Source organism: Mesorhizobium sp. CNPSo 4684, from assembly GCF_057784315.1.
Genome location: NZ_JBWLUX010000030.1, coordinates 1 through 55,144, shown reverse-complemented (window position 1 = coordinate 55,144; position 55,144 = coordinate 1). Strand labels below are relative to the sequence as shown.

General features: G+C 64.1%; 56 protein-coding genes and 2 pseudogenes. 27 read left to right on the top strand and 31 right to left on the bottom strand.

The annotated features are described in order from the left end of the window. Positions 1 to 154 precede the first annotated feature (154 nt). From AC04SG_RS24855 to AC04SG_RS24845, 3 genes are read left to right on the top strand one after another with little or no spacing between them, the layout of a single operon-like run. Positions 155 to 1,255, top strand: coding sequence for a peptidase C39 family protein (locus AC04SG_RS24855; protein WP_112560738.1), 1,101 nt, complete (start codon positions 155 to 157; stop codon positions 1,253 to 1,255). A gap of 2 nt (positions 1,256 to 1,257) precedes the next feature. Next, complete coding sequence (locus AC04SG_RS24850) at positions 1,258 to 2,721, top strand: RimK family ATP-grasp domain-containing protein (RefSeq protein WP_488553190.1); 1,464 nt, start codon at positions 1,258 to 1,260, stop codon at positions 2,719 to 2,721. A 19-nt stretch (positions 2,722 to 2,740) separates the two neighbouring features. Beyond that, positions 2,741 to 3,013, top strand: coding sequence for a DUF3303 domain-containing protein (locus AC04SG_RS24845; RefSeq protein WP_112560740.1), 273 nt, complete (start codon positions 2,741 to 2,743; stop codon positions 3,011 to 3,013). Positions 3,014 to 3,055: 42 nt separating this feature from the next. Here AC04SG_RS24845 and AC04SG_RS24840 read toward each other — a convergent pair whose 3' ends face one another. Further along, positions 3,056 to 3,955, bottom strand: a complete 900-nt coding sequence (locus tag AC04SG_RS24840; RefSeq protein ID WP_488553189.1) for a LysR substrate-binding domain-containing protein — start codon at positions 3,953 to 3,955, stop codon at positions 3,056 to 3,058. A gap of 87 nt (positions 3,956 to 4,042) precedes the next feature. On the opposite strand from AC04SG_RS24840, the gene AC04SG_RS24835 reads away from it, so the two are divergent. Next, positions 4,043 to 4,960 carry a fatty acid desaturase family protein gene (locus tag AC04SG_RS24835; RefSeq protein WP_488553188.1) on the top strand — a complete coding sequence of 306 codons (918 nt, stop codon included), beginning with the start codon at positions 4,043 to 4,045 and terminating at the stop codon, positions 4,958 to 4,960. Positions 4,961 to 4,970: 10 nt separating this feature from the next. Here the strand turns inward: AC04SG_RS24835 and AC04SG_RS24830 are convergent, their stop codons facing one another. Beyond that, on the bottom strand, positions 4,971 to 6,152 hold the full coding sequence (locus AC04SG_RS24830; protein ID WP_488553187.1) for an amidohydrolase: 1,182 nt from the start codon (positions 6,150 to 6,152) through the stop codon (positions 4,971 to 4,973). Between the two features lie 91 nt (positions 6,153 to 6,243). Between AC04SG_RS24830 and AC04SG_RS24825 the strand changes: the two genes are divergently transcribed. Then, entirely contained in the window at positions 6,244 to 7,092 is an 849-nt protein-coding gene (locus tag AC04SG_RS24825) for an AraC family transcriptional regulator (RefSeq protein ID WP_488553186.1), read from the top strand. Here AC04SG_RS24825 and AC04SG_RS24820 read toward each other — a convergent pair. The 3 genes from AC04SG_RS24820 to ygfZ form a co-directional block, all read right to left on the bottom strand. Beyond that, on the bottom strand, positions 7,061 to 9,199 hold the full coding sequence (locus AC04SG_RS24820) for a putative bifunctional diguanylate cyclase/phosphodiesterase (RefSeq protein WP_488553185.1): 2,139 nt from the start codon (positions 9,197 to 9,199) through the stop codon (positions 7,061 to 7,063). The genes AC04SG_RS24825 and AC04SG_RS24820 overlap by 32 nt on opposite strands. Positions 9,200 to 9,275: 76 nt before the next feature. Beyond that, positions 9,276 to 9,905, bottom strand: a complete 630-nt coding sequence (locus AC04SG_RS24815; RefSeq protein WP_488553184.1) for an HD domain-containing protein — start codon at positions 9,903 to 9,905, stop codon at positions 9,276 to 9,278. After that, positions 9,905 to 10,765, bottom strand: a complete 861-nt coding sequence (gene ygfZ / locus AC04SG_RS24810) for a CAF17-like 4Fe-4S cluster assembly/insertion protein YgfZ (RefSeq protein WP_488553183.1) — start codon at positions 10,763 to 10,765, stop codon at positions 9,905 to 9,907. The genes AC04SG_RS24815 and ygfZ overlap by 1 nt, the downstream gene beginning before the upstream one ends. Positions 10,766 to 10,847: 82 nt before the next feature. On the opposite strand from ygfZ, the gene AC04SG_RS24805 reads away from it, so the two are divergent. Further along, positions 10,848 to 12,179 (top strand): dihydroorotase, encoded by a 1,332-nt coding sequence (locus AC04SG_RS24805; protein ID WP_488553182.1) that lies wholly within the window; start codon positions 10,848 to 10,850, stop codon positions 12,177 to 12,179. Between the two features lie 15 nt (positions 12,180 to 12,194). Here AC04SG_RS24805 and AC04SG_RS24800 read toward each other — a convergent pair whose 3' ends face one another. The 4 genes from AC04SG_RS24800 to AC04SG_RS24785 all read right to left on the bottom strand — a co-directional run bounded on the left by AC04SG_RS24800 (position 12,195) and on the right by AC04SG_RS24785 (position 14,563). After that, positions 12,195 to 12,998 (bottom strand): hypothetical protein, encoded by an 804-nt coding sequence (locus AC04SG_RS24800; protein WP_488553181.1) that lies wholly within the window; start codon positions 12,996 to 12,998, stop codon positions 12,195 to 12,197. A gap of 126 nt (positions 12,999 to 13,124) precedes the next feature. Further along, a complete protein-coding gene (locus AC04SG_RS24795; RefSeq protein ID WP_008874920.1) occupies positions 13,125 to 13,382 on the bottom strand; it encodes a hypothetical protein in 258 nt (85 codons plus the stop codon). 331 nt (positions 13,383 to 13,713) lie between these two features. Next, positions 13,714 to 14,088 (bottom strand): TIGR02301 family protein, encoded by a 375-nt coding sequence (locus AC04SG_RS24790; protein WP_203278074.1) that lies wholly within the window; start codon positions 14,086 to 14,088, stop codon positions 13,714 to 13,716. 49 nt (positions 14,089 to 14,137) lie between these two features. Continuing rightward, positions 14,138 to 14,563, bottom strand: a complete 426-nt coding sequence (locus AC04SG_RS24785; RefSeq protein WP_488553180.1) for an NUDIX hydrolase — start codon at positions 14,561 to 14,563, stop codon at positions 14,138 to 14,140. Between the two features lie 123 nt (positions 14,564 to 14,686). Here AC04SG_RS24785 and AC04SG_RS24780 point away from each other — a divergent pair, with 123 nt between their 5' ends. After that, complete coding sequence (locus AC04SG_RS24780; protein WP_488553179.1) at positions 14,687 to 15,451, top strand: SOS response-associated peptidase; 765 nt, start codon at positions 14,687 to 14,689, stop codon at positions 15,449 to 15,451. A 134-nt stretch (positions 15,452 to 15,585) separates the two neighbouring features. On the opposite strand, the gene AC04SG_RS24775 is transcribed toward AC04SG_RS24780, so the two are convergent. Beyond that, on the bottom strand, positions 15,586 to 15,741 hold the full coding sequence (locus tag AC04SG_RS24775) for a hypothetical protein (RefSeq protein ID WP_112560752.1): 156 nt from the start codon (positions 15,739 to 15,741) through the stop codon (positions 15,586 to 15,588). Positions 15,742 to 16,186: 445 nt separating this feature from the next. Between AC04SG_RS24775 and cysS the strand changes: the two genes are divergently transcribed. From cysS to AC04SG_RS24730, 9 genes are all read left to right on the top strand, one after another. Continuing rightward, positions 16,187 to 17,620: a cysteine--tRNA ligase gene (gene cysS / locus AC04SG_RS24770; RefSeq protein ID WP_488553178.1), complete on the top strand. Its 1,434-nt coding sequence runs from the start codon at positions 16,187 to 16,189 to the stop codon at positions 17,618 to 17,620. Between the two features lie 281 nt (positions 17,621 to 17,901). Next, positions 17,902 to 18,312: an endonuclease domain-containing protein gene (locus tag AC04SG_RS24765; RefSeq protein WP_488553177.1), complete on the top strand. Its 411-nt coding sequence runs from the start codon at positions 17,902 to 17,904 to the stop codon at positions 18,310 to 18,312. Then, positions 18,309 to 18,695: a VOC family protein gene (locus AC04SG_RS24760; RefSeq protein ID WP_192256744.1), complete on the top strand. Its 387-nt coding sequence runs from the start codon at positions 18,309 to 18,311 to the stop codon at positions 18,693 to 18,695. Before AC04SG_RS24765 ends, AC04SG_RS24760 begins: the two co-directional genes overlap by 4 nt. A 22-nt stretch (positions 18,696 to 18,717) precedes the next feature. Beyond that, positions 18,718 to 19,215, top strand: coding sequence for a GFA family protein (locus tag AC04SG_RS24755; protein ID WP_192256746.1), 498 nt, complete (start codon positions 18,718 to 18,720; stop codon positions 19,213 to 19,215). Then, positions 19,212 to 19,688, top strand: coding sequence for a GFA family protein (locus tag AC04SG_RS24750; RefSeq protein ID WP_192256748.1), 477 nt, complete (start codon positions 19,212 to 19,214; stop codon positions 19,686 to 19,688). Before AC04SG_RS24755 ends, AC04SG_RS24750 begins: the two co-directional genes overlap by 4 nt. Next, positions 19,685 to 20,653 carry a prolyl aminopeptidase gene (gene pip / locus AC04SG_RS24745; protein ID WP_488553176.1) on the top strand — a complete coding sequence of 323 codons (969 nt, stop codon included), beginning with the start codon at positions 19,685 to 19,687 and terminating at the stop codon, positions 20,651 to 20,653. The genes AC04SG_RS24750 and pip overlap by 4 nt, the downstream gene beginning before the upstream one ends. 46 nt (positions 20,654 to 20,699) lie before the next feature. Then, positions 20,700 to 22,316 carry a citramalate synthase gene (cimA, locus tag AC04SG_RS24740; RefSeq protein WP_488553175.1) on the top strand — a complete coding sequence of 539 codons (1,617 nt, stop codon included), beginning with the start codon at positions 20,700 to 20,702 and terminating at the stop codon, positions 22,314 to 22,316. A 119-nt stretch (positions 22,317 to 22,435) separates the two neighbouring features. Next, on the top strand, positions 22,436 to 23,365 hold the full coding sequence (rarD, locus tag AC04SG_RS24735; protein WP_488553174.1) for an EamA family transporter RarD: 930 nt from the start codon (positions 22,436 to 22,438) through the stop codon (positions 23,363 to 23,365). 10 nt (positions 23,366 to 23,375) lie between these two features. Then, complete coding sequence (locus AC04SG_RS24730; RefSeq protein ID WP_488553173.1) at positions 23,376 to 24,062, top strand: glutathione S-transferase family protein; 687 nt, start codon at positions 23,376 to 23,378, stop codon at positions 24,060 to 24,062. A gap of 14 nt (positions 24,063 to 24,076) precedes the next feature. Here AC04SG_RS24730 and AC04SG_RS24725 read toward each other — a convergent pair whose 3' ends face one another. Together AC04SG_RS24725 and AC04SG_RS24720 are read right to left on the bottom strand one after the other, a co-directional pair. Continuing rightward, on the bottom strand, positions 24,077 to 25,075 hold the full coding sequence (locus AC04SG_RS24725) for a transporter (protein WP_488553172.1): 999 nt from the start codon (positions 25,073 to 25,075) through the stop codon (positions 24,077 to 24,079). Positions 25,076 to 25,275: 200 nt separating this feature from the next. Further along, on the bottom strand, positions 25,276 to 25,566 hold the full coding sequence (locus AC04SG_RS24720) for a muconolactone Delta-isomerase family protein (RefSeq protein ID WP_488553171.1): 291 nt from the start codon (positions 25,564 to 25,566) through the stop codon (positions 25,276 to 25,278). Positions 25,567 to 25,679: 113 nt separating this feature from the next. On the opposite strand from AC04SG_RS24720, the gene AC04SG_RS24715 reads away from it, so the two are divergent. Further along, entirely contained in the window at positions 25,680 to 26,570 is an 891-nt protein-coding gene (locus AC04SG_RS24715; protein WP_488553170.1) for a LysR family transcriptional regulator, read from the top strand. A gap of 73 nt (positions 26,571 to 26,643) precedes the next feature. On the opposite strand, the gene AC04SG_RS24710 is transcribed toward AC04SG_RS24715, so the two are convergent. Beyond that, positions 26,644 to 27,255 carry an LOG family protein gene (locus AC04SG_RS24710; RefSeq protein ID WP_203278080.1) on the bottom strand — a complete coding sequence of 204 codons (612 nt, stop codon included), beginning with the start codon at positions 27,253 to 27,255 and terminating at the stop codon, positions 26,644 to 26,646. A 123-nt stretch (positions 27,256 to 27,378) separates the two neighbouring features. Here AC04SG_RS24710 and AC04SG_RS24705 point away from each other — a divergent pair, with 123 nt between their 5' ends. The 4 genes from AC04SG_RS24705 to AC04SG_RS24690 all read left to right on the top strand — a co-directional run bounded on the left by AC04SG_RS24705 (position 27,379) and on the right by AC04SG_RS24690 (position 31,815). Then, a complete protein-coding gene (locus tag AC04SG_RS24705) occupies positions 27,379 to 28,806 on the top strand; it encodes a LysM peptidoglycan-binding domain-containing protein (RefSeq protein ID WP_488553169.1) in 1,428 nt (475 codons plus the stop codon). A 133-nt stretch (positions 28,807 to 28,939) separates the two neighbouring features. Further along, the gene (locus tag AC04SG_RS24700; protein ID WP_488553168.1) at positions 28,940 to 29,275 is read left to right on the top strand and encodes an ArsR/SmtB family transcription factor; all 336 of its coding nucleotides are present in this window, start codon (positions 28,940 to 28,942) and stop codon (positions 29,273 to 29,275) included. A gap of 24 nt (positions 29,276 to 29,299) precedes the next feature. After that, complete coding sequence (locus AC04SG_RS24695; RefSeq protein ID WP_488553167.1) at positions 29,300 to 31,180, top strand: ABCB family ABC transporter ATP-binding protein/permease; 1,881 nt, start codon at positions 29,300 to 29,302, stop codon at positions 31,178 to 31,180. A 287-nt stretch (positions 31,181 to 31,467) separates the two neighbouring features. After that, entirely contained in the window at positions 31,468 to 31,815 is a 348-nt protein-coding gene (locus tag AC04SG_RS24690; protein WP_203278084.1) for an antibiotic biosynthesis monooxygenase family protein, read from the top strand. Here the strand turns inward: AC04SG_RS24690 and AC04SG_RS24685 are convergent. Beyond that, on the bottom strand, positions 31,794 to 32,672 hold the full coding sequence (locus AC04SG_RS24685; RefSeq protein ID WP_488553166.1) for an SMP-30/gluconolactonase/LRE family protein: 879 nt from the start codon (positions 32,670 to 32,672) through the stop codon (positions 31,794 to 31,796). The genes AC04SG_RS24690 and AC04SG_RS24685 overlap by 22 nt on opposite strands. Positions 32,673 to 32,902: 230 nt before the next feature. Here AC04SG_RS24685 and AC04SG_RS24680 point away from each other — a divergent pair, with 230 nt between their 5' ends. The 3 genes from AC04SG_RS24680 to AC04SG_RS24670 all read left to right on the top strand — a co-directional run bounded on the left by AC04SG_RS24680 (position 32,903) and on the right by AC04SG_RS24670 (position 34,850). Then, positions 32,903 to 33,601 (top strand): phosphatidylserine decarboxylase, encoded by a 699-nt coding sequence (locus tag AC04SG_RS24680; RefSeq protein ID WP_488553165.1) that lies wholly within the window; start codon positions 32,903 to 32,905, stop codon positions 33,599 to 33,601. A gap of 2 nt (positions 33,602 to 33,603) precedes the next feature. Continuing rightward, positions 33,604 to 34,419: a CDP-alcohol phosphatidyltransferase family protein gene (locus AC04SG_RS24675; RefSeq protein ID WP_192256777.1), complete on the top strand. Its 816-nt coding sequence runs from the start codon at positions 33,604 to 33,606 to the stop codon at positions 34,417 to 34,419. 167 nt (positions 34,420 to 34,586) lie between these two features. Beyond that, on the top strand, positions 34,587 to 34,850 hold the full coding sequence (locus AC04SG_RS24670; protein ID WP_112560775.1) for a hypothetical protein: 264 nt from the start codon (positions 34,587 to 34,589) through the stop codon (positions 34,848 to 34,850). Positions 34,851 to 34,861: 11 nt separating this feature from the next. On the opposite strand, the gene AC04SG_RS24665 is transcribed toward AC04SG_RS24670, so the two are convergent. Both AC04SG_RS24665 and AC04SG_RS24660 read right to left on the bottom strand, forming a co-directional pair. After that, positions 34,862 to 37,084 (bottom strand): AMP-binding protein, encoded by a 2,223-nt coding sequence (locus tag AC04SG_RS24665; RefSeq protein ID WP_488553164.1) that lies wholly within the window; start codon positions 37,082 to 37,084, stop codon positions 34,862 to 34,864. A gap of 168 nt (positions 37,085 to 37,252) precedes the next feature. Then, a complete protein-coding gene (locus AC04SG_RS24660; RefSeq protein ID WP_488553163.1) occupies positions 37,253 to 37,660 on the bottom strand; it encodes a tautomerase family protein in 408 nt (135 codons plus the stop codon). Positions 37,661 to 37,772: 112 nt separating this feature from the next. Here AC04SG_RS24660 and AC04SG_RS24655 point away from each other — a divergent pair, with 112 nt between their 5' ends. Then, entirely contained in the window at positions 37,773 to 38,636 is an 864-nt protein-coding gene (locus tag AC04SG_RS24655) for a LysR substrate-binding domain-containing protein (protein ID WP_488553162.1), read from the top strand. A gap of 151 nt (positions 38,637 to 38,787) precedes the next feature. Here the strand turns inward: AC04SG_RS24655 and AC04SG_RS24650 are convergent, their stop codons facing one another. Beyond that, positions 38,788 to 39,708: a DMT family transporter gene (locus AC04SG_RS24650; RefSeq protein WP_488553161.1), complete on the bottom strand. Its 921-nt coding sequence runs from the start codon at positions 39,706 to 39,708 to the stop codon at positions 38,788 to 38,790. Positions 39,709 to 40,056: 348 nt separating this feature from the next. Between AC04SG_RS24650 and AC04SG_RS24645 the strand changes: the two genes are divergently transcribed. Beyond that, positions 40,057 to 40,488 (top strand): nuclear transport factor 2 family protein, encoded by a 432-nt coding sequence (locus tag AC04SG_RS24645; RefSeq protein ID WP_488553160.1) that lies wholly within the window; start codon positions 40,057 to 40,059, stop codon positions 40,486 to 40,488. 10 nt (positions 40,489 to 40,498) lie between these two features. Here AC04SG_RS24645 and AC04SG_RS24640 read toward each other — a convergent pair whose 3' ends face one another. Beyond that, positions 40,499 to 42,004 (bottom strand): S10 family peptidase, encoded by a 1,506-nt coding sequence (locus AC04SG_RS24640; protein ID WP_488553159.1) that lies wholly within the window; start codon positions 42,002 to 42,004, stop codon positions 40,499 to 40,501. 136 nt (positions 42,005 to 42,140) lie between these two features. Between AC04SG_RS24640 and AC04SG_RS24635 the strand changes: the two genes are divergently transcribed. Beyond that, positions 42,141 to 42,647, top strand: a complete 507-nt coding sequence (locus tag AC04SG_RS24635; protein ID WP_488553158.1) for an OsmC family protein — start codon at positions 42,141 to 42,143, stop codon at positions 42,645 to 42,647. A gap of 155 nt (positions 42,648 to 42,802) precedes the next feature. Here AC04SG_RS24635 and AC04SG_RS24630 read toward each other — a convergent pair whose 3' ends face one another. From AC04SG_RS24630 to rpsF, 13 genes and pseudogenes are all read right to left on the bottom strand, one after another. Continuing rightward, positions 42,803 to 43,024 (bottom strand): hypothetical protein, encoded by a 222-nt coding sequence (locus tag AC04SG_RS24630; protein ID WP_023689120.1) that lies wholly within the window; start codon positions 43,022 to 43,024, stop codon positions 42,803 to 42,805. A gap of 137 nt (positions 43,025 to 43,161) precedes the next feature. Beyond that, complete coding sequence (locus AC04SG_RS24625; RefSeq protein ID WP_488553157.1) at positions 43,162 to 43,791, bottom strand: hypothetical protein; 630 nt, start codon at positions 43,789 to 43,791, stop codon at positions 43,162 to 43,164. 77 nt (positions 43,792 to 43,868) lie between these two features. Further along, positions 43,869 to 44,624, bottom strand: coding sequence for an SDR family NAD(P)-dependent oxidoreductase (locus tag AC04SG_RS24620; protein ID WP_488553156.1), 756 nt, complete (start codon positions 44,622 to 44,624; stop codon positions 43,869 to 43,871). Between the two features lie 30 nt (positions 44,625 to 44,654). Then, positions 44,655 to 46,136 carry an amidophosphoribosyltransferase gene (purF, locus tag AC04SG_RS24615; RefSeq protein WP_112397309.1) on the bottom strand — a complete coding sequence of 494 codons (1,482 nt, stop codon included), beginning with the start codon at positions 46,134 to 46,136 and terminating at the stop codon, positions 44,655 to 44,657. 90 nt (positions 46,137 to 46,226) lie between these two features. Then, complete coding sequence (locus AC04SG_RS24610; RefSeq protein ID WP_488553155.1) at positions 46,227 to 46,898, bottom strand: CvpA family protein; 672 nt, start codon at positions 46,896 to 46,898, stop codon at positions 46,227 to 46,229. Between the two features lie 48 nt (positions 46,899 to 46,946). After that, positions 46,947 to 48,365 carry a DNA repair protein RadA gene (radA, locus tag AC04SG_RS24605; protein WP_488553154.1) on the bottom strand — a complete coding sequence of 473 codons (1,419 nt, stop codon included), beginning with the start codon at positions 48,363 to 48,365 and terminating at the stop codon, positions 46,947 to 46,949. 226 nt (positions 48,366 to 48,591) lie between these two features. After that, positions 48,592 to 50,082, bottom strand: coding sequence for a replicative DNA helicase (locus AC04SG_RS24600; protein ID WP_112560787.1), 1,491 nt, complete (start codon positions 50,080 to 50,082; stop codon positions 48,592 to 48,594). Positions 50,083 to 50,301: 219 nt separating this feature from the next. Next, on the bottom strand, positions 50,302 to 51,279 hold the full coding sequence (locus AC04SG_RS24595) for a small ribosomal subunit Rsm22 family protein (protein ID WP_488553214.1): 978 nt from the start codon (positions 51,277 to 51,279) through the stop codon (positions 50,302 to 50,304). Between the two features lie 69 nt (positions 51,280 to 51,348). Continuing rightward, positions 51,349 to 51,606: pseudogene (locus AC04SG_RS24590) on the bottom strand (YnfA family protein); the annotation flags it as partial. A gap of 72 nt (positions 51,607 to 51,678) precedes the next feature. Next, a pseudogene (locus AC04SG_RS24585) lies at positions 51,679 to 52,945 on the bottom strand (class I SAM-dependent methyltransferase). Positions 52,946 to 53,122: 177 nt separating this feature from the next. Then, the gene (gene rplI, locus AC04SG_RS24580) at positions 53,123 to 53,707 is read right to left on the bottom strand and encodes a 50S ribosomal protein L9 (RefSeq protein WP_112560791.1); all 585 of its coding nucleotides are present in this window, start codon (positions 53,705 to 53,707) and stop codon (positions 53,123 to 53,125) included. Between the two features lie 268 nt (positions 53,708 to 53,975). Further along, entirely contained in the window at positions 53,976 to 54,224 is a 249-nt protein-coding gene (rpsR, locus tag AC04SG_RS24575; RefSeq protein ID WP_006203718.1) for a 30S ribosomal protein S18, read from the bottom strand. Next, positions 54,224 to 54,724: a 30S ribosomal protein S6 gene (rpsF, locus tag AC04SG_RS24570; RefSeq protein ID WP_112560792.1), complete on the bottom strand. Its 501-nt coding sequence runs from the start codon at positions 54,722 to 54,724 to the stop codon at positions 54,224 to 54,226. Before rpsF ends, rpsR begins: the two co-directional genes overlap by 1 nt. Positions 54,725 to 55,144 lie beyond the last annotated feature (420 nt).

Genomic DNA, 55,144 nt, shown 5'->3' with positions numbered 1-55,144 from the left:
CGCTCCCATCGCCCCCCGCTTACGGCGGAACCTGTCACAATTCGGCCCTATTCAAGGTGCGATAGCGCTTGGATGATATCGGCGTTTCGGCTGATGTTTGCGACGTGTTCGACCGGGGCTTTCCACCCACTCAATCGAGGTTTTCTGAACCCGCATGCCTGCCGAAATTCGCAAGGCCCGCGCGTCCGACGTCGATGACCTCGCCGCCATCGAGAAGGCGGTTTTTTCCAGTGACCGCATTTCCCGGCGCTCCTTCCGCCTGTTGATCGAACGCGAGACCGCAGAGATGCTGGTCGCCGAAAGCGATGGCCGCGTCGCCGGCTACGCCGTGGTGCTGTTTCGCAAGGGCAGCGGCGTCGCCCGGCTCTACTCGCTTGCCACCAGTCCGTTTTTCAGCGGCCTCGGCTTCGGCCGCATGCTGCTTGCAGCGGCCGAAGAGGCCGCCTTCGAGCACGACCGCATGATGCTGCGCCTCGAAGTGCGCGAGGACAATCTTCGCGCCATCCGCATCTATGAGCAGAGCGGCTACCGCAAGATTGGTCGCGAACCCCACTACTACGAGGATGGCGAGACGGCGCTGCGCTATGAGAAGACCTTGCGCGGCGACATTCCGGTCGCCACCAAAGTGCCATTCTACCAGCAGACCTGCGAATTCACCTGCGGCCCATGCTGCCTGATGATGGCGATGGCCAATTTCGATTCCGGCTTCGTGCCCGATCCGGTCATGGAAATCCGCCTGTGGCGTGAGGCGACGACGGTGTTCATGATGTCAGGCCCCGGCGGCTGCGAGCCGTTCGGCCTTGCGGTGGCAGGCCACGAAAACGGGCTGGCGGCGGAAATCTTCGTGTCCTTCTATGGCGCGCTGTTCCTGCAGTCGGTGCGCAGCGAGGACAAGCGCCGGGTGATGGAACTCGCCCAGGTCGACTTTCGCCGCCGCGCGGAACAATACGGCATCCCGGTGAATTACCGTCCATTCGCCATCGACGACATCCGTGGCGCTTTGGCCGAAGGCAAACTGGTGCTGGTGCTGATCAGCGGTTTCCTGATGTTCGGCAAGAAGGTGCCGCATTGGGTGCTGGCCATCGGCGATGACGGCGACCATATCCTCATCCACGATCCCTGGGTCGAGGACGAAAGACAGGAGACCATCCTCGATGCCGCCAACATTCCCGTGCCGCACGGCATCTTCATGAACATGGCGCAATTCGGCCGCGACGGACTGCGTGCCGCCATCACTCTTGGGAAACGCAGATAACAATGACCTGGGTCATCCTCACCGGCCGGCAGAACGATCTCGACCAGGCCGCGACGCCGCACAAGATCATCACCAACCGTGATTATCTTGCGCATCCGGCGCTGTTTCGCGGCCAGCAGCCGAAGGTCATCAACCTGTCGAACAATTACGCCTACCAGAGCCGCGGCTACTATGCCTCGCTGCTCGCCGGTTCGCGCGGCCACAAGGTCATCCCGACGGTCGAGACGATGATCGACCTGTCGGAGCGCAAGCTCTACGAGCACGCGCTGCCGGAACTGGAGCTGGCGCTCAACAAATGCCGCAAGGATCTCGGCGGCGTCTTTCCGCAAAAAGTCTGCATCTTCTTCGGCATCGGCCCGTCGAAGATCTGGGATCGCTTCGCCAAGCTTTTGTTCGACTGGTTCCGCGCCCCGGCGCTTGAGGTCCACATCAAGGACAGCGCCGAATGGGCTTCGATCCGCAAGATCGGCTTCCTGCCGCTGGCCAGGATGACCGAGGAGGAAGAAGCCTTATTCGTGCAGGCGCTCGAGACCTACACCAACCGCGAGTGGCGTGACACCAAGGGCCGCACTCCGGCGCGCTACACCTTCGCCACGCTGGTCGATCCGCATGAGGAGCTGCCGCCGTCGGAGATTTCCTCGCTGCGCTACTGGGCCAAGATCGCCGAAAAGATGGGCGTCGAAATCGAACCGATCACCAGGAAGGATCTGGCCAAGCTCGCCAATTACGACGCGCTGTTCATCCGCGAGACCACCTCGATCTCCAACCATACTTACCGCTTCGCGCGCCGCGCCCAGCAGGAAGGCATGCCGGTGATCGACGATCCGCTGTCGATGATCCGCTGCACCAACAAGGTCTATCTCAACGAGCTGATGGCCTACAACAAGGTGCCGGTGCCGCCGACAGTGATGATTGCCGGCACCACGGACCTCGAACTGGCGGCGCAGACGCTGGGCTTTCCGCTGGTGCTGAAGATCCCGGACTCATCGTTCTCGCGCGGCGTCAAGAAATGCGGCAACTTCGAGGAACTGAAGACACTCGCCACCGAGTGGCTGGAGGATTCCGATCTTCTGATCGCGCAGAAATTCATTCCGACCGAATATGACTGGCGTGTCGGCGTGCTCGGCGGCCAGCCTCTGTTTGCCGTGCACTATCTGATGGCCAAAAAGCACTGGCAGATCGTCAACCACAAGGCCAGCGGCAAGCCCGACCAGGGCGGTATCAAGACCTTCACGCTGAAGGAGACGCCGCCGCATGTTGTCGAGACGGCGGTGAGGGCGGCGCGCTGCATCGGCGACGGGCTTTACGGCGTCGACCTCAAGGAAACCAAGGATGGCGTCTTCGTCATCGAGGTCAACGACAACCCCAATCTCGACCATGGCTGGGAGGATTCCGGCGAAAAGGACGAGGTCTGGGTGCGGCTGACGCAATGGTTCCTGGAACGGCTCGACCGTCCCGGGCGGTAATTCAAGGCGAGGGGGACGTATGCAGTTCATCGTCATTGAGGATTTCACCGGCTGCGATCGCAAGGAGATCTATCGTCGCTTCGGCGAGCGCGGCCGCCTGAAGCCGGATGAGCTTGTCGTGCACCACTCGTGGATCGCGGCGGATATGAGCCGCTGCTTCCTTCTGGTCGAGGCCGATGACGTCACGCTGCTGCAGCGCTGGGTCATCGAATGGGCTGACCTTGTGGAGTTCGAGATCATTCCTGTGGCGACGAACAAGGACATGGTCGCCGCATTGGCCAGCCACCTCTGAGTGGGGCGGCATTCGCCGCCCGTGTCTGAGCGGCGCACGCCATCATCGGAGCGCCGGCGAACCCACCGACCGCCGGCATTCCCCGATCAGCCAATTGCGAAACGCCGCAACCACGTCGCGCCTTGCGCTGCGCTCGGGGATCGTCAGGCAATAGGGTTGGCGCAGCGCGATCGATAGGTCATTCGCCCGGACCAGCCGGCCATCTTCCAGCGCCTTAGCGCAATAGATGCCTTGCGCCAACGTCACGCCCAACCCTGAAATGGCCAGGCCGAGCGCTGCCCGCGACGAGTTCGCCGACAGGCCGCGCTGGACTGCCCGGCCGGGCTCGATGCCCGCCGCCTCAAACCAGTTGCGCCACGACGGAAACGACGCTCCGGTCGGTCCCCAATCTGTGTGGATCAGCGGCAGGCCGGCCAGGTTTTCCGATCTGGCGGCAAGTCCAGGCGCGCAGACGGGATAGACGGCGTCCCTGACAACATCCTCGGTCGGGTGTTCGCGATAATGCGGTCCAAAGGACAGTCTGAGGTCGATCAGTTCACGGTCGAATGGCACCGGGTCGTCATCACCGCGCAGCGAGATGTCGACGGCGCCATGGCTGGCGACGAAGCCGGCGAGACGTTCCGAAAGCCAGCCCATCGCCATGGACGGCGGCACCGATACGACAAGCCGCGGGCGGAAGGCATCGCTGCCGCGCGCGATGCTGCCGATCTCCTGGAAGGCCAAGGTCAGCCTCGGCAGCATCTCGACGCCGGCTTCGGTCAGCACCACGCGACGGTTGACGCGATGGAACAGCTTGCGGCCCATCTGCTCCTCGACGGTGCGGATAAGCTGGCTGACGGCCGCCGCCGAGATCGACAGCTCTTCTGCCGCCGCGGCAAAGCTCCCCGAGCGTGCAGCCGCCTCGAAGGCTTGCAGTCCTTTCAGGGATGGAAGCGCGGCCATTTGGTGATCCAATAGATAAGCTTAGCTTATCTATTTTGCAGAAATCCTCGTTTTTAGAAAGGTTTCTTGTTGGAGTAGCGTGGTTCCATGACCTTATCAGCCAAGACCGAACTCAGAGACCATCGCCATGTCATCGCGTCGCTGACCAATGAGCAGCGCAGCCGCCTGACCGGCAAATCGGACGGGCCGGGCCTGGTCCAGCTCGCATTTCATCTCGGCGGGATCATCGTTCTGGGCGCGCTGATCGCGGCCCAAGTGCCGTACTGGCCGGCGCTGATGCTGCCGCAAGGCATTCTCATTATCTTCCTGTTCACGCTGCTGCATGAGACGGTGCACAGGACGGCCTTCGAGACACAGTGGCTCAACGATGCCGTGGCTAGGGTCTGCAGCCTGGCGATCGCGCTGCCGGCCGACTGGTTCCGCTACTTCCATTTCGCTCATCATCGCTTCACCCAGGATCCCGACAACGATCCCGAACTTGCCTTTCCGAAACCGGAGACGGTGCGGCAATACATCGTCCACGTCTCGGGCCTGCCGGTGTGGTGGGGGAATCTGCAGACGCTCTACACCAACGCGAGCGGCGGTTGCCGCGACAGCTACGTACCGCCAAAGGGTCTGCCCAAGGTGCGTTCTGAGGCCCGCGCCATGATCGCTTTCTATGTCGTAGTCGCCGCACTGGCGCTCTGGTTCAACGCGACGGTGCTGCTCTATGTCTGGATCGTGCCGGCGCTGCTCGGACAGCCATTCCTCAGGCTCTATCTGCTGGCCGAACATGGCCGCTGCCCGCTCGTCGCCAACATGCTGGAAAACACCCGCACCACGCTGACCAACTGGCTGGTGCGCAAGGTTGCCTGGAACATGCCCTACCACGCCGAGCATCACGCTTATCCCGGCGTGCCGTTCCATCAGCTGCCGGCGTTCCACCAACTGATAGAGCGGCATCTTAAAGTGGTCGAGCCCGGCTATGTCAGCTTCCACGAAAAATACATCGAGACGCTGCGCTGAATAGCGGCATTCAATCTGGTGTATTGGTGGCCGCCGTCTGCTCGACGAGGGTGACGAAATAACTCAGCACGGTCGGAATGATTGCGTCGTTGAAGACATAGCGATCGCCATGCAGTCCTTCGCCCGGTCCGACTGAGCCGGCGCCGACCCACGCATAGCAGCCGCCGGCTTCGCGGATCATGTAGGCGAAATCCTCGCAACCGAGGCTCGGGTCGAATGCGGTCTCCACCCGCTCGCGGCCGACGACAGCGGCGGCGGCCTGGACGGCTTGGGCCGTCGCGGCTGATGTATTGACCAGCGGTGGGTAACCCTTTTTGTAGACGAGCTTGGCGGTCAGGCTGTTCGCCGCAGCGATACCCTCCGCGATCTCCCCGACCAGTCTTTCGCAATGGTCCGACAGAGCGGGCTCGAAGAAACGGCAGGTCCCCTGCAGCCAGACCTTGCCCGGCACGATGTTGCCGACATTGCCGCCATGGATCTGCGTGATCGAGACGACCAGCGCCGTCTGCGGATCGACCGAGCGGCTGACGATGCGCTGCACGGCCTGAACGAAAGCGCTGGCCGCGAGGACCGGGTCGTCGCCAAGCTGCGGCATGGCGGCATGCGAGCCAGTCCCCTCGAAACTCAGCTCGAAAGTGTCGACGGCTGCCATCATCGCACCGGCTCGGGCCGCGATCGTGTCGAGCGGCAGTCCCGGCCAGTTATGGACGGCGTAGACGGCTTCCACCGGGAAGCGCTCGAAAAGCCCGTCCTCGATCATGCGCATGCTGCCGCCTTCATTTTCCTCCGCCGGCTGGAAGATGAAATAGACGGTTCCGTCGAAGGCCCTGCTATCGGCGAGCAGCCTGGCGGCGCCGAGCAGCATCGCGGTGTGGCCGTCATGGCCGCAAGCATGCATTACGCCGTCCCTTTTCGAAGCATATGGCAATCCGGTCTTCTCCAGGACAGGCAAGGCATCGAGCTCGGCCCTGAGCCCGATGGCGCGTGTCCCCGGCCGTCCCCTGAGGACGCCGACCACGCCGGTGCCGCCCATGCCTTCATGGATTTCGTCGAACCCGAAGGCGCGCAGCTTGTCGGCAACAAAGCGCGCTGTCTCATACTCGCTGAAACCAAGCTCAGGATTGGCGTGGATGTGATGCCGCCATTCCACCACCTGCGGGGTGAGGGCGGCGACGAGGTCGTTGTGCAGCATTGCGCTCTCCTTGCCGGCCGTCGTAAATTCGGCCTTGTCGATGCCAGCACCTAAAGGGTTTGCGCCGGCAGCGTCTTGAACAGGATTGACCGTGTCGGGAATTCAGGAGCCGCAGGAGACAACGCAGTTCTGGCGTCATCCGCGCTTTCGCGATCTTGGCATGCTGAGGGCGCGTTTCACCCGGCATCGCTACCAGTTGCACACGCACCCGACCTATGTCGTCGCGCTGATCACGCATGGCTGCGAGCGTGTCCGCATCGGCAACGAGACCGTCGTCGCGCCGGTGGGCACGGTCCTCCTCGTCAATCCGGAGGTGTGGCACGACGGCGAGGCAGGTGCCGAGCAGGGCTGGGCCTACCGCACCTTCTATCCCTCGGTTTCCCTCATGGGCGCGATCGCTGCAGAACTCGGGCAGGATCGCGCGCCACTGTTTTCGCAATCGATCGTCGATGATGCCGATCTCGTCCAGGCGGTGGCCGCTGCACACCAGGCCTCGACATCAGGCGATGCCACAAGTGCCGAGACATCCATGCTGATCGCCTTGCGCAAGCTCGTCCTGCGCCATGGCGATTGGGGCGGCCGGAGGCGCGAGGCAGTCGAAAGCTTCGGATCGAAAAGCCGGCTCCGGGTCTATGAACAGGTCATCGAGGATCATCTGAACTCGGACCTCGATTTGCGGCGGCTCGCCGAAGCTGCAGGCGTGACGCGCTTTCAGGTCATCCGGGATTTCAGGAAGGTGCTGGGTCTCACGCCCGCTGCCTTCATCCGTGACCGCCGGTTGCGCCGCGCCGATCTCCTGATCCGCCAAGGCTCAAACCTCGCCGACGCCGCCTTTGCGGCCGGCTTCTCCGACCAGAGCCATCTCTCGCGCACCTTCCGCGCGGCGCATGGAATGACACCGGGGATGTTCAGGCGGGCCGGGACGCTGCCTTCGACTTGAGCAGTCGTGCCATGTCAGCCGCCTTTGACGGCACGCCGATCAGAAAGCCCTGCGCCTCGACACAGCCAGCCTTGCGCAATATGTCGAGCTGCGCTTCGGTCTCGACGCCTTCGGCGGTGACGGTGATGCCGAGCTCGGCACCAAGCCCGATGATCGAGCGCACGATCGCCGCCGTGTCCCGGTTGTCGATATCATGGATGAACGATCGATCGATCTTGATCTTGTCGACGGGAAAGCGCCTGAGATAGCCGAGCGACGAATAGCCGGTGCCGAAATCGTCGAGCGCGATGCCGATGCCGAGTTCGCGGAGCTGTCTAAGCGTCTTCAGCACCGTCTCGCTTTCATCCATCAACACGGTTTCGGTGATCTCCAGCTCAAGCCGCCTGGCTGGCACGCCGGAAACGGCCAGCGCCGAAATCACGCTGCGGGCAAAGTCGGCGCTTCTGATCTGCACGGCCGAGACGTTGACGGCAATGCGCATTCCGGGCGGCCAGCCGGCGGCCACGCTGCAGGCCTGTTTCAGCGCCCATTCGCCCAGCGGAACGATCAGTCCGCTGTCTTCGGCGGCCGCGATGAAATCGTCGGGCGCCACCAGACCGCGTGTTGGCGAATTCCAGCGCATCAAGGCTTCGGCGCCGACGATTTCGCCCGACGCGATGTTGGTGATCGGCTGGAAGTCCAGGACGAATTCCTGCCGCTTCAGTGCCGTCTCGAGATCGGTTTCGAGCGTCAGGCGCGCCCGCGCGAGGGCGTCCATGCCGGGTTCGAAAAAGCGGTAGACGTTGCGGCCTTCACTCTTGCCGCTGTAGAGCGCCATGTCGGCGTTCTTCAACAGCGTGTCGGCGTCCTTGCCATCATTGGGATAGAGAGCGATGCCGAGGCTGATGCCGACATGCATGTCGCGGCCTTTATAGCGAAACGGCTGGCTGATGACAGCGACGATGCGCTTTGCCAGCTTTTCCGCATCGGCGGTACCTTTGGGATTGAACTGCAGGATGGCGAACTCGTCGCCGCCGAGGCGGGCGACCACATCGGTCTCGCTGCGCAGGCTGTGCCGCAACCGGTCGGCCACGCACTTCAGCAGCCAGTCGCCGGCCGGGTGCCCCCAGGTGTCGTTGATGGCCTTGAAGCGATCGAGGTCGAGCGAGAAGATCGCCAACGGAGTAGCAGCGGTTTCGCCAAGCGCCTGGTCGAGCCGTTCGCGGAACATCGAGCGGTTAGGCAGGTCGGTCAGCGTGTCGTAATGGGCAAGGTGGCTCATGCGCTCTTCGGCGCGCCGGCGCTCGGTAATGTCTTCGAACGTCGCCACCCAGCCACCGCCGGCAAGCGGCCGGCGCGCAATCAGCAATGTTCGGCCATCGGCAAGGATGCGATTTGTCGAGCGCGTTTCGCCGGCTTGCAGGCTGGCCCTGGTCTTGGAGATCTCGCCGTCGATGTCGATCGACGGATAGATGCGCAGGCGCACCATCTGCTCGAGCAGGGCGCGTTGGCTCATGCCGAGCGGGAAGTCTCTGGGCTTGACGTTGTAGAGGTCGAAGAAGCGCTGATTGCGCACGATCAGCGTGCCGTCGGCATCATACATCAGCAGGCCTTGCGACATGTTGGCGAGCGCCGCATCGAAGCGGCGGTGTTGCTCCTTCAATTCCTGCTCGGCCCGCCTTTGCTCCGTGATGTCCTCATAGATCGACACCCAGCCACCCGAGGCCAGCGGCCGGTGCGTGATGGCGATGATACGGCCGTCCGAAAGGATTTCCTCGTAGGTCGAGGCTTGCGCCCGCTCGATATAGGGCTTGCGGATGGCGTAGAGGTCCTGGGCGCTCTGCGAGGCGACGCCGATGTCGACGCTGTGTTGGAGAATATCCAGGAACGCGATGCCGGGCCGCACGATCTTCGCATCGAGGGAGAAGATGCTGAGATAATTGCCGTTGCAGATGATCATCCGCTCGTCGGCATCGAACATGCACAGGCCATGCGACATGTTCTCGACGGCCGCCGAAAAGCGCTCGTTCTGCTCGCGCAATTCGTCAGCGATCTGCCGTGGCGCGGCGACGCCTCCGGCTCCCCGTCTGCGGACGGGCGAACCACCCTTGACGTGCGCAACGGACATGAGGCGTGCCTGCTGACCGTGATCGAAACCCGGTACTGTGGTTACCGCTGGTTAATTTAGCGTATGTTCACTCGGCCTAATGCACGGCAACCGCTGCCTGGCGCTGCTTTTCAAGCGTCGCATAACGCTTGAGGAACGCCGCCTGCGCCGAGGTCACCGAGCGCGGCGTGAAATCGAAGCGGTCGGCATTGAAGCCGCGCGGCCGGCCGAAGAACTCGGTTGCCTCCGCAGTCGAAAAGCCGGCGAGCAGCGTCGCCTCATAGTAGGCAGCGATCTGGTCGGCGCGCTTGATCTCTTTGCGCAGGCCGGCGCCGAGTTCCGCCGGCAGCGAAAAGCGCTGATGGATGGCGCGCTGCAGGCGCAGCTCGCAGTCCTTGTAGGAGCCGCCCATCACCGATTTGAACGGCGAGATCATGTCGCCGATGACATATTCCGGCGCGTCGTGCAGCAGCGCCGCCAGCCGCGCATTGGCCGAGGCGTCCGGCTGCAATTCGCCAAAAAGCGCCTCGACCAGCAGCGAATGCTGGGCAACCGAAAAGGCGTGATCGCCGCGTGTCTGACCATTCCAGCGGGCGACACGGGCAAGCCCGTGGGCGATGTCGGAGATTTCGATGTCGAGCGGCGAGGGATCGAGCAGGTCTAGCCGCCGTCCCGACAGCATGCGCTGCCAGGCGCGCGGCGGCGCCCCGACACGGTCGGCGGCCATCAGGCGTCCTCCGCGCCGACCGCTTCCCTGGGAAAGCTGAACTTTGCCCAGGCCGGAATGGCGAGCGAAACAGCGACGTCACCCGCCAGGATCGGTTGGCCGGCATCAAGCGCCGCCTTGACCCGGTCGATGCGGGCAATGGCTAGACCGATCGAGCCTTCGCTCGAGCCGAGCGTGCCGACCGGCCGCCCCGCCACCGTCAGCTCCGTGCCCGGCGCGGGCAAAGCATGGTCGGCCGAAACGATCAGCACGCGCCGTCTGGCGGTGCCGCGATGCTGCATGCGCGAGACCACTTCCTGGCCGACATAGCAGCCCTTCTTAAAGCCGACCCCGCCGGTCTCGTCGAGCAGCACGTCATGCGGGAAGGTGTCGCCGAGCTGATAGTCCGGCCCGCTTTCGGCAATGCCGTGGGCGATGCGCAGGGTTTGCCACGCAGCCTGATCGCCGCCTTCGGAGGCGCCTCCATAGGAGCGGCTGACGGCTACGTCACGGAAGCGGGTATCGGCAAGTGCCGTTGAATCAGAATGTGAAGCGGTTGAATCATCGCCCCATGCAACCGTCACAAGCAATTGATCCTGCTTGGCAATCTCGGCCTTGGCGCGCAGCTTGTAAAGCATAAGCCGGCGCAGGAAATCGTCTGCGACGTCGGCCCGGCATTCCAGCTGGAAGCCGCTTTCGCCGGCGCGCGCGATCAGAAAATCGAACAGGATCTTGCCCTGCGGCGAAAGCAGTGCGCCGGGCTTTGCCTCGCCGGCGGCCAGCGTATCGAGGTCGGTGGTGAGGATGTTCTGCAAAAAATGCTCGGCATCCGAGCCTGACACGGAAATGAGGGCGCGGTTGTCGAGAAGGGCAAAGGGCATGGGCGGCAAAGAACCTGATCTTGCAAAACAGACGGTCATTACGTAAGCCCCTGATACTCCCCCCGCAAGAGACCGAACGCCCATGGCCAGCACCTACGACCTCATCCTGACAGGCGGCACGGTGGTCAACCATGACGGCGAGGGCGCGCGCGATGTCGGCATCAAGGACGGTCGCATCGCGGCCATCGGCGATCTGGGCCAAGCCTCGGCCAACGAGAGCGTCGACTGCCGCGGCCTGCACATCCTGCCGGGCGTCGTCGACAGTCAGGTGCATTTCCGCGAGCCGGGGCTGGAGCATAAGGAAGATCTGGAGACGGGCTCGCGCGCGGCGGTGCTGGGCGGCGTCACTGCCGTGTTCGAGATGCCCAACACCAACCCGCTGACCACCAGCGAGGCGGCGCTTGCCGACAAGGTGCGGCGCGGCACCGGCCGCATGCATTGCGACTTCGCCTTCTGGGTCGGCGGCACGCGCGAGAACGCCGGAGACGTCGGCGAACTCGAGCGGCTCCCCGGTGCGGCCGGCATCAAGGTGTTCATGGGTTCCTCCACCGGCGACCTGCTGGTCGAGGATGACGAGGGTGTCGCATCGATCCTGAGAAACACCCGCCGCCGCGCCGCCTTCCACTCCGAGGACGAGTTCCGGCTGCGCGAGCGCCTTGGCCTGCGTGTCGAAGACGACCCGTCATCGCACCCGGTCTGGCGCGACGAGATCGCCGCCTTGCGCTGTACCGAGCGGCTGGTGCGCATTGCGCGAAACACCCGCGCCCGCATCCATGTCCTGCACATCTCGACCGCGGAAGAAATCCTGTTCCTCGAACAGCACAAGGATGTTGCCACCTGCGAGGCGACGCCGCATCATTTGACGCTCGCGGCCGACGACTATGTGCGGTTGGGCACGTTGATCCAGATGAACCCGCCGGTGCGGGCGGCACGCCATCGCGACGGCGTCTGGCACGGCATTGCGCAAGGCATCGTCGACGTTCTGGGCTCCGACCACGCCCCGCACACGCTGGCCGAGAAGGCAAAGCCCTATCCGGCCTCGCCGTCGGGGATGACCGGGGTGCAGACGCTGGTGCCGATCATGCTCGACCACGTCAATTCAGGCCGGCTGACCCTGCAGCGCTTCGTCGACCTGTCCAGCCACGGCCCGCAGCGCATCTTCGGCATGGCCCGGAAAGGCCGCATCGCCGCCGGCTACGACGCCGATTTCACCATCGTCGACATGAAGCGCCGCGAGACCATCACCAATGCGCAGGCCGGCTCCAAAGCCGGCTGGACGCCCTATGACGGCAAGCAAGTCACCGGCTGGCCGGTTGGCACCGTCGTGCGCGGCCGCCGTGTAATGTGGGATGGCGAGATCGTCACGCCCGGGCAGGGCAAGGCTGTGGAGTTTTCCGAGGCGCTGCCGAAATAGCCTGACAGCAAAAACTCAATCTCCGGCGACGAAGAATGTCCACTGCCCGGCGGGCGTGATGCCGACGCGATAGAAGATGTAGGCGCCGAACTGTTTCATGTCGTCATAGTCGCTGGCGGTGACGATCTTGAACAGTTCGACCCGCTGTTTGGCGTCAAGCTTGTCCAGCGGCAGGGCGAAGAAATACGGCCAGACATAGAGCTCTTGCGGCGTGCCGACGTCGACATGGACATAGCCGGCATTGAGCACCTCTTCCATGATGGCGAGGATTTCCTGGCCTTCCTTGTCGCCTGAAAGCCCCTTCAGGAAGGCGATCGGGTCGCCCTCGATCTCGCCCAGCGACAATTGGGTCATGGTCTCGCCCGTGCCGATCAGGGGCCGCAGCTTCTCGATGTCGCCGCTGACGCAGGCTTCGACCATCAGGTCGTGCATGCGCCTGACCGGCTCCGGCAATTTGGAAAGGTCGTAGACGACTTCAGGCACCGGCGCGTCGGGATCGGCACGAGGGTTGGCCACGCCGCCATCGTCGGTCGGCCCTTCCGGCTCGCTTTGTTCGGGCTCTGCGGGTGATTTCGGCTGGCTGGCCGCTGGCGGCGTCGTGCCGGGCAGATCGGGCATCGGCACGGAATTTTCGGATGGCGCCGTCTCACCATTGGCTGGCGGCTCAGCGGGCGCCGGAAGCTCCTCGCGCTTGATCTCGCTCAGCGCGTAGGCAGGGCTGCTTGTCAGGACAAGTGCCGGCGGAACCGCGGCGCAGGAAGCGGCAAGCCAGATGCTGAGGACCAGTCCGCGAGGCTGGCCTGACATCGAAAAATTCACCGCTTGCCTCTCCTTGGGCCTAGGCTCCTTCAGGTGCCAGGCATGATGCCCAAACGGCACGCCGTCGTCAAAGAACCGATCAAGGCGCCGGAGCACCGGTTTGCGCCCAGAGGGACGCGCGCCGCTCTAGTGCCGCAGCCGCTCCGGCTCGAAAGCGCCGGCGATCACCTTTTCACGCATGCGGTCGAGCAGGGCAAGAGCTGAAGTCTCGCCATTGGCGCGCAGCATCTCGCCGAACGCCGTTTCAAGTGCTGCCTCGGCAATGATTTCCGGCTCGATACCGGCCGACAGCCCTTCCGCCCAGGCCTCGCTATGGCTTTCCACCGCGGTCAGGCGCTTTTCTTCCCTGACCAGCGCGTCGATGTCGTTGACGCCATGTTCCATTGCGATGTCCACCCTTTTCAAGCGGCGATCCAACGTGTCGGATCCGGCTTGGGCTGTCCCTATCTCCACGCAGGCTAAGTAAGCATTTGTAAATACGACATTTTTTTGATCGTCTTTGACAAACTTCATCGCCAGCGTTCGGTCCGATTCAAACTTAGCCGATTAGACCGGTGAGCGGGATGAAAACCTTCAGTTTGAGTTAATTCCACATCCGCGCGCTAACGTTTCGTTAATACTGTTGCGAAAGTGCAACACCAACATTGCATCAACGTGCCGTGGATACAAGGCGGGGTGCTCGAAAAGGCGTCGGCTGTGACGCGGTCTGGCGCCGTCAGTTGCCGTAGCGCGAAGCGATGTCGCGGGTCAGTGTCTCGCCTTCCTTCATGTAGCGGCTGATGGCCGCGGTCGCCGATGGCGTGCACTGCGTGTAGGTGCCGCCGAAGGAACGGTAGCCGCGGTTGAAGCTGGCGATGAAGCGGGCGCGCCGCTCGGGATCGGGATTTTCCGAATCGATCAGCTTTTCCATCTCGGTGCGCCACTGGTCGCCCTTTTCGCCGCACAGATTGCGCAGGAAATGCAGCGACCCCAGCACCTCGGCCAGTCGCATCAGACCGGGCTCGAATGGCGACTCGGCGGCCGGCGCCGGCTGCACGGCAGCCATGCTGGCGGCGAGGCATGCGGCGAGGAAGAGCGCGGCGCGGGTCATAAGTCTTTCTGGCCAAACAATTTGTCGCCTGCAAGGCGATTCTATGTGTTCAGATACCGGGACGGCTTGAGCCCAGAAGCTCCTCAGCGACCTCAAACACATCGCCTGCGAGCGGCATGTCGGTCATTTCGTTCAGCGTATAGAAGGCGGCGGTCTCGGCGTCGTCGCTGGCTGTCGCCTCGCCCCCGGCATAGACAGCGCCGAACACCGTCAGGAGATAGTCGACCGGGTGTTTCTCGCCGCTGCCGTCGATGTGGATGTTGCGAAGCGGACGATAGTCTTTCGCCCGCAACCCGGTCTCCTCCAGCAATTCGCGCGCCGCGGCTTGCTCAAGAGCTTCGCCGGGCTCGACCTTGCCGCCGGGAAAGGCATAGACCCCTTGCGACGGCGGCCGCGCCCGCTTGACCAGCAGCACCGTCGTGCCGCGCACGACGGCGACGGAGACGGCGGGAAGTGTCTTGCGCTGCTCGTTCATCGATCTCGATTCGCCTATATGAGGTCAGGCCCTTGTGGACGGCTGGCGGCATTGAGCTTTAGCGGTTGCGCAACGCCGGTTCCATCGCCACCTTCGCATGACACCATTCAGAGACCTTAGCCTATGTGCGGACGCTTTGCCCTGACGGCCACGCCGGACCAGACCGCTGCCGTGCTCGGCCTGGCGGAGCTGGAGGAGTTTCCAGCCCGCTACAACATCGCGCCGACGCAGCCGGTGCTGATGGCGCTCTCCGGACCGCCGCGGATGCCGGGCTCGAATTTTCCGGATCGCCAGGCGATGCTGGTGCGCTGGGGGCTGATCCCGGCCTGGGTCAAGGACACCAGGGAATTTCCGCTGCTGTTCAATGCGCGCTCGGAAGGAGCGGCGGAGAAGGCCTCGTTCAAAGCCGCCATGCGCCATCGTCGCGCATTGGTTCCGGCCTCCGGCTTTTATGAGTGGCAGCAATCGAGCAACGGCAAGAAGGGCCAGCCCTACTGGATACGGCCGAGGAATGGCGGGCTCGTCGCCTTTGCCGGACTGATCGAAACCTATGCCGAGCCGGGTGGTTCGGAGATGGATACCGGCGCCATTCTCACCGTCAACGCCAATGCCGACATCGCCCATATCCATGACCGCATGCCGGTGGTCATCGCGCCGGAGGATTTTGCCCGCTGGCTGGACTGCCGCGCGCTCGAGCCGCGCGACGTGGCCGACCTGCTCAGACCTGCACAGCCCGATTTCTTCGAGGCTGTGCCGGTCTCCGACCTCGTCAACAAGGTCGCCAACACCGGGCCCGAGATACAGGATAGGGGCATCGTCGGGCCGGAGCCCGAGAAGGTCAGGCGCCAGAAGCCCGGCGCGGACGACAGTCAAATGACATTGTTTTAGAGCACGACCCCAAGAAACCAGTCTTCGGGAAGAACCTGCTCAATCGGGAAGAGCTGTTATTTTCAGGCGCGCTCAGGCGCCTCAGCCTTCCGTGCCGGCGTACGCCTTGGCGGCGGCCGGTGCCCGAGCTTTGATCAGGCAGCGCGGGGCGAAGTGATTTTCGGTGCCGGCTTCTTCTTCTTGGCAGTGTGGAGAAGGGCGGCGACGATAGCGGCCGGGCCGATCGCGCGGTAGTGGTTGGCGAGCGCCGGTTGCTTGGCGCGGCTCGATTCCTGCTTGGTTCGTGACATCGATCTCTTCCCTGGTAACATTTCCGTGTCTGCGTTTGCCGGCCGAATCTGACCGAATCGTGACCCATGGTGAACTAGCCGGCGAATGTTTCATGACTGTGCCGACATGTTTAATAAAATGTTTCAGTGCCTCATGACCTGTGATCCAGCGGCGCTTTTGCCGGAAGTTGCGACTTGACGGCAACACCGGCCAAGGCGATAAAGCCGCCCATGAAAACGTTTTTCGCCATTTGTGGCATTTGCATTATTGGCTAGCCTCGCGCTGGTCCGGACGTTTTCGCCTCATCTTTCCCCAGAGTGGACAAACGCCCCGGCCAGCAGGCTGGAGCCCGATTTGTGCCTCGGCGCAAGGACGGCTCTGCCCAGAGCATGATCCCGAAAAGTGGGTACCGGTTTTCGGATAAGATCATGCTCAACCAAAGAGTAACGGACCGGAAGGGCACGCATGTCTGACGCATCGAAGGGTCTTAGCCTCTACAACACGCTAACGCGGACGAAGGACGCGTTCGTCCCGATCGACGCTGGGAATGTGCGCATGTATGTCTGCGGCCCGACCGTCTACGACTTTGCCCATATCGGCAATGCGCGGCCGGCGATCGTCTTCGACGTGCTGTTCCGTTTGCTGCGTCATGTCTACGGCGAGGCGCACGTTACGTATGTGCGCAACATCACAGATGTCGACGACAAGATTAACGCCCGCGCGCTGCGCGATTTCGGCGACGAGATCGCGTCGGGAAAACTGACGCTCAACGAGGCGATCCGCCGCGTCACGGAAAAGACGGCCGACCAGTATCACAAGGATGTCGCGGCCCTCGGCTGCTTGCCGCCGACGGTCGAGCCGCGCGCCACCGAGTTCGTCGCGCGCCGCGCCGACGGCAAGGCCGACATGATCACCCTCATCGAGCGCCTGATCGAGCGCGGCCATGCCTATGTCGCCGCCGGGGAGGTATTGTTCGACACCGCCTCGATGCCGGATTACGGCGAACTGTCGAAGCGCAATCTCGACGAGCAGCAGGCCGGTGCCCGCATCGCCGTCGATGCGCACAAGAAGAACCCCGGCGATTTCGTTTTGTGGAAATTGTCGTCGCCGGAAGAGCCCGGCTGGGACAGCCCGTGGGGCAGGGGCCGTCCGGGCTGGCACATCGAGTGCTCGGCCATGTCGGCCGCTTATCTCGGCGACGTCTTCGACATCCATGGTGGCGGCCTCGACCTGATCTTCCCCCACCATGAGAACGAGATTGCCCAGTCGCGCTGCGCGCATGGCACCGACGTCATGGCCAATGTCTGGATGCACAATGGCTTCCTGCAGGTCGAGGGCCAGAAGATGTCGAAGAGCCTCGGCAATTTCTACGCCATCGCCGAACTGCTGGAGACCGACACATTCGGCGGCCGCAAATGGCCGGGCGAGGTGCTGCGGCTGGCGATGCTGATGACGCATTATCGCGAGCCGATCGATTTTTCGGTCCGCAAGCTGGAGGAGGCCGAGAACACGCTGCGCAAATGGAAACGCGCAGCCGATCTCGCACCGGCCGCCGGGCAAGTGCCGGCGGAAGTCGTGGCAGCGCTGTCGGACGACCTCGCCACCTACGCCGCCTTCCAGCAATTGACGCAGCTTGCCGGCGAGGCCGCGGACGGCAACGAAGCTGCCGCTTCGCTGAAGGCGTCGCTGCTGTTCCTCGGCTTCGATGTCGGTGCGGCCAAGGTCGATGAGGCCGCGGTCGCCAAAGCCATCGCCAAGCGCCTGGAACTGATCGCCGCGAAAAACTGGGCCGAAGCCGACCGCGTGCGTGATGAGCTGCTGGCGCAAGGCGTGCAGCTGAAGGACGGCAAGGATCCGGTCACTGGAGAGCGCGTGACGACGTGGGAGGTGAAGCGGTGAGGGTGACGCGAGACACCGTTGCGAGGTTGGCGAAGGCGCCGATGACAGCTGATCTCCCCCCTTGCGGGGGAGATGTCCGGCAGGACAGAGGGGGGTGTGAAGGAACACCAACGTTTCTACTTGCTCGTTCTGGTTCCAGCTACTTCCCGAGAATGCAGCGATCGCCACTTGAGATGCTGGCGGGGACAGCACCCCCCTCTGTCCTGCCGGACATCTCCCCCGCAAGGGGGGAGATCAGCCTTCGCCTCCGTTTTCGCCAATCGTCAGCGTCGGAGCACTTGATGGGCCACGACCTCGTTCCATCCCGCCAGCGCAAGAATGCCAAGTCCATGCGTCGCGTCATGACCGATGCCGAGCTGAAGCTTTGGAACGAATTGCGCGCTCATCGGCTGATGGGGATGAGCTTTCGCCGGCAGGTACCGATTGGACGTTACATCGTGGACTTCGCTTGTTCGGCCCACCATCTCATAGTCGAGGTTGATGGCAGCCAGCACGCCGACACCGAACACGCAGAACGCGACCAGGCACGCAGCGTCTATTTGAAAGCCAGTGGCTGGACCATCCTGCGCTTCCGGAACGACGATGTCATCCGCGATATCGAAAATGTCTGCCAGCATATCGTCATCGAGGCCGGCTTGGCTGGCGCTGATATGACGGCACACGAACCAGCAGCAAGGGAGGCAGTTTCATGATCGATCATCTCGGCATCAACGTCGCCGATTTCGACGCTTCGAAGGCCTTTTACGATCAGGCGATGGCGCCGCTAGGCGCCTCGCTGATCTACATGGTGCCGCTGGAATATACCGGCGGCGCCAAGGTCGGTGGCTATGGCCGCGACCGGCCGGTGTTCTGGTTGCAGGCCAGCAACGATGAGCCGAGGACCCATCAGCACGTCGCCTTCACCGCGCGCAGCCGCGCTGAGGTCGATGCGTTCCATGCCGCCGCCCTTGCCGCCGGCGGCAAGGACAATGGCGGGCCGGGCCTGCGGCCGCATTATCACCCGCACTATTACGGCGCCTTCGTCTTCGATCCCGACGGCAACAATGTCGAGGCCGTCTGCCATGCCCCGGAATGAATATGAAACGGAGCGAGACACGATGAGCCTCGACAATCGGCCGATCTACACCGGCGGCTGCCAATGCGGCGCGGTGCGCTTCCGCGTCGAGGGCGCGCTGGGCGATGCCTCGATCTGCCATTGCCGCATGTGCCAGAAAGCGTTTGGCGCCTTCTACGCGCCGCTGGTTTCGGTGCGTGGTGCCAAGCTCGACTGGACGCGTGGCGAGCCGAAATATTTCGCCTCGTCCAGTCACGTCGACCGCGGCTTCTGCGCCAATTGCGGCACGCCGCTGACCTTTACCGCGCCTGATGGCGTCGGCCTCGCCATTGGGGCGTTCGACAATCCGGCCGAAATCGTGCCGCTGATCCAGTGGGGCACAGAGGCAAAGCTGCCCTATGTCGACACCATCCCGCAACTGCCCGGCGAGGACACGATGGCCGACATATCATCGGCGCCTTATCTCGCCGAACTCGTCTCCTACCAGCATCCCGACCACGACACCGAACAATGGCCGCCAGAGGAAAGACAAAGACCATGACCGATGAAATTCGAACCGGCGGCTGCCAGTGCGGCGCCGTGCGCTTCCGCATCAAGGGCAAGCTCGGGCGCCCGTCCATCTGCCATTGCCGCATGTGCCAGAAACAGTTCGGCAATTTCTTCGGCGCGCTGGTGACGGTGCCGAAGGACGGCGTCGAATGGACCCATGAGGAGCCGAGCTACTTCCAGTCGTCGGTCAATATCGATCGCGGCTTCTGCGCCCGCTGCGGCACGCCGCTGACCTATCGCCAGCCGGGCGCGCTGGAGATCGCCATCGGTGCTTTCGACGACCGCTCGGATCTCGCGCCGCAGATCCAGGTCAACTACGCGGCTCGCCTGCCTTGGGTGGAGAAGATCTTCGAGGCGCCGATCCTCGATGATCCCGACTTCTATCGACGGCAGGAGCAGATCATCTCCTTCCAGCATCCCGACCACGAGACGGCCAACTGGCCGCAGCAGGGCTTGAAACTATGACGATCCACGGCAGTTCCTTGCGTAGGCTCTATCCCGAGATCGAGCCGTTCGAGTCCGGCATGCTCGATGTCGGCGACGGCCACACCATCTATTGGGAGCGCTCCGGCACCAAGGGCGCTAAGCCAGCGGTATTCCTGCATGGCGGTCCCGGCGGCGGCATCTCGCCAAAACATCGGCGGCTGTTTGACCCGAAGCTTTACGATGTCATCCTGTTCGACCAGCGCGGCTGCGGGAAATCGACGCCCAACGCTTCGCTGGAGGCCAACACCACCTGGCATCTCGTCGCCGACATCGAACGCCTGCGCGAAATGTGCGGCTTCGAAACATGGCTGGTGTTCGGCGGCTCCTGGGGCTCGACGTTGGCGCTCGCCTATGCCGAGACGCACCCAGATCGCGTCAGCGAGCTTGTCGTGCGCGGCATCTACACGCTCACCCGCGCCGAACTCGAATGGTATTATCAGTTCGGCGTCTCGGAAATGTTTCCCGAGAAGTGGGAGCGTTTTCAGGCGCCGATCCCTGAAGCCGAGCGCGGCGACATGATGGCCGCCTACCGCAAGCGGCTGGTTGGCTCCGACCGCAAGGCGCAGCTCGAAGCCGCCCTTGCGTGGAGCCTGTGGGAAGGCGAGACGATCACGCTGCTGCCGGAACCGGAAACCAGCGACAAGTTCGGCGAAGACGAATTCGCCATCGCCTTTGCCCGCATCGAGAACCACTATTTCGTTCACGCCGGCTGGCTCGAGGAGGGACAGCTGCTGCGCGACGCGCACAGACTGAAGGACATCCCTGGCACCATCGTCCATGGTCGCTACGACATGCCGTGTCCGGCGCGCTACGCTTGGGCGCTGCACAAGGCCTGGCCGAAGGCGGATTTCCATCTCATCGAAGGTGCCGGCCATGCCTATTCGGAACCGGGAATCCTCGATCAGCTGATCAGGGCAACGGACAAGTTCGCAGGAAAGAAATGACATCGGCCTTCGGGCCAGAGGAGGGTGCGTACGCACCCACGCAGCCATGACAAAGCAACGCCTCTATCTCTTTGACACCACATTGCGCGACGGCCAGCAGACGCCGGGCATCGACTTTTCCGTCGAGGACAAGATCGCGATTGCGAAGCTGCTCGACGAGTTCGGTATGGACTATGTCGAAGGCGGCTATCCCGGCGCCAATCCGACCGACACCGCGTTCTTCCAGCAGAAGCGCACGGCGAAGGCAAAATTCGTCGCCTTCGGCATGACCAAGCGGGCAGGGGTGTCTACGTCCAACGATCCTGGCCTGGCGGCGCTGCTGCAGTCGAAATCCGACGCCATCTGTTTCGTGGCCAAGAGCTGGGACTATCATGTCCGCGTCGCGCTTGGCTGCACCAATGAGGAGAACCTCGATTCCATCAAGGCTTCGGTCGAAGCGGCAACCACTGCCGGCAAGGAGGCGATGGTCGATTGCGAGCATTTCTTCGACGGCTTCAAGGCCAATCCGGATTATGCGCTGGCTTGCGCCAAAACCGCCTACGACGCCGGCGCGCGCTGGGTGGTGCTTTGCGACACCAATGGCGGCACGCAGCCTTCGGAAGTGCGCGAAATCGTCGGCAAGGTGATCGCCGGCGGCATCCCGGGCGATCGTCTTGGCATCCACGCGCATGACGACACCGGCCAGGCGGTGGCGAATTCCCTTGCCGCCGTCGAGGTCGGCGTGCGCCAGATCCAGGGCACTTTGAACGGTATCGGCGAGCGCTGCGGCAACGCCAATCTCGTCTCCATCATCCCGACGCTTTCGTTGAAGCCTGCGTTCGCCGACCGTTTCGAAACCGGCATTTCGGCCGAGGCGCTGACCGGCATTTCGCGGCTTTCCCGCGCCTTCGACGAATTGCTCAACCGCGCGCCTGAGGCGCAGGCGCCCTATGTCGGCGCCTCGGCCTTCGCCACCAAGGCCGGCATCCATGCCTCGGCGCTCGCCAAGGAGCCGGCGACCTATGAGCATGTCGAGCCGCAAGCCGTCGGCAACCGCCGCCGCGTCATGGTCTCCGACCAGGGCGGCAAGGCTAATTTCCTCGCGGAACTGAAGCGGCGCGGCATCGACGTGCCGAAGGACGATCACCGGCTCGACGCTTTGATATCTGTGGTCAAGGAACGCGAGGCCGAAGGTTATGCCTATGAAGGCGCCGATGCCTCCTTCGAGCTCTTGGCGCGCAAAATGCTGCACGGCCTGCCGGAGTTCTTCAACGTCACCTCGTTCCGATGCATGGTCGAGCGCCGCTTCGATGCCAATGGCCAGCTGAAGACGGTCTCCGAGGCGATCGTCAAGGTGATGGTCGATGGCGAGGAAAAGATGTCGGTGGCCGAAGGCCATGGCCCGGTCAACGCGCTCGACATCGCGCTGCGCAAGGACCTCGGCAAGTTCCAGGGCGAGATCGCCGACATGGAACTGGCCGACTTCAAGGTGCGTATCCTCAATGGCGGCACCGAAGCCATCACCCGTGTCCTGATCGAATCGCATGACGGCACCGGCGCCCGCTGGTGGACGGTCGGGGTGTCCGAAAACATCATCGACGCGTCCTTCCAGGCGCTGATGGATTCGATCGTCTACAAGCTGATGAAGAACCGCGAGATGGCAGGGCTGGTGGCGGCGGAGTAAATCTTGGGTCCTCGCCCCGGGGGGAGGTGGCCCGGCCCTTGAACCATCAGCGGAAGTCCATTGATCCATCACAACTTTGCGATGGTCTTGGATGGCCGCCTAGGCCATAGCCTTGGCCCATGGCCAATGAAACAACCCAGACCGACGCAGACTCCAAGGCCCGCAGCGGCTTCCTGCTGGCGCTTGGCGCCTATCTGCTGTGGGGGCTGCTGCCCTTTTACATGAAGGCGGTCGCGCATCTGCCGCTGATCGAGGTGATCGCCCATCGCATCGTCTGGTCGGTTCCAATTGCCGCCGCGGTGTTGGTCTGGGCCGGCCGCACTGCCGATTTCAAGGCGGCGATCCGCTCACCGCGCAGCCTCGGCATGGCGGCGCTGACGGCGACGCTGATTTCAGTCAATTGGGCCATTTATGTCTGGGCGATCTCGGTTGACCGCACGGTCGAGACCGCGCTCGGCTACTACATCAACCCGCTGGTCGTCATCGTTGTCGGTGCGCTGGTGCTGGGCGAGAAGCTCGACCGGCTGCAGATCGCGGCGGTGGCGCTGGCGGCGATCGCCGTTGCCGTGCTGACCGTCGATGCCGGTAAATTGCCCTGGGTGTCGCTGGCGCTGGCGTTTTCCTTCGCCGCGTACGGTTTTTTCCGCAAGACGCTGCCGATCGGCCCGAGCCAGGGCTTTCTGCTCGAAGTGCTTTTGCTGTCGGTGCCGGCGCTTGCCTACATCGTCTTCCTGATTGCCAACGGCGAGGATCATTTCATCTCCAGTACCGCCACGGACACGGCGCTGCTGATCGGCTGCGGCCCGGTCACCGCGGTGCCGCTGCTTTTGTTCGGCTTCGGCGCCAAGCTTCTGCGTCTCTCCACCATCGGCATCATGCAATATATCGCGCCGACCTTGGTGTTCCTGATCGCCGTGCTGATTTTCGACGAGCCGTTCGGCGCCACGCAGGCGATTGCCTTCGCGCTGATCTGGGCAGCGTTGGCGATGTATTCCTGGTCGATGTTCCGTGGCCGTGAAATTCGCTCGGCGGTGTTGGCTCCGAAGTAGGAAGACTTGCATGTACGTGCTGCACATTGCCAACAAGAACTATTCGTCATGGTCGCTGCGGCCATGGGTGCTGATGCGCACCCTCGACATCTCGTTCGAGGAGCGGCTGACGCCGTTCCCGACAGGGTCGAGCTTCGACCTCTACCGGGCTTTCTCGCCCAGTGGCCGTGTGCCTTGCCTGGTCGATGACGGCTGGGCGGTGTGGGATTCGCTTGCCATCGCCGAATATCTCGCCGAGCGCCACCACGGCGTGTGGCCGGCCGAGGCCAGGGCACGGTCCTGGGCCCGTTCGGCCGCCGCCGAAATGCATTCGGGCTTCACCGCCTTGCGTAGCGAGTGCCCGATGAGTTGCGGCGTGCGGGTAAAACCGTTGCCGATGTCGGCAGCGCTGAAGCATGATCTGTTCCGGTTGGGCGATCTCTGGAACGATGGCCTCGCCCGGTTCGGCGGGCCGTTTCTGGCCGGTGGCCATTTCACCGCCGTCGACGCCTTCTTTGCCCCGGTGGCGTTTCGCGTGCAGTCCTATGGGCTCACTTTCGAGGGCGCGGCGGCCGCCTATCCCGCGCAATTGCTCGGTCTGCAGGCGATGCAGGAATGGTATTCGGCGGGCCTCGCAGAGACCTGGCGTGAGCCGGATCATGAAGCGGAAGTCGCTGCCGCCGGCACCGTCACCGAGGATCTTCGAGCGACGGTGTGACCCTCTGATGGGCGCTACATGCGCCCGAGCCGCCTGACGAACAGATAGGTCGCCGCCGCGATCACGATCGAAACCGCTGACACCACCCAGAATCCCATCGGCGTGTTGACCAGCGGCAGGCCGCCGACATTCATGCCGAACAGGCCCGAAATGATCGTCATCGGCAACAGCACCGCCGTCATCACCGACAGCACATAGAGCAGCTGGTTGGACTGCATCGTCAGCTTGGCCATCAATTCGTCCTGCAGCAGCCTGGTGCGCGCCTGCAGCTGCTCGCCATCGTGGTAGAGCCTGTGCGCCCGGTGCGAGAGCCTTGTCGCCATGTCGTTGATCGGGTCAGGCAGCTCGTTGCGATGCGAATGGTCGAGATGGCGGAACAGGTTTGTGAGTGTCGCCATCTGCCGATGGATGACCACCAGCTGACGGCGCGCCTCGACCAGTGACTGCCGCTCGCTGTGCCAGGCGTCGCGCACGATGCGGTCCTCGATGCCGTCCAGCGTATCGCCAAGGCCGTGAAGCTCGGCCGCCATGCCGTCGAGCGACTGGCCCATCACCGCCTCGATCAGGTCGGCAGGGGCGCGGAATTTGCGCGATCCGCTCTCCACCGCCTTGCGGATGAGATCGACCGATTCCAGTGGCTGCTTGCGCGCGCCGATCAGCATTTTTTCGTTGAGGGCAAAGCGGAAATGGCCGAGCCCGCGCGCCTCCGCGGAATAGTCGTGGCGCAGATCCGGCAGGTCGCCATAGAGCCAGTCATCCTCGAGATCGATATGGCAGCCCTGGCTGGCGCCGAGGAAAGCTTCGCGCACCGGCGCCGGCAAAGCCTGCTCGGCGGCGATCTCGCGACGGGCGCGCAGATCGGACAGCTGGTAGCTGCGCCATGTCCATTGCGCCTCGGCCGCGTCCTTGGTGCGCAGGCCCTCGGCGGTGAAATGATAGATGAAGAACAGCCCGTGCTCGTCGGGCAGGTAAGGCGACAGAGGGGTGCCTTCCGCGTTGAGAGCGATGTTCACGGCTCGCCTCGCCAAGAAATTTCGACCAAGTACAGATTTCGACCACGCCGTGCGCGGATGCCGGCACGTCATTCGTAGCATGGGCTAACCGGGTTCTGTGTGACAGTTTCTTGACAGGGCGATCACAGTCCGTCGATCAGCGACGCTGCAGAAATTGGCCGGCGGCAGGGATCGCCGCCGGCGGCGTATTCGCGGCGTGCTCAGCGCTTGGGCCCAAACCCGGGATAGGGCGCGAGCGGCACCACTGCGGCAATGTCCATCATGCCGGCCTTGACCAGCGGCAGAGTGGCGAGATGGCCGCGCACGTCGGCATCGCTGCCGGCTTCGAACATCATGCCGCTGCCCGGAATATCGCCGCGGTTCCAGACCTGGCGCACGGCGCCGTCGGCATAGAGCGTGCGGCGCTGTTCGGCCTCGCTGGGCAGCAGCGGCGCGAAATCGGCGTCGCTGAACTGTTCGGTGTTGCGGGTGAGAAGGGCAAAGAACTGCATTTTCTGTCTCCTGTGGTTGCGATGCCCAAACTATCGCCGCCGCTGGTCAGACTGTCCAAGACTGATTAGGCTAAAGTTGAGACCCTATAGGACTACAAGAGGTGGAGGAAAAAATGTTCGACCTGCGCCAGCTCCGCTATTTCGTAACTGTCGCCGAAGCCGGCACTGTCGGCCGCGCGGCTGAACTCCTGCACATCTCGCAATCGCCGCTGAGCCGCCAGATCATGCAGCTCGAAGCGCAGCTTGGCGTCACCCTGTTCGAGCGGGCAAAGCAGCGCGTCCACCTCAATGCCGAAGGCAAGGCCTTCCTTGTCGAGGCGCAGGCGCTGCTTGCCAATGCACGGCGTCTGGAGGAGTTCGGCCGCAATCTTGGCAGCGGTGCGGTCGGGCGGCTCGCCATCGGTTATGTCGAGGGCGCGGTGCATGCTGGCCTCGTCAGCCGGATGTTGCGGCAGTTTCGCCGCGACCGGCCGGATTTTCACCTGCAGCTGAAGAACCAGCGCTCCGCGGTGCAACTCGGGGGGTTGCGCCAGCGTTCGCTTGACCTCGGCTTGGTCTATGGCCCGCCGTCCGCCGACGATCCCGATCTTGCCGGCATGCTGGTTCGGCGCGAACCGCTGGTGCTGGCAATGCCGGAGAATGATCCGCTCACCGATGTCGCCGACATCCGGCCCGGCCATCTCGACGGCCGCGTCTGGATCACCGTGGTGCGCCAGCCCGACGACACCAACCGCGCCCAGTTCCTGGCGGCCTGCGCCAAGGCCGGCTTCCTGCCCGACATTGCCTATGAGACGGCCGATCCGCTGACGTCGCTCGGCCTGGTCAGCGCCGGACTCGGCCTGGCGACGGTACAGGCAAGCCTCCGGAGTGCAGCACCGTCAGGGATCGCGTTTCGTGACCTGCCCTGGTTCGAGCGCACCGTCTCGATCCATCTCGCCTGGCGGCGCCAGGACAAGCGAGCGGTGATTGCGGAGTTGAGGGAGGCAGTAGGCAGTAGGCAGTAGGCAATAGGCAGTAGGGGTGGCGCTCGCGGCACCTGACACAACGCCTACTGCCCAATCCCTACTGCCCAACCCCTCACATCTTATCAATCACCGACTGCACGCCTTCCGTCGGCGCATCGACCGACGAGCCCGCCACCATGATGGCGGCGACGATGGCTTCGGGGTCTTCGATCACCAACGGTTTGACCCGCTGCGCGGTGTGAATGAAGCCTTCGCTCGACATATGGTCGAGCAGCGCCAGCATCGGATTCCAGAATCCTTTGACGTTGGCGAAGACGATCGGCTTGCGGTGATGGCCGAGCTGGCCCCAGGTCATGACTTCGACGATCTCCTCGACCGTGCCGATGCCGCCCGGCAGCGCCACAAAGGCGTCGGATTTTTCGAACATCTTGTGCTTGCGCTCGTGCATGTTGTCGGTGATCAGCAACTCGTCGAGCCGGTCAAGCGCGGTTTCGGTCGCCTCCTTGTTGATGAGGAAGCGCGGAATGATGCCCGTTACCTTGCCGCCGGCCTTGAGCGCGCCGTCGGCAACGGCGCCCATAATGCCTTTGGTGCCGCCGCCGTAGACCAGTCGCAGGCCGGATTTGGCGAGGGAGCGGCCAAGCAGGTGTCCGGCCTTGGCGTAGATATCATCGCGGCCCGGAGACGAGCCGCAGTAGACGCAGACGGATCGAATCGTGTTCATGCGTGATTGGTGATTGGGTCTGAATGCGGGGTCAAGCCCCAGAGGCTGACAAGCCCGGGCTTTTTCTTGTCGGTTCCGGCAAAACACGCTAGACCGGCGTTAGGTGGCTAAGGGGCAGGGAATATGGCTGTTAATCCATTGAAGGCGTTTCTGTTCGCGGCGGGTGGGACCGTCGCGGTCGTCGGAACGGCCTATGTATCGGGTGCACTCGACCCGTATCTCAATCCCACGCCGCCGGCGGAGATTGCGTCGCTGACGCCGCCGGCCGACTCCGGGACCGAGGGAAGGCTGCCGCCGGCGCCTGCCGCCCCAACCGATGCCAAGGCTACGCCGGCACCGGCGCCTGCCGACGCAATAGCTCCCGCGACAGCCCCGGCAGCGGCCGGCTCGGTTGTGCCGAGCTTCGATGTCGTACGCGTCGAAGGCAACGGCTCGATCGTCGTTGCCGGCAATGCCGCGCCCAATTCAAAGGTCGAAATCCTCAACGGCTCGACGGTGCTCGGGTCGACCGTCGCCGGTCCGGACGGCGCCTTCGTCATCGTCCTCGACGATCCGCTCAAGCCCGGCGACTATACGATCGCGCTGCGTTCGACGACTGGCGATGTCGTAACGCCTTCGATGCAGACTGCCGTCGTTTCGGTTCCCAAGGATGCCGCCGGTCAGGTGCTGGCGATGGTCGAGGAACCGGGCAAGCCGGCCGAGCTGCTGACTGTTCCCGCGCCTGAGACCAAGCCTGCGGCACCGGCTGCCGGCGATCAGGCCGCTGCTCCTGCTGCTGAGGCACCTGCCGCCCCGGCCGGAACTGCGCCGGCCGCTCCGGCTCCGGCGACACCGCCGGCTGCGGCGGTGGCCGAACCCAAGATCGTCGTCGAGGCGATCGAGATCGACGGCAACAAGATCTTTGTTGCCGGTCTGGCTGACGCCGGCCGCAAGGTGCGCGCCTACGCCAACGACATCCTGCTCGGCGACGCGCTGACCTCGCCGGACGGCCATTTCCTGGTCGAAGCGACGCGCGACATCCCGGTTGGCAGCTACACCATCCATGTCGACGGTCTCGATGCTGACGGCGTGAAGGTGGTGGCCCGCGCCGCCGTGCCGTTCGAGCGCGAACCGGGCGACGCGGTTGCCGCCGTGGCGCCTGCAGAGACCAAGCCAGCCGAGCCGGCTGAACCGAAGCCGGCCGCACCGGCTGCTGCCGAGGCGCCGGCCGAGCCCGCAGGGGCTCCTGCCGCTCCGGCGACCGAGGCTCCGGCTGTCGTAGCGGCAGCAACGCCCGACGTGCCGGAGAAGGTGGCGCCGAAACTCGAACATGCCGACGGCGCCGTCATCATACGCCGCAACGACACGCTGTGGCGGATTTCGCGGCGGGTCTATGGTCATGGCGTGCGCTACTCGACCATCTATCTCGCCAACCAGGACCAGATCAGCGATCCCGACCGCATCTGGCCAGGGCAGGTGTTCAAGGTCCCGGAAAAGTCGAAGGAAGGCGAAGCCGCCGACCTCAAGTCGATGGGCGAGCAAGCGACGACGGCGCCGGTGAAGGCGAAGTAGAGGCCGCGATCCTTCGCGCCCCCCTCTGGCCTGCCGGCCATCTCCCCCACACGGGGGGAGATTAGCAGTTCCGCCCTTCTGCCCATCGGGTTAGCTTGCCCCGCGCCCGTTCATCGTCTATCGCCGATGAACGATGGCCGACTCTTTCACCGAACCAGACTTGGCAAACCGCGCACCGCCCGAAAGCCGCGCGGTTGCCGCTCGCTTTGCAGCACTCTCACACCCGGCGCGCATCGAGATCCTGAAACATCTGTCGGCCAGCAATTCCTGCTGCTGCCGCGAGGTGGTCGATCATCTCGACCTCGCGCAATCCACCGTTTCCCAGCATCTGAAGATCCTGGTCGAGGCCGGCCTGGTCCGCTTCCAGCCCGACCGCCAGCGCTCGCGCTATGAGGTCGACCGCGCAGCGCTCGCAGACGTTTCCGCATCTTTGACCGCGCTCGTCAATTCCTGCTGCTCCGGCCGCTGAACTCCCACCCAAAAGGCAAGACAAGTGGCAGAAAAAACCGTTTCCGATAGCTCGACCTTCAGCACCTTGCGCAATCTGTGGCCGTATATGTGGCCGGCCGACCGCGCCGATCTCAGGGCACGCGTCACCTGGGCGACGCTGCTTCTGGTCGTTGCCAAGCTGACACTGGTTGCGGGTCCGTACTTCTTCAAATGGGCGACCGATGCGCTGGCCGGCGACGCCAAGTCCCCGCCGCCGCTACCGTCCTTCCTGCTGGCGCCGGTCATGCTGGTCGTCGCCTACAATGTCGTGCGGCTGGTGCAGCTCGGCTTCAACCAGCTGCGCGACGCGCTGTTTGCCCGTGTCGGCCAGTATGCGGTGCGCCAGCTCGCTTTCCGCACCTTCGTTCACATGCACCAGCTGTCGCTGCGCTTTCACCTCGAGCGCCGCACCGGCGGCCTGTCGCGCATCATCGAGCGCGGCACCAAGGGCATCGAGACGATCGTGCGCTTCATCATGCTCAACACGGCGCCGACCATTCTCGAATTCGCGCTGACCACAGGCATCTTCGCCTACACCTATGGCTGGAAATATGTGGCTGTGGTGGCGCTCACCGTCTGGCTCTATGTCTGGTTCACGGTTCGCGCCAGCGACTGGCGCATCTCGATCCGCCGCGACATGAACGACAGCGACACCGACGCCAACACCAAGGCGATCGACTCGCTGCTCAACTACGAGACCGTCAAATACTTCAACAATGAGGGTATGGAGGCCGAGCGCTTCGACCGTTCGATGGCGCGCTATGAGATGGCCGCGACCCGGATCTGGACCTCGCTCGGCTGGCTGAATTTCGGCCAGGGCATCATCTTCGGCCTCGGCACCGTGATCGTCATGTGCATGTCGGCGCTGGAGGTGCAGGCCGGCACGCAGAGCGTCGGCGATTTCGTCTTCATAAACGCCATGCTGGTGCAGCTGTCGGTGCCGCTCAATTTCATCGGTTTCATCTACCGCGAAATCCGCCAGGGCCTGACCGACATCGAGCAGATGTTCGACCTGCTCGACGTGCCGCAGGAGATCACCGACAAGCCCGGTGCCAAGCCGCTTGCCGTCTCGGCCGGCAAGGTCGAATTCCGCGATGTGCACTTTGCCTATGATCCGAACCGCAAGATCCTGAAGGGCATCTCCTTCGAGGTTCCGGCCGGCAAGACGGTGGCCATTGTCGGCCCGTCGGGCGCCGGCAAGTCGACGATCTCGCGGCTGCTGTTCCGCTTCTATGACGTCCAGGGCGGCCAGGTGCTGATCGATGGCCAGGATGTCCGTGATGTGACGCAGCAGAGCCTGCGCGGCGCGATCGGCATGGTGCCGCAGGACACCGTGCTGTTCAACGACACCATCGCCTACAACATCCGCTACGGCCGCGTCGGCGCCAGCGAGGTGGACGTCGAGAAGGCCGCGGAACTCGCCCAGATCGGCCCGTTCATCTCACGGCTGCCGGAAGGCTACCGCTCGATGGTCGGCGAGCGCGGGCTAAAACTGTCGGGCGGCGAAAAGCAGCGCGTGGCGATCGCCCGCACCATTTTGAAGGCGCCGCCGATCCTGATGCTCGACGAGGCGACCTCGGCGCTGGACAGCCACACCGAACAGGAGATCCAGGCGGCGCTCGACCTGGTCAGCAAGGGCCGCACCACCATCGTCATTGCGCACAGGCTGTCGACGGTGATCACCGCCGACGAGATCATCGTGCTCAAGGACGGCGAGATCGCCGAACGCGGCACCCATGCCGAGCTGATGCGCCAACACGGCCTCTACGCCTCGATGTGGGACCGCCAGCGCGAAGCGACAGAAGCTGAGGAGAGGCTGCGTATTGCGCGCGAGAGCGATGAGCTTGGGGTGATTGTGCGCAGACGGACTTCGGAGGTGAGTTAAGCGGTGGAGCGCCAATCTCCCCCCTTGAGGGGGAGATGTCGCCGAAGGCGACAGAGGGGGTCGTTGCGCGTGGAGCGCTAACCTTCATCGCTCGCAAGAAGGTCGCGTCCAGCCGAACCGACCCCCTCTGGCCTGCCGGCCATCTCCCCCTCAAGGGGGGAGATTTGCAGCGTCGCTGCCGCGCCACCCTTCACCAAAAATTCCCTCTTGACCTCAACCTAAGTTGAGATCGCAAACCCGTTCCTGAGCCACCGAACCCAAGTCGTTCAAGAACGGAGACAATTGAAATGGATCAACTCAATCAACAGCTTGGCAGTGAAGCCGTGTTCAGGGTCGACAAATTCGTCGTTCCTGCCGAGGCACGCGAAGAGATCCTCAGCAAAGTCAGGGCAACGCATGAATTGCTGCGTCTGCAGCAAGGCTTCGTGCGGGATTTCGTGCTCGAGCAATTCTCGGGGCCGGGCGAATTCAACCTCGTCACCATCGTCGAGTGGCAAAACCAGGCGGCCGTCGACAATGTCGTGCCGATCGTCAAGGCGGCACAGGAGCGGGCAGGCTTCGACCGGCAGGCGACGCTGACCCGGCTCGGTGTTCGTGCCGATATCGCAAACTATCAGCGGATTCCGGGACTATAAGACGGCCAGCCCGCGCCAGGTGCAGGCGCTTCGGCGCTCAGCACCTGGCCGGAGCGCGCATCGCTGACCATGTGTTCGAAGCCGCGCCATTCGGCGGCGGCGATGAACAGCGTCGTGCCATCGGATCCGCCCAGCATGCAGGCAAAGCAGCCGCGATCGACCGCCACGGTCTGCAGGACCTCACCACCCTCGCGCACCCGCACGCAGCGCTTGTTGGGAACATCCGCATACCAGGCAGCACCGTCGGCATCGAGGCAGATGCCGTCGGGAAAGCCATCGAGATCGGCCCAGACGCGGCGGTTGGCAAGGCTGCCGTCCGCAGCGATGTCGAAAGCGGTCAGCCGGTTGGCATGCGATTCCGCGATGATCAGTGTCTTGTTGTCGGGCGTCACGGCCATGCCGTTGGCGAAGGCGATGTTGTCCGCCACCTGGCGGATTGTGCCGTCGGGCGTGATCAGTACGATGGTGCCCGGCCCGAAATGCTCTCCCGGTGCCGGCGCCGGCCCGCCGCCATTGACATAGATGTTGGCGCGCCCGTCGACGACGATCTCGTTCCAAGGGCTGTTCGACAGCGATCGAAGATCGGCATGGGTGACCAATTCTCCATCCAACTCCTGCCGCAGCAGCAATCCTTCGCGCCCCGAGATGACCAGCAGCCGTCCGTCCGGCAGCCAATCGATGGAATAGGGCAGGGTGGCCGATATTTTGAGCATGGTCTCGATGTTGCCATCGGTATCGACGGCGAAGATCTCGCCGGTGCCCCAGTTGCAGAGCCACAGCCGTCCGTCATGCCAGCGCGGCGACTCGCCGAAAGCGAGGCCTTCAGCAACAAGCCGCATTTGAGTGGGGTTTTGCATTTGGGAAACTCCTTGTTGTGAGCGTCTTCATGGCAAGGACGAAGATCGCTCACCAAGGACGGGCGAGGGGGCGGTTCGCCGACAGCAGGTTTACCGATCTTTCGCTCGGAAAGAACGTTCCGGCCGTGCCCGATGCAGCCTTTCCAATGTTGCGTTGCGACAGCGGAGCCTTTCCGGTATTGAGGCCGGACCTGAAACAGGGACCGCCCCCATCCTATGAGCCCCATCCGATGAGCCTCGTCGACTCGGTCAAGAATGCCTTCGTTCCGATCCATCGCGAGGGCTATCCGTTCATCGCCGCCTTCGGCGCGGGCACGCTGTTCCTCGGTTATTTCTCCTCTGTGCTGTTCTGGATCGGCCTGATCCTGACCGCCTGGTGCGTCTATTTCTTCCGCGATCCCGAGCGCGTCACGCCGGTCGACGACCGGCTGGTGGTCAGCCCTGCCGACGGTATCATCTCGGCGGTCGGGCCGGCGGTGCCGCCGCGCGAGCTCGGCCTCGGCAATACCGAAATGACCCGCATCTCGGTGTTCATGAACGTCTTTTCCTGCCATGTGAACCGCGCCCCGGTGCGTGGTCGCATCACGAAAATCGAGCACCGGCCGGGCAAATTCCTCAACGCCGAACTCGACAAGGCAAGTTCGGAAAATGAGCGCAACGGCCTGGTCATCGACAGCCCCAATGGCACCGTCGCCGCCGTGCAGATTGCTGGCCTCGTGGCGCGGCGCATCGTCTGCTGGGCCGAGACCGGCGGCTCGATCGCCATTGGCGAACGTTTTGGCCTGATCCGCTTCGGCTCGCGCGTCGACGTCTTCCTGCCTTCCATCGCCGTGCCGCGTGTCGCCGTCGGTCAGACCGCGGTCGGCGGCGAAACGGTGCTCGCCGAGTTCGGCGGCATCGCCGCAACCCCGCTCGTCAGGATCTCGTAAGCGTGGGCGCGCCGTTCAAAAAGTTCGAGGCACATGGCAGCGGCGGCCCGCGCATCCGCGAAATCCCGATGCGCATGGTGCTGCCCAATCTGGTCACCGTGCTTGCCATCTGCGCCGGTCTGTCCGGGATCCGCTTCGGCTTCGAAGGCCGTTTCGAGCCGGCGGTGGTGATGGTGCTGCTCGCCGCCTTCCTCGACGGCATAGACGGGCGCCTGGCGCGCATGCTGAAGGCGACGTCCAAATTCGGCGCGCAGATGGATTCGCTCGCCGACATCGTCAATTTCGGCGTCGCGCCCGCTTTGGTGCTCTATGCTTTCCTGCTTGACCGCGCAGGATCGCCGGGCTGGATCGCGGTACTGCTGTTCGCCATCGCCTGCGGCTTACGGCTCGCGCGCTTCAACGTGCTCGACGAGGACAATGATCGCCCGATCTGGCAGAGCGAATATTTCGTCGGCGTGCCGGCGCCGGCGGGCGCCGTGCTGGTCATGCTGCCGCTCTATCTGTCGTTCCTGCGCGTTGGCGTTGAGCCCAGCCGCCCGGCCGCCTTCGTCGCCACCGGCTTCACCATCCTGGTCGCCTTCCTGCTGGTCAGCCGGCTGCCGGTCTATTCCGGCAAGAGCCTGAAAGTGCCGGGCGACAAGGTGCTGCCGATCATCCTCGCGGTCGTGCTCTACGTGCTGCTGTTGATGACCTATCCCTGGTACACGCTGACCGCCTCGGTCGCCGGCTATCTCATCTTCCTGCCGTTTTCCGTGCGGGCGTACTCGAAACGTGCCAAGCGCGAAGGCGAGAAGGTTCCACCTTCGGATATTGGCTGACAGGCCCCTGTCGGAACCTGCCGGGCATCTTGACCGTTGTGTCTCAATAGACGACCGGGAGAAGCCGTCGCGCTATAGCGGTAGGCATGAGCGGCGAGGTGCGGCGTCGCCGAAACGCTAATCCCGCAAGCGACTTGCGTCAGGCAGGCCCTGGAGAGCGAGGAGAAATGGCTGTCATCCTCATCGGCGCGTTGCTCACTGTCGCTGGCGTTGTGTACATGGCGGGCGCGGTCATCGGGCGCGGGCGGCTCAGCGATCCGAAGTCCTCTCCCGCGACGCCGGATCGCCCAGCGCCAAATCTCGCAACGACAGGCCCGACCCTTGAGCCGCGGCGGCGCGGGCTCGGTTTCTTCGGCCTGTCGCAGAACTGGCCGGGCCTGCTGATGATGGGGGTCGGTCTTATCATGCTGTTGTCGGCGGCGGTCTTTTAGACGAGGGCCTCTCAGGCCGCAGCACTCAGCCCCAGCCGTTCGATAGCCAATTTGCGGGTCGAGACATAGTCGGTCTTGCCCGAGCCCAGCACCGGGATCTCCTCGACCTTGACGATGTCGTTGGGCACCATCAGCTCGGCAGCACCGGCCTGCTTGCCGAACTTGCGCAATTCGTCAGGATCGGCGTCGTCCGCGGTGGTGACCAGCACGATGCGCTCGCCGCGCCTTTTGTCCGGCACCGCCACCGCCGCATGTCGCTCTTCCGGCCACAGCGACTGCACCAGCATCTCGACCGCGCCGAGCGACACCATCTCGCCGGCGATCTTGGCGAAGCGTTTGGCCCGGCCGCGAATGGTGATGAAGCCCTCGCGGTCGACCGAGACGATGTCGCCGGTGTCATGCCACCCGTCCAGCGGCTGCAATTCGCCGGGGCGGTCCGCCGTCATGTAGCCCATCATCAAATTCGGCCCGTCGAGCCACAGCCTGCCGGCGTCTTCGATGCCCTCGACCGGTTCCAGCTTCATGCGCATCGCCGGCAGCGGCCGCCCGACTGTGCCGTCGCGGCCATGGATGGCGGTGTTGACGGCAACCACGGGAGCTGCCTCCGTCAGCCCGAACCCCTCGATGATCGAGGCATCGAAGCGCTCGCGGTAGACGCGGCGCGTCTCTGGCTTCACCGCTTCGGCGCCGGCAACGACGAAGCGCAGGCTGGAGAAATCGCCGTCCTTGGCGGTGCGGGCGTAATTGGCGAGGAACGTGTCGGTGCCGAACATGACGGTCGGCTTCACCTTGCGCGCGATCTCCGGGATGATCTTGTAGTGCAGCGGCGAGGGGTAGAGGAACAGCTTTACCCCGGTCACCAAAGGCAGGATGGTGCCGCCGGTCAACCCGAAAGAGTGAAACACCGGCAGAACGTTGAGCAGTATGTCGGACGGCGAGATGGTGATGCGCGCCTCGGCCTGCATGGCATTGGCGTGGAGATTGCGGTGCGACAGCACCACGGCCTTGGGCGTGCCTTCCGAGCCTGAGGTGAACAGGATCACCGCCGGCTTGGCGGCGTCCTGCCGTTGCAGCGGGAACCGCCACAGCACTGCGGCGGTGAGCTTTTCCAGGGCGGTGATGCTTGCGCGCACATCCTCCAGCCACAGCATTTTGGCGCCGCCGGCCTCGACCGCGGCAATGATGTCGGCAAGCCCGGCCTTCTCGACGAACGCGCGCGATGAGATGACGGTGCGGATGACCGCCGTGCGCACCGCGGCGGTGACGCTCGCCGGCCCGGCGGTGTAGTTGATCACCGCCGCTACCCGGCCGGCCGAAAGCAGGCCGACAAAGGACAGCACCACGCCATTGGCGTTGGGCAGCAACACCCCGACCGCTTCGCCGGGTGCTGTCACCGCCTCGAAACGGCGGCCGAGCACGCGCGCGCCGATGAACATTTTTCGGTAGCTGAGCGAGCCGCTGATCACATCCTCGATGATCGGATGCGAGGCACCGGTGCGGTCCGCTGCATCGCGCATGGCCAGGAACAGACCGCGATCGAGGTTGCTGCCGAAAAGCCTGGCCTCGGCGATGCGGTCAAACAGCGCATTGGTGTTGGAAGCCTGGCCGGGATTGCGCGCCACCAGTTCGGCAATCGTCATCGGCTCCAGCACGCTGATCGACAGTTGTGGGAACCAGCGGCGGGGCGCCCGGTCTTTTGGCGTCAGGGACACCGGCAGGTCGCGCGCGCCGGCGACGAAGATCGGCACGATGGTGGCGTCGGCCTGCATGGCAATGCGGGTAACGGCACGGAAGAGGCGAAATGACTTCACATCGGGCTCGACGTCGTCGGGCAGATAGACGGCAAGCCGGCCTTTGCCCTTCAGCACCCTGACCAGCCGGCGGCTGACGAACAGATGCTCGGCGTTGAAGGCAATGGTGCGGCCAAGCTCGCGCCATGGCTCGAGCCAGAGCGAGCGCGCCGAGGCCCCGTCCAAGATGTGCAGCGTGTCGTCAGGCAGCAGCGACAGCATCAGTGCCGGCTCGAAGCGCGACTGGTGCGAGACCACATAGATCACCGGCGTCGGCGCGTTGCGGGCAATGCGGATGCGCCGGTCCTCGATCTGGTAGGCAAGCTTGAACGGCACGTAGAGCAGCGCCTGGGTGAAGCGCAGGTCGAGGCGAAAGGTCTCGATCGCGGCAATCAGCAGCCAGGCCAGCACGAGGCCTGCAAGCAGCGCCAGTGTCAGGATCATGCCGCGTCTCTCCCAACGTTCCGGTATCGCGGCTCTTCGTCCGCTTCACAGCAGAGGGTAACGCAATGGGGGGCAAGGTCAATGTCGAGCCTTTTTCCTTCTCCCCGTTCACGGGGAGAAGGTGCCCGAAGGGCGGATGAGGGGCGGGCGCTGCGCTCGTTGGCTTCCTCAAGCCGCCTTCAACCGCCCGCTGATGAACCGGAACTCCTGGCTCTTGCCGCCATAACCGTAGGCAGCCGCTGGCACCTCGTGCACGAAAGCATAGCTCTCCTCATGCACGCCACCCAGCAACTGGCCAAAAGCGTCAAAGACCGCCTTCAGATAGGCCTCCAGCTCCAGCTTGGTGTTGGTGCCGTCAACCACCTTGATGTCGAGCCAGAAGGTGTTGGCGCCGTGCTCGGCCAGCGACTTGCCGCCGGCGAACCAGTGCTGCGGGTCGACATAGCTGACGGCGACGGCGGTGATCGTCGGATCCTTGCGCAGATGGGTTGCGGTCAGGCCGGTGATTTCCTTGGCAATAGCGGCGGACAGCTTGGCGTCGGGCTTGCCGGTGACGCTGATGTTGATGATCGGCATTTTTCTCTCCTTTGGTTGAGCGGCGTCTGTTTGCCGTTGGAGAGACCATGCCATCATCCTAGAATCAAAAAAATCGAATTGTTTCGAACGAAAGGTTCTGTATTATCGAAGTATGCAAGCGCTCGACCCTGATCTGCTCAAAACCTTCCTTGCCTTTGTCGATGGCGGCTCGTTAGCACATGCGGCATCGAGCGTGGGCCGCTCGCCCTCTGCGGTGACCGCCCAGATGCAGCGGCTGGAGGAGATCGTCGGCGAGCCGCTGCTGGTGGCGCAGGGCCGCGGCCGCGGGCTCACGTCGGCCGGCGAGGATCTGGTCGGCCATGCCCGTCGCATCCTTGCCGTGCACAGCGAGGCCTGGCTGGCACTGAAAGGCGCGCGCGCCGCCGGCCGCGTCGCCATCGGCACCACGCAGGATTTCGCCGACAGCGGCTTGCCAGAGCTCCTAAGGGCCTTTGCGACCAGCCATCCGCGCGTCAGGATCGAACTGCGCGTCGGCCGCTCGGCCGAGCTTGGCGAGGCGCTGCGGGCCGGGCAGCTCGACCTGGCCATCATCATGCGCAAAACCCCGGCCAATGACGAAGTCGGGCTGTTCAGTGAGCCGATGCTGTGGCTGTGCTCGCAAAAGGGGCTTGCCGTGCGGGAAGAGGAATTGCCGCTGGCGCTGCTCGACCCCTATTGCGGCTTTCGCGAAGCGGCTCTCGCAGCCCTCGATGCAGCCGGCCGCCGCTACCGCATCGCCGCCGGCAGCGCCAGCCTTGCCGGCCTGCGCACCGCGGTCAACGCCGGCATCGCGCTGACCTTGCGCACGGCGCGATTTGCCCATTCCGGCATCGTCGAAGCACCGCGCGAGCTCGGCCTGCCGCCGGTGCCCATTGCGCAATTCGCCATAAGGCTCGGCCAGGGTGCCGAACGGCCGGCGCGCGACCTTGCCGCCTTGCTCAGCGACAATCTCGCTTTGCCCGGCCTTACCGGCTGATTTCCCCTTGCCGGCTGATATCCAAAGAAAAAGCCGACCTTTACGATCGGCTTTAAGTAGGACGGGTCGAGGGGTTTGGGGGGACTTGGGGGGTGACCCGTCGCACCAATAATGCCTGAGCCGGATGATGGTTCCATGACTCCGAAAATAATTATGGGGTTGCCCTATTTCTCGCCACCAGCCAATCACGACCGGCATGGCCAAAAACCGCGCACAGCACGACGGCGCCGCCGGCCAGGCTGGCGGTCGGCGGAATTTCGCCTAGGAACAGGAAGGCGAACAGGATCGCGAAAGGCACTTCGGCGGCACCGAGCAGGCCGGATTCGGGCGCCGGGATCAGCCGCGAGCCTTCCGTCCACAGGATCGACGCCGCGGCAAACGATCCTCCGAAGGCGACGAGCAGCACCGCATCGTGGGCCGAAACCGTCAGCGGGTCGGTGACGAACCAGCCGAACACGAACAAAAGGAAGGCCGACACCGCGCCCGCCCACACCACCGGCGTGTCGCGAAAGGCGCGCACCATGATCATGTAGAGCGCGCTGCCGGCGGTCATCAGCAGTGCGAGCCCATCGCCGAACAGATGGCCGCTGCCGAAGCCGGAACCGACCATGATCGCCACGCCGCACAACGACACTGCTGCAGCAATAAGCGTCTGCGCCCGGAAAGGCTCGCGCACCAGCACGAAGGCGAGCAGCGCGGTGATGAAGGGCGCTGTGGCATAGATGACCGCCACATTGGCGACATAGGTGAACTTGAACGCCGAGATGAAGGCGATGCTGGCCGTCGCACCCTCAACCGCCAGCAACCAGCCGCGCCAACCGAGTCGCAAGCTTTCCCGCCCGCCGGAGCGGCGGCGCCGCCACAGCACATAGAAGGTGATCAGGATCGAGCCGACAAAGCCGCGCCAGCAAGTGATGGTCAGCGGGTCGGCATGGATTGATTTGGTCAACACCCCGGTGAGGGCGAATGCGACGGCCGACGCCGAGACCAGGGCGATGCCGAGCGTGCGCTCGGCGGCGATGCTGGCCGCGCTGTTCATGAGCGTGTCGGGCTTGTCGAGGGAATCCGTCATGTCACCAGACTACGCTTGCTGTCCTGACACCTTGCTGTCAGCAGGGCATCATCCCATGGCACAGCCGGCGCGCCTCTGCGCCAGCTTCGGGCTTACGTTGGGGCAAGGGCCGGCGGCATTCGCTGATGCTTACAAAGGGCTTTTACGCGGACAAAAGCCACTTAACACTGGTCGCTGACGCTATTGCGCGCGGCGGCGGACGCGCATGTTCGGCGTCTTGCAATGCTGGACGGCCCCAGCCCAATCAGGTAATTTTGAGGCTCGCGGATTGATCGGCGCGGCTCACCCCGGCAGCGGACTACGGAGAGGGCGCGCCAATACGTGCGCTGCATAAGTCCGGGAGTTTCGATGACCGAAGTGATCGATCGACTGGTGACGGCGATGAACGCGCATCATCTCGACGCTGTCACCGCTCTCATCCACGAGAACTATCGGAGCGTACAGCCGGCGCACCCGGGCAGAGCCTTCGTTGGGCGTGACCAGATGCGCGCCAACTGGGAGGCCATGTTCACGGGAATACCTGACTTCCACGCGGCGGTCACGCGCTCGGTCCAAGACGGTGACACGACCTGGATCGAATGGCATTGGTCAGGGACTCGCAGCGACGGGCAACCCTTCGAGGTGCGCGGGGTCACGCTGTTCGAGATCATCGACGGTCAGATTGTGGCCGGGCGATTGTATCTGGAGGACGTCGAGCACCAGGTTGTCGGCATCGAAGACGCGGTTGAAGCCCTCTCCGGGCGCCGTCCGCCAACGGCCAGCAGTGGAACCGGTTCGTGACCTCCCCACCTCACTGCGTTACCTGGTAGAGCTCCGCAACGGCCTCCTTCAGCGCGCGCCTTCCGTCGGGCCGGAAATACATCATGTGGCCGCCTTCGACGACGTCGAGACGGATGGGTTTTGCGCCGCCGAGCGTCGGAAGCTGGTTCACCAGATAGCGCGAGGCGAGATAGGGCGTGACCAGGTCGGTTTCGCCATTGACGATCACCACGCCGAGCGCCGGGTTCAGCGAACGTGCGCGCTGCAGATCGTCCATCACCCCGGCATAGCCTTGCCGCGAGCTGCCGTAGTCCCAATTGTGAGTGACGTCGCCATTGAGCAACCGGTAGCTGACATCGGTGCGAAAATTCAGCTCGTCGCGTGCATAGGAGACGAAGGCCGAGGTCAATGCCGGCACGCTGCGGTCGAGCACCGGATCCGGGCCGGCGATGCGCGCGCTCTCCGGCGCGATATCGCTGGTGGCGATCGTGCCGTCATAAGGACTGAGCACCTTGCCGCCGGCGCGTTGGAATTCGCGCGCGAAAAGGCCGGTCGGGATGCGAGCAAAATTGCGCTGCACGAGCTCGAGCGGCAGGCCGGTGATCTCGGCCACGCGCTGGCTGGCCAGCCGCCCGCCCTGTTCCAGCCCGCTGGTCAGAGCGGTGAGGTAGTCACCCAACGCATAGTGCTCGATCTCGGCGAGTTTCTCGCGCAGCGCCTCGCCGCTGACGCCTTCGCTGCGCAGCCGCACCGCCGCCAGCGAGGGCAGTTCCAGCGCCCAATGCAGCGGCTGAAACTCGTCCGGCAGCACCAGCGTGAATTCCAGCGCCGGCGAGATCAGCACGATGCCGTTCGGGCTCAGGCCGACATCTTCCTGCAGGGTTCTGGCAAGCAGTGCTGCCCGGAACCCGCCATAGCTTTCGCCGGCAAGGAAGAGCGGCGATCCGGTGCGGCCGTTCTGGGCGAGATAGAGCCGGATGAAGGCGCCGATCGAACTGGCGTCCTGGCTGACGCCCCAGAAGTCCTTCGTGTCCTGGCCGGGTGCCTCGCGGCTGTAGCCGGTGCCGACCGGATCGACGAAGACGAGATCGGTCATGTCGAGCCAGCTGTCCGGATTGTCGATCAGCTTTTGCGGCGGTGGCAGGAATTGCCCATCGGCCCCGGTCGCGATGATGCGCGGACCGAGTGCACCGAGATGCAGATAGGCGGACGCCGCGCCGGGGCCGCCATTGAAGACGAAGGTGATAGGGCGAGCCTTCTCCGCGCCCGCCGCCGGCGGCAGCGTGTAGGCGACATAGAAGATTTCCGCCGTGACCTCGCCCTTGCCGGAAAGCAGCGACAGCGTGCCGGCCTTTGCCTGGTAGTCGAGTTTGCGCCCGGCAATGGTGATCGAATGGCTGGTGATCTGCGGCGCCGGCAGCAGCGACAGCACACCGCCGGCAGGGGCGGGGCGCTCGGGCGTTTCGGAGAGGCCGGGCTGCGCGAAGGCGACAAGCACCAGGAGAATTGCGGGAATAAGCTTCAGCTTGGCACGCATGACACCTCCGGAATGGCTCCCGCATAGGTATGGTCTAGGCGGTCGAAGTCAAAGTAACTATTCGCGACGTCGTGGCCCCTCTGTCCCGCCGGCATATCAGTGCTATCAAAGCGTGAAGGACTCGAAAGGACAGATCATGGACGCCACCGCACTCAAAGCCATGCAGGCGCCGCTCAAGGAGGCTTATCGCGGCGATGCCGCGCAGGCGCTGATCACGCTTCGCGCCAGGGGTTCGATCGACGACCAGTCGATCGCCTGCAAGGTCGAGACGGGCAGGGCGCTGGCGGTGGCCGGGCTGCATCCGGCAACCGGCGGCTCCGGGCTCGAACTTTGTTCGGGCGATATGCTGCTCGAGGCGCTGGTCGCCTGCGCCGGCGTGACGCTGAAGGCGGTGGCGACGGCGCTGGAGTTCAGGCTCGGCGCGGCGACCGTCGAGGCCGAGGGCGATCTCGATTTTCGCGGCACGCTGGGTGTGGCCAAGGATGCCCCGGTCGGCTTCCGCGCCATCCGGCTGAATTTCAACCTCGACACCGACGAGCCGCAGGAGCGCATCGATTCGCTCATCAAGCTGACGGAACGCTATTGCGTGGTGTTCCAGACGATCAACAGCAAGCCGGAGATGAGGGTTTCAGCGCAGCGCTGATCTCCCCCCTTGAGGGGGAGATGTCGCCGAAGGCGGCAGAGGGGGTCGCCGCGCGTAGAGCGCCAACTTCTTCTGTCGGCGAAGGGGCGTCGCGTCAGGACGTACCGCCCCCCTCTGGCCTGCCGGCCATCTCCCCCTCGAGGGGGGAGATTAGGCTATTGCGCCGCGGGCTCTTCCGCATCACCTTCGTCGGTGAAGGGCGAGGCGCTTGGCACGCAGTTCACCGCCCAGCCGGCCGGGGTCGGCTGCTTCTGGTATTCGGTGATGGCGTTGGTGCATTGTTCGCGGGTGTCGAAGGTGCTGGGCAGCACCACCATGCCGCCTTGCGGGCCGGCGATCACCAGGTACCAGACCAATGCTACGCTGGGAGCAGCCATGGGAATTCCTCGCTTTGCTGGATGTCGGATTCGGATCGACCCTAGCAACTCCCGGCTGATGGCGAAAGCAGGGCGACGGGGGAGGGCCCTGCCGGATCATCACAGACCCGTGAACAGAACCGCTCCCCACACGTCTCTCAGTACACCGCAAAGCAGTAGAACAGACCGTCGCCGCCGGTGCCTTTCAGCGCCTCCTGGCTGCAGCCGCCGCGCGAGGCGTGCGAGGAGTTCCAGGATTTCGCCGCCGCCGACTCATCAAGGCCGGTGCGGTCGTGATGGCCCATCATCGCCGCGCCCTCCGCGCCACTTAGCGTCCAGGCGCCGCAAGTCTGGTCGGCGATCTTGGTGCCGTCGGGCTTCGAGCCGGTCAAAATGTCGTGCCGGTTCGGCTTGTCGCCACGGCCGTTGACCACTTCGCCCTTCTCGTTCAATGCCGTCTGCTTGGTGATGGCGTTGGTGTCGCTGTGCAGCGAGGCGACGTCATCGGCGATCTTTTCGCCCTTGGCATTGACCCACGGACCCTTGCCGATGCGGTCGCGCGCATCGACGTCGGCAGTCGAGAGATAGGCGTGCCATTCCTTGCCGGTAACCCCGGCCGCCTCCGCCAGCGACGCGCAGTGGGCGTCCGCACCCTTGAGACCGCCGAGATCGGCGCCCTTGCCGGACCCGACACTGGTGACGAAGAAGCTCATCTTGGCGTCTTGGGCGAGGGCTGCGCCAGCTGTGGCTGCAAGCGCTGCGGCGGCAACGAGAAGAAGTCTGCGCATGTCGGTCCTCCGGTTTCGAATGTCCTACATTCGAAGAAACGTAACTGGAGGCCTGTTTAATCCCGCTTCAAGCCGGTTTATTCCGGCTGCCGGTAGGCGACGAAGCGCTGGTTCCTGGCTTGGAAGATCAGCCCTGTCTCTTTCAGCTCGGGGCTCGCCAGTGGCACGATGCGCTTCGCAATTTCTGAGGGATGCGGCAGCGTCTCCGGATCCTCGCCGGGTGCCGCCTGCGCGCGCATGGCGGTGCGCGTGGCGCCGGGGTCGACGGCATTGACGCGCAGCGGCAGGCTTTGCGTCTCATGCGCCCAGGAGCGCGCCATGGCTTCGACCGCCGCCTTCGACGCCGCATAGGGCGCCCAGAAGGCGCGCGCCGAATGCGCGGCCCCGGAGGACATGAGAATGGCGCGGCCGGCGTCGGACAGCCGGAGCAGCGGGTCGACTGAGCGGATCAGCCGCCAGGTCGATGTGACGTTGATGGTCATGACCTTCTCGAAGGTTTTCGCCTCGACGTGGCCGATCGGCGAGATGACGCCGAGCACGCCGGCATTGGCCACCAGTATGTCGAGCTTGCCCCAGCGCTCGTGAATGGCGCCGCCCAGCCGGTCGATGCCGGCCATATCGGCAAGATCGAGCGGCACCAGCGTCGCTTCGCCCTTGCCGGTTTTGGCGCGTTCAGCCTTGATCTGGTCGTCGAGCTCTTCCAGCCCACCGACGGTGCGGGCAACCGCGATGACATGCGCGCCGGCGGCGGCAAGTTCTTTCGCGATGAAATAGCCAATGCCGCGCGAGGCACCGGTGACGACCGCGACGCGGCCGGAGAGGTCGAGGGTCATGCGAGCGCTTTCAAGGATGGCAGTTGGGCTTTAGGCCCCGTTGTTCGCCAGCAGCGACAGCGTGCGCACATTGTCGTGGCCTTCGAAGTCGAGCAGGCGGGTCGGGTACTGGCCGGTGAAACAGGCGTCGCAGAATTGCGGCTGCTCATTGTCGCGGCCGGCTTCGCCGACGGCGCGGTAGAGCCCGTCAATGGTGAGGAAGCCGAGCGAATCGACGCGGATGAATTCGGCCATTTCCTCGATCGACATGCGCGATGCCAAAAGCTTCGACTTCTCCGGCGTGTCGACGCCGTAGAAGCACGACGCACTGGTCGGCGGCGAGGCGATGCGCATATGCACTTCCCGGGCGCCGGCATCGCGCACCATCTGCACGATCTTCTGGCTGGTGGTGCCGCGCACGATGGAATCGTCGACCAGCACCACGCGCTTGCCCTCGATCATGCGGCGGTTGGCGTTGTGCTTGAGCTTGACGCCCATATGGCGGATCGAATCGCCGGGTTGGATGAAGGTGCGGCCGACATAGTGGTTGCGGATGATGCCGAGCTCGAAGGGAATGCCGGCAGCCTGGGAAAAGCCGATCGCCGCCGGCGTCCCGGAATCCGGCACCGGCACGACGATATCGGCCTCGACCGGGCTTTCCTGCGCCAGCTCGGCGCCGATGCGCTTGCGCACCTCGTAGACGTTGCGGCCTTCGACCGAGGAATCCGGACGGGCGAAATAGACATATTCGAAGATGCAGAAGCGGGTCTTCTGCGGCTCGAACGGAAACAGGCTCTCAATGCCTTTCGAGGTCACGACGACCATCTCGCCAGGCTTCAGGTCGCGCACGAAGCGGGCGCCGATAATGTCGAGCGCGCAGGTTTCGGAGGCCAGGATCCAGGCGCCGTCGAGGTCGCCGAGCACCAGCGGCCGGATGCCGAGCGGATCGCGGCAGCCGATCATCTTCTTGGAGGTCATCGCCACCAGCGAGAAGGCGCCTTCGACCTGACGCACGGCGTCGATGAAGCGCGAATTCAAATCGCGCTCCTTGCTGGTCGCAACCAGGTGCAGCAGCGTCTCGGTGTCGGAGGTCGACGAGAAGATCGCGCCCTGCTTCTGCAGCGCGCGCTGCACGGTCATGGCGTTGGTGAGGTTGCCGTTGTGAGCGACGGCAAAGCCGCCATCGGCGAGTTCGGCGAAGAAGGGCTGGATGTTGCGCATGCCGGCACCGCCAGTAGTGGCGTAGCGCGTGTGGCCGATGGCGCGATTGCCTTGCAGGCTGTCGATGACGTGCTGCTTGGTGAAGGTGTCGCCGATCAGCCCGACATGGCGTTCGACATGGAACTGCGTGCCGTCATAGGAAACGATGCCGGCCGCTTCCTGGCCGCGATGCTGCAGTGCATGCAGGCCAAGCGTGACGATGGCCGCGGCGTCCTGCCGGCCGAAAATGCCGAACACGCCGCATTCGTCGTGAAAATGATCGTCTGCTTCGGCGGAAAGCACGTCGTCTGCGTCTGCCTTCGAAACTGCCATGGGGCTCAAGCTCCGCTAAAATGGCCATATAAGGCGAGAGCGCCGCGAAAGCAACGCACTCCGTGCGCTGGGGCGCCATACCGTTCCAGGTCAGTTTGCCGGCGCGGCCGGGGCCGGAGCGGCGGGCTGTGCCGGTGCATTGTCGGCCGGAGCGTCGGTCTCGTCGTCGGGCGCGGGCGCATCCTCGCCGGCTGCCGGCGCATCCGCCGCCGGTGCATCGGCTGCCGGGGGCGTCTCAGGTGCTGCCGGCTGATTCGGGTTGAGCTTCTTCAGGATGGCGTTTTCCGGATCCTCGGGCAGCAGGCTTTCCAGCTTGGCGCCGATGGTTTCGAGCAGCGGCCTCGACTTGGCGTTGGCGATCCAGGCCGGAGCCTTGGCGCCGGCCAGCCAGTTGAAGAACAAGAGCGCCACCGCGACGACGAGGATGCCGCGCGCCGCGCCGTAGAGGAAGCCGAGCGTACGGTCGAGCGCGCCGATCCTGGAATCGATGATCCAGTCGGCAAGCTTCATGGTGATGACGGAAACGACGATCAGCGCGATGAGGAAGACGATGCCGGCGGACGCCGCCATGGCGATCTTGTCACTTTCGACATAGGGCTGAACGTAAGGCAGCACCGGCTTGTAGAAGAAGAACGCCGCTGCGGCGGCCGCGGCCCAGGAGACGACGGACAGGATCTCGCGAGACAGGCCGCGAACCATGGCGAGCATCGCCGAGACCAGGGTGAAGCCGACGAGAATTCCGTCAAGCAGCGTAATCGGCATGTTGTTCGCCCCACTCCGATTGTCTTTTCACGGCTCGGCCGAGCCGTGTCATTCTTCCTCGTCGACACGACTGCGCCGTGAGCCGGCTATGCGCGCCACGAGATCGGCAAGTTCGGTTGGCTGGAAAGCGCCGGCCCCGATCCCGCCAGGACCAGTACCATTGGCAACCTCCTCGCTGCCCAAGGGCAGAACCGCACTTCCAAAACCCAGCTTTTCGGCCTCTTTAAGGCGCTGTTGCGCATGCGCAACCGGCCTCACCGCGCCCGACAGGCTGATTTCGCCGAAATAGACGCAATCGGCGGGAAGGGCAAGACCGGTGAGCGACGAAACCAGTGCAGCGGCGACCGCCAGATCGGCGGCCGGCTCGGAAATCCGGTAGCCGCCGGCGACGTTGAGATAGACATCGTGGGTGCCGAAGCGGACGCCGCAATGCGCTTCGAGCACGGCCAAAATCATCGACAGCCGCGCGCCGTCCCAGCCGACGACGGCACGGCGCGGCGTGCCCAGCGACGACGGCGCCACCAGCGCCTGGATCTCGACCAGCACCGGGCGCGTGCCTTCCATCCCGGCGAAAACCGCGGCGCCCGGAGACTTCGCATGGCGTTCGCCGAGGAACAGCTCCGACGGGTTGGCGACTTCGCGCAGGCCCTTGTCCGACATTTCGAAGACTCCGATCTCGTCGGTCGGGCCGAAACGGTTCTTCACCGTGCGCAGGATGCGGTAGTGGTGGCCGCCTTCGCCTTCGAAATAGAGCACGGCGTCGACCATGTGCTCGACGACGCGCGGGCCCGCGATCTGGCCGTCCTTGGTGACATGGCCGACCAGAACGATGGCGGCGCCCGTGGATTTGGCATAGCGGATCATCGCCTGGGCGGCGGCGCGCACCTGGGTGACGGTGCCGGGCGCCGAATCGGCCATGTCGGTCCACAGCGTCTGGATCGAATCGAGGATGACGAGGTCCGGCCTTCTGCCGTCGGCGATTGTTGCCAGGATGTCCTCGACATTGGTCTCGGCGGCAAGTTCGACGGGTGTGTCGGCGACGCCAAGCCGTTGTGCGCGCAGCCTGATCTGGGCGACGGCCTCTTCGCCCGAGACATAGACGATGCGGTGGCCTTTTGACGCCAGTGCTGCCGCAGCCTGGGTGAGCAGCGTCGACTTGCCGATGCCCGGATCGCCGCCGACCAGCAGCGCCGAGCCCCGCACGAAACCGCCGCCGGTGGCGCGATCGAGTTCGCCAATGCCCGAGATGATGCGCGGCGCATCCTCGATGTCGCCGGACAGACTGGTCAGCACCACGGCGCGGCCCTTGCGGGCATTGCGCGTGTTGGCAGGCCCCGAGCCGATGCCGCCCGACGTGCCTTCCTCGACGAGGGTATTCCACTCACCGCACGCATCGCATTTGCCGGCCCAGCGCTGATGCACCGATCCGCAATTCTGGCAGATGAACTGGACGCGGGATTTAGCCATGGAGTGATGCTGCTCGCAAATGACCGAAGGAGGGTGATCCTGCACACCCTCTGTCCTGCCGGCCATCTCCCCCGCAAGGGGGGAGATTGGCTGCCGTCGATGCTTTCGCCAATCGCCACCGTCGCAAGGCGAGCGCCACCCGCGAAGCTCCTGATCTCCCCCCTTGCGGGGGAGATGGCCGGCAGGCCAGAGGGGGGTGTGACGGAGCGCGGCTGTAGGCCAAAAGCTACTCAAACCTCTCCGCGATATGGTGCTCTTCGGCGAGGTCGGAAAACCGGGTGAATTCGCCCTGGAAAGCGAGGCTGACCGAACCGGTCGGGCCGTGGCGCTGCTTGGCGACGATGACTTCGGCCTTGCCGCGCATCTCGTTCATCTCGTGTTCCCACTTGATGTATTCGTCGGTGCCGGGCTTGGGTTCGCGGTTCTTCAGATAATATTCCTCGCGATAGACGAAGATCACCACGTCGGCGTCCTGCTCGATCGAGCCGGATTCACGCAGGTCGGAGAGCTGTGGGCGCTTGTCCTCGCGGCTTTCGACCTGACGCGACAGCTGCGACAGCGCGATGATCGGCACGGACAGCTCCTTGGCCAGCGCCTTGAGGCCGGTGGTGATCTCGGTGATTTCCTGCACGCGGTTCTGCGAGGCCTTGGCGCTGGAACCCTGCATCAGCTGGATATAGTCGATGACGATGAGGTCGAGGCCGCGCTGGCGTTTTAGCCGGCGCGCCCGGGCGGAAAGCTGCGCGATCGAGATACCGCCGGTCTGGTCGATGAACAGCGGGATCTTCTGCATGGTCTGCGAGCAGGCGACCAGCTTTTCGAAATCCATCTCCGAAATCTCACCGCGGCGGATTTTTGACGATGGAATCTCGGTCTGCTCGGAAATGATACGGGTCGCCAGCTGTTCGGACGACATTTCGAGCGAGAAGAAGCCGACGACGCCGCCATTGGCGGCCTTGAACGACCCGTCGGCCTGCTGCGCCGGCACATAGGCCTCGGCGATGTTGAAGGCCATGTTGGTGGCGAGCGATGTCTTGCCCATGCCGGGGCGGCCGGCGATGATGATCAGATCGGAGGGCTGCAATCCACCCATGCGGCGGTCGAGATCGCGCAGGCCCGTGGCGACGCCCGACAGATGGCCGTCGCGCATATAGGCGGCGTTGGCCATGTCGACGGCAGTCTTGACGGCGTCGGTGAAGCTCTCGAAGCCGCCATCGTAGCGGCCGGTTTCGGCCAGTTCGAACAGTCGCCGCTCGGCATCCTCGATCTGCTCGGACGGCGCCATGTCGACCGGTGCGTCATAGGCGATGTTGACCATGTCCTCGCCGACGGTGATCAGCGCGCGGCGCGTGGCGAGGTCATAGATGGCGCGGCCATAGTCGGTGGCGTTGACGACGGTGACGGCTTCGACCGCCAGCCGGACCACATATTGCGCCACCGTCATGTCGCCAACCTTCTCGTCGGCCGGCAGGAAGGTTTTTAGCGTGATCGGCGTCGCCACCTTGCCCATGCGGATGAGTTCGGCCGCGACCTCGAAGATCTTCCTGTGCAGCGGCTCATAGAAATGGCCGGCCTTGAGGAAGTCGGAGACGCGGTAGAAGGCATCGTTGTTAACGAGGATGGCGCCAAGCAGCGCCTGCTCGGCCTCGATGTTGTTTGGCGCCTCACGATAAAGCGGTTGCTCCGCCACGCCGAATTTTCGTGCTGCCTCTGCCATGATGTCCCCGATTTCGATCCCGGCTTCTCGATACCAGAACGCGAAAGATCCGATGCTGACTTATATGCATCAGTTGCGTCCAATCGGCGTTGATGCCCGCTGTCCACAGGGGACGGCAAACCGTCCACAGGACAGAATTCCCGTGCTCTGATTCCGATTGACTCGCCAAGTGGTGATTGTATTGGTCCGACAGGAACGAAGCAAGAACAATCTCGGCGGCTATCCGCTCCTCTCGTCCAACGTATCGCCCCAGTCCAACCGCCGCGCTTGCTTGAACAGCTCGCCGTCGCGCTTGGTGAAAAGCGTCTCGCCGGCGCTGCCGTCCGGCCGGCACAATTTGAGCAGCACCTTGCCGGAGCCGGCTTTCGGCGGCGCAATGACGCGCGCGGCGCCGGAGGCCGCGGGCTGCCGCGACGCCGCGACGTAGATGAACTTCTCGTCCTCCCACGGCACGTCGGCATCCTTGGCCAGGCGATGCAGGCGCGAGCGGGCGACGCGGCGCGAAAAATGGCACCAGTCGGGCGGCTCAAGCGGGCAGGGCGCCTCGTGCGGGCAAGGGACCAGCACATGCGCGCCGGCCTCCAGCAATTGCCGGCGCACCGCAAGAATGCGCTGCCAGCCGGCGGGCGTGCCCGGGTCGACAATCAGCAGCGTGCCGCTGGTCAACTGCCAGAGCCGGCCGACAAGCTTCGGCAGCGATGCCGGCGCGATCTCGTCCAGCACATAGGCGCAGGTGACGAGATCGGCAGGCTTGAGATCGGCAAGATCGATGGTGACGTCGCCGGCGCGCCAGTCGGTGCTCGCGACAATGGTATCAAGAGCGAGCGACTGGCCGACCTTGCGCACCGCGGCGCTAGCCTCAAACAGCACCGCCTGTTCGAGGTCTGGCCAGAGGTCCGTGGTGGCCCAAAGCACCGTACCAGGGCCGGCGCCGACATCGAGCAGGGTTTTTGGCTGGAAATCGGGCCGTGCCTCGGCGAGCGCGTCGAGGCTGGCGCGCGCGGCTGCATAAGTCGCCGGCAGCCGCGTCGCCAGATAGGCTTTTACCGCCATCTCCTCGGCCATGTGCAGGCGGCCGTCGCGCAGTTCGGCACGGTAGCGGTCCGACAGCGTCTTCGCCGCCTGGCGCAACGCCGGCAGCGGTATCGTTTCAAGCAGGCGCTCGACGCCTTGTCTGAGCGGTGCTGGCAGTTCCACGCTCAGGCTCCGTGCGGTGCGAACAGGATGACAGAGGCGCCAGCAATGCAAAGCGCCCGCGCCGGCAAGATCCCAGCGGTCCGGGCGCACGCCTTCCGCCAGCCACAGCCAGCCGAGCGAGGCCGCAATGTAGATGCCGCCATAGGCGGCGTAGGCGCGGCCGGCGGCATTGGTGTCGACCAGCGCCAGCAGGAAGCCGAACAATGCAAGCGAGACGAGGCCAGGCGCCAGCCACAGCGGTGACTTTTCAAGCCGCCACCAGGCCCAGAAGGAAAAGCAGCCGGCGATCTCGGCCAATGCGGCGGCGATGTAGAGGAGGTAGGTCATGAAAAAGGTCTCGGCATAGCGAGACCTTTTTCATGTTTGGGCAGGCGATGGCAAGGCCGATGGGGCCTCCGGCTACTCGCGATCCGCCACCTTGCGGCGGCGCGCGGACTTGGCAACAGCTGACCTTGTAGCAACAGCCTTGGCAACGGCAGGCTGGGCGACCGGTTGTTCGTGGCGATGCCCAATCTCGCGCATTTCCAGTGCCTTTTCACATTTGGCCATGTAGTCGCGAGTCATCGGCAGCGTGTCGTTCTTCTTGGCGATCTGGATCTGGAAGATCACCAGGTCCTGCCAGCGGAAGGCCGCTTCCGAGGCGGCGAGATAGAACTCCCACATCCTGCAGAAGCGCTCGTCATAGATCGCCTTGGCCTTGTCGCGGTTGGCGGCAAACCGCTGGCCCCAGTGCTTCAGGGTATCGGCATAGTGCAGCCGCAGCATCTCGATGTCGGTAACCACCAGCCCCGACTTTTCGATTGCCGGCATCACCTCCGACAACGAAGGGATGTAGCCGCCGGGGAAGATGTATTTGCGGACGAAGGCGCTGGTCGCCCACGGCACGCCGGAGCGGCCTATCGTGTGCAGCAGCATGACGCCGTCCGGCTTCAACAGCGTCGCCGACTTTTCGAAGAAGGTGCGGAAATGGTTGACGCCGACATGCTCGAACATGCCGACCGAGACGATGCGGTCGAAGCGTTCGTTGAGTTCGCGGTAGTCCTTCAGGTCGAAATGCACCCGGTCCTGCAGGCCTTGCGCATGCGCCCGGTCGGTGGCGACGCCGTGCTGCTCGGTCGACAGCGTCACGCCCTGCACGTCGACGTCGAATGCCTTGGCGAGGTAGAGGCCAAGCCCGCCCCAGCCGGAGCCGATGTCGAGCACGGTCTGGCCGGCCTTCAGCCTGAGCTTGGCGGCGATGTGGCGCTTCTTGGCGACCTGCGCCTCGTCGAGGGTCATGTCCGGCTGCTCGAAATAGGCGCAGGAATACTCACACCCCCCCCGCGGTGTTGATCTGCTGCAGGCGGCGGAAGGCGTGGCGCAGGCCCTCGATCGCCTTCGACCAGGTGGCGTCGATGCCGCCGCTGCCCATGTTCTGGAAGGCGATGCGCATCACACCCAGCACACCGCCCTCGAGGATGTCGAGTTCGCCATCCATATAGGCTTCCGGCACCGCCAGCATCGGATCGAAGGTGATGGCGCGCTCGGCATGCGCGGTCTTGATGTGCATGTGCACCGGATCGCCACTGCCGTCGCCGAAAACCACGGTCAAACCCTTCGGCCCGGTGACTTTGAGATTGCCCGTGCGCACCAGGCGGTCGAGAACGCGCTTCAACAGAATATTCATCACCAAATGTCCCCTCACGGTCAGACTGGCGGGCTAACTCTGCAACAATATATAGGGGTTCGAAAAGTTCCATTTGGTACAAAAATGCCCGGGCGAGAGGCCCGGGCATTGGTCCACAAAGGTTGGATGACGACAATGTGATTGGGGAGCGCCGCTCCCTCGCTTGTCGTTGGGCGATCAGGCGTTGTCTTCGCCGCCTTCGAACTCGGTGTTCGGGTCGAAGAAGTTCTCCGGCCGCGCATTGTCGTTGATGTCGTCGCCATAGATGGCTTCGGCGGTGGTCAGCGTTTCGCCCTTGGCCTGACGCTCGGCTTCATCGGCCGTGCGGGCGATGTTGAGGCTGATGGTGACCTCGACTTCCGGATGCAGCGCGATCGCCACATTGGTGACGCCGATGGTCTTGATCGGCTGGTTGAGCTGGATCTGGTTGCGGTTGACCGAGAAGCCTTCCGCCGTCAGCAGCTCGGCGATGTCGCGGGTCGACACCGAACCGTATAGCTGGCCGGTCTCGCCGGCCGAACGCACGGCGATGAAGCTCTTGCCGTCGAGCTTTTCGGCGACCTGGCTGGCTTCCGACTTGCGCTCGAGGTTACGAGCTTCAAGCTGGGCGCGCTGTCCCTCGAACTTCTTCTTGTTGGCTTCGTTGGCGCGCAGCGCCTTGCCCTGCGGCAAGAGGAAGTTGCGGGCAAAGCCGTCCTTGACCTTGACGGTATCGCCCATCTGGCCGAGGCGGGAAACGCGTTCGAGAAGAATGACTTCCATGGTTTTGTTCCTTCGTCTGGGCACCGATCACAAGGTCGGCGCCGAATTGAGTGGAACAGGTCAGGAAGCTCTGAGCGCCTTGGCGCCGGTGTCGCTGTCCTGCCTGTCGCGGCAGTTAGAGGCTTTTCACCTCAACTCGGGATTTCAATGCATGTCGCCCAAAAGTGGGCCCCGGTTTGGGACAACGACATGCATCATCAAAATACTCCCTGCGGCGCCCGTCGCCGTGGGAGAATAGAGCGGGCGGCGAACCGCCCGCTCGAAAGTCTTAGCGAACCACGTAGGGCAGCAGGCCGAGGAAGCGGGCGCGCTTGATCGCCTTGGCGAGTTCGCGCTGCTTCTTCTGGCTGACGGCGGTGATGCGCGACGGCACGATCTTGCCGCGCTCGGAAATGTAGCGCTGCAGCAGACGCACGTCCTTGTAGTCGATCTTGGGCGCGTTGGCGCCGGAGAACGGGCAGGTCTTGCGGCGACGATGGAACGGGCGCCGGGTCGGGATCTGATTGATGTCGACCATTATTCTGCACCCCCTTCAACGCCTTCGCGCGGACGGCGCGGACCACGATCGCCACCGGCGTCGCCAAATGAGCGCGGCGGACGATCGCCACGGTCGCCGCGATCACGATCGCCAAACGAGCGCGGACCACGATCGCCACGGTCGCGGTCGCCGAAGCCGCCGCGTTCCGAGCGCTCTTCGCGCTTCTGCATCATGGCCGACGGGCCTTCCTCATGCGCCTCGACCTTGACGGTCAGGAAACGCAGCACGTCTTCGGACAGACCCATCTGGCGCTCCATCTCGTTGAGCGCTGCCGGCGGGCAGGTGAGGTCCATGAGCGTGTAGTAAGCCTTCCGGTTCTTGTTGACCCGGTAGGTGAGGGACTTCAGTCCCCAGTTCTCGACCCGGCCGACGGACCCGCCATTTGCGGAGATGACGCCCTTGTACTGTTCGACAAGCGCATCGACCTGCTGCTGCGAGAGGTCCTGCCGGGCAAGGAACACATGTTCGTATAGAGCCATAGTGGTTCAATGCCTTTCTTCGTTTCTCTCCCGGATCCTCGCGGCAAAAGCCTCTGCAACTTCTCTGACCCGCTGGTCCCGAAGGGGCGGGGAAGAAAGGAGCATTTCGAGACGGTCGAGAGCGGAGACACGGGAGGCGGAAGCGCTTCTGGCTTCACACGCCGCTTTCCCCTAGGAAAACAACGGCCCTCCGTTCAGCCCCCAGCAAGGACCGGCAGATTGCGGGCGTCTATATAGCAATTTGGCGGGAAGGCAAGGGTAGGACGCCGTTCTGTCGTAAGCACACGAGTTGTCCGGATTAGGTAGCACGCGAGTTGTCCGGTTTTATCGCCAGCGAATGGAGGCTGGGGATGAAGCGGGCAGCATGGCTACAGGACCGGAGAATGCAGAAGTTTCGGGATGTTTTGAGCCGCTGGAATG

Coding starts and splice junctions, on each gene's coding strand:
- AC04SG_RS24855 (WP_112560738.1), top strand. CDS start 155: ATGCCTGCCGAAATTCGCAAGGCCCGCGCGTCCGACGTCGATGACCTC.
- AC04SG_RS24850 (WP_488553190.1), top strand. CDS start 1,258: ATGACCTGGGTCATCCTCACCGGCCGGCAGAACGATCTCGACCAGGCC.
- AC04SG_RS24845 (WP_112560740.1), top strand. CDS start 2,741: ATGCAGTTCATCGTCATTGAGGATTTCACCGGCTGCGATCGCAAGGAG.
- AC04SG_RS24840 (WP_488553189.1), bottom strand. CDS start 3,955: ATGGCCGCGCTTCCATCCCTGAAAGGACTGCAAGCCTTCGAGGCGGCT.
- AC04SG_RS24835 (WP_488553188.1), top strand. CDS start 4,043: ATGACCTTATCAGCCAAGACCGAACTCAGAGACCATCGCCATGTCATC.
- AC04SG_RS24830 (WP_488553187.1), bottom strand. CDS start 6,152: ATGCTGCACAACGACCTCGTCGCCGCCCTCACCCCGCAGGTGGTGGAA.
- AC04SG_RS24820 (WP_488553185.1), bottom strand. CDS start 9,199: ATGTCCGTTGCGCACGTCAAGGGTGGTTCGCCCGTCCGCAGACGGGGA.
- AC04SG_RS24815 (WP_488553184.1), bottom strand. CDS start 9,905: ATGGCCGCCGACCGTGTCGGGGCGCCGCCGCGCGCCTGGCAGCGCATG.
- ygfZ (WP_488553183.1), bottom strand. CDS start 10,765: ATGCCCTTTGCCCTTCTCGACAACCGCGCCCTCATTTCCGTGTCAGGC.
- AC04SG_RS24805 (WP_488553182.1), top strand. CDS start 10,848: ATGGCCAGCACCTACGACCTCATCCTGACAGGCGGCACGGTGGTCAAC.
- AC04SG_RS24795 (WP_008874920.1), bottom strand. CDS start 13,382: ATGGAACATGGCGTCAACGACATCGACGCGCTGGTCAGGGAAGAAAAG.
- AC04SG_RS24790 (WP_203278074.1), bottom strand. CDS start 14,088: ATGACCCGCGCCGCGCTCTTCCTCGCCGCATGCCTCGCCGCCAGCATG.
- AC04SG_RS24785 (WP_488553180.1), bottom strand. CDS start 14,563: ATGAACGAGCAGCGCAAGACACTTCCCGCCGTCTCCGTCGCCGTCGTG.
- AC04SG_RS24780 (WP_488553179.1), top strand. CDS start 14,687: ATGTGCGGACGCTTTGCCCTGACGGCCACGCCGGACCAGACCGCTGCC.
- AC04SG_RS24775 (WP_112560752.1), bottom strand. CDS start 15,741: ATGTCACGAACCAAGCAGGAATCGAGCCGCGCCAAGCAACCGGCGCTC.
- cysS (WP_488553178.1), top strand. CDS start 16,187: ATGTCTGACGCATCGAAGGGTCTTAGCCTCTACAACACGCTAACGCGG.
- AC04SG_RS24765 (WP_488553177.1), top strand. CDS start 17,902: ATGGGCCACGACCTCGTTCCATCCCGCCAGCGCAAGAATGCCAAGTCC.
- AC04SG_RS24760 (WP_192256744.1), top strand. CDS start 18,309: ATGATCGATCATCTCGGCATCAACGTCGCCGATTTCGACGCTTCGAAG.
- AC04SG_RS24755 (WP_192256746.1), top strand. CDS start 18,718: ATGAGCCTCGACAATCGGCCGATCTACACCGGCGGCTGCCAATGCGGC.
- AC04SG_RS24750 (WP_192256748.1), top strand. CDS start 19,212: ATGACCGATGAAATTCGAACCGGCGGCTGCCAGTGCGGCGCCGTGCGC.
- pip (WP_488553176.1), top strand. CDS start 19,685: ATGACGATCCACGGCAGTTCCTTGCGTAGGCTCTATCCCGAGATCGAG.
- cimA (WP_488553175.1), top strand. CDS start 20,700: ATGACAAAGCAACGCCTCTATCTCTTTGACACCACATTGCGCGACGGC.
- rarD (WP_488553174.1), top strand. CDS start 22,436: ATGGCCAATGAAACAACCCAGACCGACGCAGACTCCAAGGCCCGCAGC.
- AC04SG_RS24730 (WP_488553173.1), top strand. CDS start 23,376: ATGTACGTGCTGCACATTGCCAACAAGAACTATTCGTCATGGTCGCTG.
- AC04SG_RS24720 (WP_488553171.1), bottom strand. CDS start 25,566: ATGCAGTTCTTTGCCCTTCTCACCCGCAACACCGAACAGTTCAGCGAC.
- AC04SG_RS24715 (WP_488553170.1), top strand. CDS start 25,680: ATGTTCGACCTGCGCCAGCTCCGCTATTTCGTAACTGTCGCCGAAGCC.
- AC04SG_RS24710 (WP_203278080.1), bottom strand. CDS start 27,255: ATGAACACGATTCGATCCGTCTGCGTCTACTGCGGCTCGTCTCCGGGC.
- AC04SG_RS24705 (WP_488553169.1), top strand. CDS start 27,379: ATGGCTGTTAATCCATTGAAGGCGTTTCTGTTCGCGGCGGGTGGGACC.
- AC04SG_RS24700 (WP_488553168.1), top strand. CDS start 28,940: ATGGCCGACTCTTTCACCGAACCAGACTTGGCAAACCGCGCACCGCCC.
- AC04SG_RS24690 (WP_203278084.1), top strand. CDS start 31,468: ATGGATCAACTCAATCAACAGCTTGGCAGTGAAGCCGTGTTCAGGGTC.
- AC04SG_RS24685 (WP_488553166.1), bottom strand. CDS start 32,672: ATGCAAAACCCCACTCAAATGCGGCTTGTTGCTGAAGGCCTCGCTTTC.
- AC04SG_RS24680 (WP_488553165.1), top strand. CDS start 32,903: ATGAGCCTCGTCGACTCGGTCAAGAATGCCTTCGTTCCGATCCATCGC.
- AC04SG_RS24670 (WP_112560775.1), top strand. CDS start 34,587: ATGGCTGTCATCCTCATCGGCGCGTTGCTCACTGTCGCTGGCGTTGTG.
- AC04SG_RS24665 (WP_488553164.1), bottom strand. CDS start 37,084: ATGATCCTGACACTGGCGCTGCTTGCAGGCCTCGTGCTGGCCTGGCTG.
- AC04SG_RS24660 (WP_488553163.1), bottom strand. CDS start 37,660: ATGCCGATCATCAACATCAGCGTCACCGGCAAGCCCGACGCCAAGCTG.
- AC04SG_RS24655 (WP_488553162.1), top strand. CDS start 37,773: ATGCAAGCGCTCGACCCTGATCTGCTCAAAACCTTCCTTGCCTTTGTC.
- AC04SG_RS24650 (WP_488553161.1), bottom strand. CDS start 39,708: ATGACGGATTCCCTCGACAAGCCCGACACGCTCATGAACAGCGCGGCC.
- AC04SG_RS24645 (WP_488553160.1), top strand. CDS start 40,057: ATGACCGAAGTGATCGATCGACTGGTGACGGCGATGAACGCGCATCAT.
- AC04SG_RS24640 (WP_488553159.1), bottom strand. CDS start 42,004: ATGCGTGCCAAGCTGAAGCTTATTCCCGCAATTCTCCTGGTGCTTGTC.
- AC04SG_RS24635 (WP_488553158.1), top strand. CDS start 42,141: ATGGACGCCACCGCACTCAAAGCCATGCAGGCGCCGCTCAAGGAGGCT.
- AC04SG_RS24630 (WP_023689120.1), bottom strand. CDS start 43,024: ATGGCTGCTCCCAGCGTAGCATTGGTCTGGTACCTGGTGATCGCCGGC.
- AC04SG_RS24625 (WP_488553157.1), bottom strand. CDS start 43,791: ATGCGCAGACTTCTTCTCGTTGCCGCCGCAGCGCTTGCAGCCACAGCT.
- AC04SG_RS24620 (WP_488553156.1), bottom strand. CDS start 44,624: ATGACCCTCGACCTCTCCGGCCGCGTCGCGGTCGTCACCGGTGCCTCG.
- purF (WP_112397309.1), bottom strand. CDS start 46,136: ATGGCAGTTTCGAAGGCAGACGCAGACGACGTGCTTTCCGCCGAAGCA.
- AC04SG_RS24610 (WP_488553155.1), bottom strand. CDS start 46,898: ATGCCGATTACGCTGCTTGACGGAATTCTCGTCGGCTTCACCCTGGTC.
- radA (WP_488553154.1), bottom strand. CDS start 48,365: ATGGCTAAATCCCGCGTCCAGTTCATCTGCCAGAATTGCGGATCGGTG.
- AC04SG_RS24600 (WP_112560787.1), bottom strand. CDS start 50,082: ATGGCAGAGGCAGCACGAAAATTCGGCGTGGCGGAGCAACCGCTTTAT.
- rplI (WP_112560791.1), bottom strand. CDS start 53,707: ATGGAAGTCATTCTTCTCGAACGCGTTTCCCGCCTCGGCCAGATGGGC.
- rpsR (WP_006203718.1), bottom strand. CDS start 54,224: ATGGTCGACATCAATCAGATCCCGACCCGGCGCCCGTTCCATCGTCGC.
- rpsF (WP_112560792.1), bottom strand. CDS start 54,724: ATGGCTCTATACGAACATGTGTTCCTTGCCCGGCAGGACCTCTCGCAG.